Annotated in this window: 52 protein-coding genes (1 of these 52 running past the window's edge); 25 read left to right on the top strand and 27 right to left on the bottom strand. The window is 71.6% G+C overall.

Annotation, left to right across the window (positions count from 1 at the left end; all coding sequences use genetic code 11):
- Positions 1–297 precede the first annotated feature (297 nt).
- The 9 genes from pqqB to WDW90_RS08505 form a co-directional block, all read right to left on the bottom strand.
- Positions 298–1,197: a pyrroloquinoline quinone biosynthesis protein PqqB gene (gene pqqB / locus WDW90_RS08545; RefSeq protein WP_336486962.1), complete on the bottom strand. Its 900-nt coding sequence runs from the start codon at positions 1,195–1,197 to the stop codon at positions 298–300.
- A 45-nt stretch (positions 1,198–1,242) separates the two neighbouring features.
- Entirely contained in the window at positions 1,243–1,332 is a 90-nt protein-coding gene (pqqA, locus tag WDW90_RS08540) for a pyrroloquinoline quinone precursor peptide PqqA (protein ID WP_007564431.1), read from the bottom strand.
- A gap of 177 nt (positions 1,333–1,509) precedes the next feature.
- Entirely contained in the window at positions 1,510–2,214 is a 705-nt protein-coding gene (locus tag WDW90_RS08535) for a response regulator transcription factor (RefSeq protein ID WP_336486961.1), read from the bottom strand.
- On the bottom strand, positions 2,211–3,824 hold the full coding sequence (locus WDW90_RS08530) for a sensor histidine kinase (RefSeq protein WP_336486960.1): 1,614 nt from the start codon (positions 3,822–3,824) through the stop codon (positions 2,211–2,213). The genes WDW90_RS08535 and WDW90_RS08530 overlap by 4 nt, the downstream gene beginning before the upstream one ends.
- 93 nt (positions 3,825–3,917) lie before the next feature.
- Positions 3,918–4,124, bottom strand: coding sequence for a hypothetical protein (locus tag WDW90_RS08525; protein ID WP_336486959.1), 207 nt, complete (start codon positions 4,122–4,124; stop codon positions 3,918–3,920).
- 115 nt (positions 4,125–4,239) lie between these two features.
- Complete coding sequence (locus WDW90_RS08520; protein ID WP_336486958.1) at positions 4,240–5,034, bottom strand: formylmethanofuran dehydrogenase subunit C; 795 nt, start codon at positions 5,032–5,034, stop codon at positions 4,240–4,242.
- Positions 5,031–5,969 (bottom strand): formylmethanofuran--tetrahydromethanopterin N-formyltransferase, encoded by a 939-nt coding sequence (gene fhcD, locus WDW90_RS08515; protein WP_336486957.1) that lies wholly within the window; start codon positions 5,967–5,969, stop codon positions 5,031–5,033. The genes WDW90_RS08520 and fhcD overlap by 4 nt, the downstream gene beginning before the upstream one ends.
- Positions 5,970–6,008: 39 nt before the next feature.
- Positions 6,009–7,652, bottom strand: a complete 1,644-nt coding sequence (locus WDW90_RS08510) for a formylmethanofuran dehydrogenase subunit A (protein ID WP_336486956.1) — start codon at positions 7,650–7,652, stop codon at positions 6,009–6,011.
- On the bottom strand, positions 7,652–8,725 hold the full coding sequence (locus tag WDW90_RS08505) for a formyltransferase (protein WP_336486955.1): 1,074 nt from the start codon (positions 8,723–8,725) through the stop codon (positions 7,652–7,654). The genes WDW90_RS08510 and WDW90_RS08505 overlap by 1 nt, the downstream gene beginning before the upstream one ends.
- A gap of 268 nt (positions 8,726–8,993) precedes the next feature.
- Between WDW90_RS08505 and WDW90_RS08500 the strand changes: the two genes are divergently transcribed.
- The 7 genes from WDW90_RS08500 (at position 8,994) to fae (ending at position 16,019) form a co-directional block, all read left to right on the top strand.
- On the top strand, positions 8,994–9,992 hold the full coding sequence (locus tag WDW90_RS08500) for a beta-ribofuranosylaminobenzene 5'-phosphate synthase family protein (RefSeq protein ID WP_431310999.1): 999 nt from the start codon (positions 8,994–8,996) through the stop codon (positions 9,990–9,992).
- 264 nt (positions 9,993–10,256) lie between these two features.
- Positions 10,257–11,150 carry an NAD(P)-dependent methylenetetrahydromethanopterin dehydrogenase gene (locus WDW90_RS08495; RefSeq protein WP_336486954.1) on the top strand — a complete coding sequence of 298 codons (894 nt, stop codon included), beginning with the start codon at positions 10,257–10,259 and terminating at the stop codon, positions 11,148–11,150.
- Positions 11,151–11,172: 22 nt separating this feature from the next.
- The gene (locus WDW90_RS08490; RefSeq protein WP_336486953.1) at positions 11,173–12,381 is read left to right on the top strand and encodes an ATP-grasp domain-containing protein; all 1,209 of its coding nucleotides are present in this window, start codon (positions 11,173–11,175) and stop codon (positions 12,379–12,381) included.
- The gene (mch, locus tag WDW90_RS08485) at positions 12,311–13,285 is read left to right on the top strand and encodes a methenyltetrahydromethanopterin cyclohydrolase (protein WP_336486952.1); all 975 of its coding nucleotides are present in this window, start codon (positions 12,311–12,313) and stop codon (positions 13,283–13,285) included. The genes WDW90_RS08490 and mch overlap by 71 nt, the downstream gene beginning before the upstream one ends.
- Before the next feature lie 198 nt (positions 13,286–13,483).
- The gene (locus WDW90_RS08480) at positions 13,484–14,422 is read left to right on the top strand and encodes an ATP-grasp domain-containing protein (protein ID WP_336486951.1); all 939 of its coding nucleotides are present in this window, start codon (positions 13,484–13,486) and stop codon (positions 14,420–14,422) included.
- A gap of 2 nt (positions 14,423–14,424) precedes the next feature.
- On the top strand, positions 14,425–15,291 hold the full coding sequence (locus WDW90_RS08475; protein WP_336486950.1) for a triphosphoribosyl-dephospho-CoA synthase: 867 nt from the start codon (positions 14,425–14,427) through the stop codon (positions 15,289–15,291).
- Between the two features lie 215 nt (positions 15,292–15,506).
- Positions 15,507–16,019: a 5,6,7,8-tetrahydromethanopterin hydro-lyase gene (fae, locus tag WDW90_RS08470; RefSeq protein ID WP_147026454.1), complete on the top strand. Its 513-nt coding sequence runs from the start codon at positions 15,507–15,509 to the stop codon at positions 16,017–16,019.
- A gap of 138 nt (positions 16,020–16,157) precedes the next feature.
- Here fae and WDW90_RS08465 read toward each other — a convergent pair whose 3' ends face one another.
- Positions 16,158–16,856 carry a HisA/HisF-related TIM barrel protein gene (locus WDW90_RS08465; RefSeq protein WP_336486949.1) on the bottom strand — a complete coding sequence of 233 codons (699 nt, stop codon included), beginning with the start codon at positions 16,854–16,856 and terminating at the stop codon, positions 16,158–16,160.
- Positions 16,857–16,889: 33 nt separating this feature from the next.
- Here WDW90_RS08465 and WDW90_RS08460 point away from each other — a divergent pair, with 33 nt between their 5' ends.
- The 3 genes from WDW90_RS08460 (at position 16,890) to WDW90_RS08450 (ending at position 18,855) form a co-directional block, all read left to right on the top strand.
- The gene (locus tag WDW90_RS08460; RefSeq protein ID WP_336486948.1) at positions 16,890–17,948 is read left to right on the top strand and encodes a hydantoinase/oxoprolinase family protein; all 1,059 of its coding nucleotides are present in this window, start codon (positions 16,890–16,892) and stop codon (positions 17,946–17,948) included.
- A gap of 37 nt (positions 17,949–17,985) precedes the next feature.
- The gene (locus WDW90_RS08455; protein WP_336486947.1) at positions 17,986–18,186 is read left to right on the top strand and encodes a hypothetical protein; all 201 of its coding nucleotides are present in this window, start codon (positions 17,986–17,988) and stop codon (positions 18,184–18,186) included.
- A gap of 222 nt (positions 18,187–18,408) precedes the next feature.
- A complete protein-coding gene (locus tag WDW90_RS08450; protein WP_336486946.1) occupies positions 18,409–18,855 on the top strand; it encodes a tautomerase family protein in 447 nt (148 codons plus the stop codon).
- Positions 18,856–19,067: 212 nt separating this feature from the next.
- Here WDW90_RS08450 and WDW90_RS08445 read toward each other — a convergent pair whose 3' ends face one another.
- Genes WDW90_RS08445 through WDW90_RS08415 form a run of 7 tightly spaced genes read right to left on the bottom strand, consistent with a single transcriptional unit; the run spans position 19,068 to position 24,638 of the window.
- Positions 19,068–20,033, bottom strand: a complete 966-nt coding sequence (locus WDW90_RS08445) for a YncE family protein (protein ID WP_431310998.1) — start codon at positions 20,031–20,033, stop codon at positions 19,068–19,070.
- 6 nt (positions 20,034–20,039) lie between these two features.
- The gene (locus WDW90_RS08440; RefSeq protein WP_336486945.1) at positions 20,040–20,570 is read right to left on the bottom strand and encodes an SRPBCC family protein; all 531 of its coding nucleotides are present in this window, start codon (positions 20,568–20,570) and stop codon (positions 20,040–20,042) included.
- A 16-nt stretch (positions 20,571–20,586) separates the two neighbouring features.
- Complete coding sequence (locus WDW90_RS08435; protein ID WP_336486944.1) at positions 20,587–21,195, bottom strand: DUF447 domain-containing protein; 609 nt, start codon at positions 21,193–21,195, stop codon at positions 20,587–20,589.
- Between the two features lie 3 nt (positions 21,196–21,198).
- Positions 21,199–22,764, bottom strand: coding sequence for a DUF6513 domain-containing protein (locus WDW90_RS08430; protein WP_336486943.1), 1,566 nt, complete (start codon positions 22,762–22,764; stop codon positions 21,199–21,201).
- Entirely contained in the window at positions 22,761–23,354 is a 594-nt protein-coding gene (locus tag WDW90_RS08425; RefSeq protein WP_336486942.1) for an amino acid kinase family protein, read from the bottom strand. Before WDW90_RS08425 ends, WDW90_RS08430 begins: the two co-directional genes overlap by 4 nt.
- The gene (locus WDW90_RS08420; RefSeq protein ID WP_336486941.1) at positions 23,351–24,073 is read right to left on the bottom strand and encodes a (5-formylfuran-3-yl)methyl phosphate synthase; all 723 of its coding nucleotides are present in this window, start codon (positions 24,071–24,073) and stop codon (positions 23,351–23,353) included. Before WDW90_RS08420 ends, WDW90_RS08425 begins: the two co-directional genes overlap by 4 nt.
- A 34-nt stretch (positions 24,074–24,107) precedes the next feature.
- Complete coding sequence (locus WDW90_RS08415) at positions 24,108–24,638, bottom strand: DUF3280 domain-containing protein (protein ID WP_336486940.1); 531 nt, start codon at positions 24,636–24,638, stop codon at positions 24,108–24,110.
- Positions 24,639–24,902: 264 nt separating this feature from the next.
- On the opposite strand from WDW90_RS08415, the gene WDW90_RS08410 reads away from it, so the two are divergent.
- From WDW90_RS08410 to WDW90_RS08370, 9 genes are all read left to right on the top strand, one after another.
- Positions 24,903–26,150, top strand: a complete 1,248-nt coding sequence (locus tag WDW90_RS08410) for an ABC transporter substrate-binding protein (RefSeq protein WP_336486939.1) — start codon at positions 24,903–24,905, stop codon at positions 26,148–26,150.
- A gap of 127 nt (positions 26,151–26,277) precedes the next feature.
- Entirely contained in the window at positions 26,278–27,264 is a 987-nt protein-coding gene (locus WDW90_RS08405) for a YVTN family beta-propeller repeat protein (protein WP_336486938.1), read from the top strand.
- 96 nt (positions 27,265–27,360) lie between these two features.
- Complete coding sequence (locus WDW90_RS08400) at positions 27,361–27,795, top strand: cupredoxin domain-containing protein (protein ID WP_336486937.1); 435 nt, start codon at positions 27,361–27,363, stop codon at positions 27,793–27,795.
- 9 nt (positions 27,796–27,804) lie between these two features.
- On the top strand, positions 27,805–28,047 hold the full coding sequence (locus WDW90_RS08395) for a hypothetical protein (RefSeq protein WP_336486936.1): 243 nt from the start codon (positions 27,805–27,807) through the stop codon (positions 28,045–28,047).
- Positions 28,044–28,808 carry an ABC transporter ATP-binding protein gene (locus tag WDW90_RS08390; protein ID WP_336486935.1) on the top strand — a complete coding sequence of 255 codons (765 nt, stop codon included), beginning with the start codon at positions 28,044–28,046 and terminating at the stop codon, positions 28,806–28,808. Before WDW90_RS08395 ends, WDW90_RS08390 begins: the two co-directional genes overlap by 4 nt.
- Positions 28,805–29,698 carry an ABC transporter permease gene (locus WDW90_RS08385; protein ID WP_336486934.1) on the top strand — a complete coding sequence of 298 codons (894 nt, stop codon included), beginning with the start codon at positions 28,805–28,807 and terminating at the stop codon, positions 29,696–29,698. The genes WDW90_RS08390 and WDW90_RS08385 overlap by 4 nt, the downstream gene beginning before the upstream one ends.
- Entirely contained in the window at positions 29,695–30,327 is a 633-nt protein-coding gene (locus tag WDW90_RS08380; RefSeq protein WP_336486933.1) for a hypothetical protein, read from the top strand. Before WDW90_RS08385 ends, WDW90_RS08380 begins: the two co-directional genes overlap by 4 nt.
- Before the next feature lie 320 nt (positions 30,328–30,647).
- Complete coding sequence (locus WDW90_RS08375) at positions 30,648–33,119, top strand: TonB-dependent receptor (protein WP_336486932.1); 2,472 nt, start codon at positions 30,648–30,650, stop codon at positions 33,117–33,119.
- Positions 33,120–33,274: 155 nt separating this feature from the next.
- Positions 33,275–33,634 (top strand): hypothetical protein, encoded by a 360-nt coding sequence (locus tag WDW90_RS08370; RefSeq protein WP_336486931.1) that lies wholly within the window; start codon positions 33,275–33,277, stop codon positions 33,632–33,634.
- A 199-nt stretch (positions 33,635–33,833) separates the two neighbouring features.
- Here the strand turns inward: WDW90_RS08370 and WDW90_RS08365 are convergent, their stop codons facing one another.
- The 3 genes from WDW90_RS08365 to WDW90_RS08355 all read right to left on the bottom strand — a co-directional run bounded on the left by WDW90_RS08365 (position 33,834) and on the right by WDW90_RS08355 (position 37,468).
- Positions 33,834–35,366 carry an undecaprenyl-phosphate glucose phosphotransferase gene (locus tag WDW90_RS08365; RefSeq protein WP_336486930.1) on the bottom strand — a complete coding sequence of 511 codons (1,533 nt, stop codon included), beginning with the start codon at positions 35,364–35,366 and terminating at the stop codon, positions 33,834–33,836.
- Positions 35,367–35,526: 160 nt separating this feature from the next.
- Positions 35,527–36,732, bottom strand: a complete 1,206-nt coding sequence (locus tag WDW90_RS08360; protein ID WP_336486929.1) for a glycosyltransferase family 4 protein — start codon at positions 36,730–36,732, stop codon at positions 35,527–35,529.
- 163 nt (positions 36,733–36,895) lie between these two features.
- On the bottom strand, positions 36,896–37,468 hold the full coding sequence (locus WDW90_RS08355) for a polysaccharide biosynthesis/export family protein (RefSeq protein ID WP_336486928.1): 573 nt from the start codon (positions 37,466–37,468) through the stop codon (positions 36,896–36,898).
- 206 nt (positions 37,469–37,674) lie between these two features.
- On the opposite strand from WDW90_RS08355, the gene WDW90_RS08350 reads away from it, so the two are divergent.
- A complete protein-coding gene (locus tag WDW90_RS08350; RefSeq protein WP_336486927.1) occupies positions 37,675–39,930 on the top strand; it encodes a GumC family protein in 2,256 nt (751 codons plus the stop codon).
- A 31-nt stretch (positions 39,931–39,961) separates the two neighbouring features.
- On the opposite strand, the gene WDW90_RS08345 is transcribed toward WDW90_RS08350, so the two are convergent.
- Positions 39,962–41,170, bottom strand: a complete 1,209-nt coding sequence (locus WDW90_RS08345; RefSeq protein WP_336486964.1) for a GNAT family N-acetyltransferase — start codon at positions 41,168–41,170, stop codon at positions 39,962–39,964.
- A 153-nt stretch (positions 41,171–41,323) separates the two neighbouring features.
- On the opposite strand from WDW90_RS08345, the gene WDW90_RS08340 reads away from it, so the two are divergent.
- On the top strand, positions 41,324–42,376 hold the full coding sequence (locus WDW90_RS08340) for a polysaccharide deacetylase family protein (protein ID WP_336486926.1): 1,053 nt from the start codon (positions 41,324–41,326) through the stop codon (positions 42,374–42,376).
- An 18-nt stretch (positions 42,377–42,394) separates the two neighbouring features.
- On the opposite strand, the gene WDW90_RS08335 is transcribed toward WDW90_RS08340, so the two are convergent.
- Both WDW90_RS08335 and WDW90_RS08330 read right to left on the bottom strand, forming a co-directional pair.
- The gene (locus WDW90_RS08335) at positions 42,395–42,787 is read right to left on the bottom strand and encodes a hypothetical protein (RefSeq protein ID WP_336486925.1); all 393 of its coding nucleotides are present in this window, start codon (positions 42,785–42,787) and stop codon (positions 42,395–42,397) included.
- 93 nt (positions 42,788–42,880) lie between these two features.
- A complete protein-coding gene (locus tag WDW90_RS08330) occupies positions 42,881–43,087 on the bottom strand; it encodes a DUF2842 domain-containing protein (RefSeq protein WP_336486924.1) in 207 nt (68 codons plus the stop codon).
- 256 nt (positions 43,088–43,343) lie between these two features.
- Between WDW90_RS08330 and WDW90_RS08325 the strand changes: the two genes are divergently transcribed.
- Together WDW90_RS08325 and trhA are read left to right on the top strand one after the other, a co-directional pair.
- The gene (locus WDW90_RS08325) at positions 43,344–44,465 is read left to right on the top strand and encodes a COX15/CtaA family protein (RefSeq protein ID WP_336486923.1); all 1,122 of its coding nucleotides are present in this window, start codon (positions 43,344–43,346) and stop codon (positions 44,463–44,465) included.
- A 149-nt stretch (positions 44,466–44,614) separates the two neighbouring features.
- Positions 44,615–45,298: a PAQR family membrane homeostasis protein TrhA gene (trhA, locus tag WDW90_RS08320; protein ID WP_336486922.1), complete on the top strand. Its 684-nt coding sequence runs from the start codon at positions 44,615–44,617 to the stop codon at positions 45,296–45,298.
- Positions 45,299–45,459: 161 nt separating this feature from the next.
- Here the strand turns inward: trhA and WDW90_RS08315 are convergent, their stop codons facing one another.
- Together WDW90_RS08315 and WDW90_RS08310 are read right to left on the bottom strand one after the other, a co-directional pair.
- On the bottom strand, positions 45,460–46,131 hold the full coding sequence (locus tag WDW90_RS08315; protein ID WP_336486921.1) for a hypothetical protein: 672 nt from the start codon (positions 46,129–46,131) through the stop codon (positions 45,460–45,462).
- Positions 46,132–46,241: 110 nt separating this feature from the next.
- Entirely contained in the window at positions 46,242–46,490 is a 249-nt protein-coding gene (locus tag WDW90_RS08310) for a hypothetical protein (protein WP_336486920.1), read from the bottom strand.
- Between the two features lie 225 nt (positions 46,491–46,715).
- Here WDW90_RS08310 and WDW90_RS08305 point away from each other — a divergent pair, with 225 nt between their 5' ends.
- On the top strand, positions 46,716–46,946 hold the full coding sequence (locus WDW90_RS08305; protein WP_336486919.1) for a hypothetical protein: 231 nt from the start codon (positions 46,716–46,718) through the stop codon (positions 46,944–46,946).
- A 136-nt stretch (positions 46,947–47,082) separates the two neighbouring features.
- Here WDW90_RS08305 and WDW90_RS08300 read toward each other — a convergent pair whose 3' ends face one another.
- Both WDW90_RS08300 and WDW90_RS08295 read right to left on the bottom strand, forming a co-directional pair.
- A complete protein-coding gene (locus tag WDW90_RS08300) occupies positions 47,083–48,156 on the bottom strand; it encodes a hypothetical protein (protein ID WP_336486918.1) in 1,074 nt (357 codons plus the stop codon).
- A gap of 41 nt (positions 48,157–48,197) precedes the next feature.
- Positions 48,198–51,239, bottom strand: coding sequence for a penicillin-binding protein 1A (locus WDW90_RS08295; RefSeq protein ID WP_336486917.1), 3,042 nt, complete (start codon positions 51,237–51,239; stop codon positions 48,198–48,200).
- Positions 51,240–51,423: 184 nt separating this feature from the next.
- Here WDW90_RS08295 and WDW90_RS08290 point away from each other — a divergent pair, with 184 nt between their 5' ends.
- Positions 51,424–51,970, top strand: partial view of an alpha-amylase family protein gene (locus WDW90_RS08290; protein ID WP_336486916.1) — the beginning only. The gene runs 1,121 nt beyond the window's last position; 547 of the gene's 1,668 nt are visible here — the first part of the coding sequence; it begins with the start codon at positions 51,424–51,426; the stop codon falls past the right edge of the window.

Below are 51,970 nucleotides of genomic sequence, written 5' to 3'. Positions count from 1 at the left end.
GCCGATGTCGCGCAGGGCCGCCTCCAGCTCGTCCGGGCTGAGGAGCCGTTGGTTCTCGTCGGCGAGGGGGGTCGGGAAGGCTGCGTTCATGGCGTGTCCGAGCGTCCGTTGGCTGCGTTTCCGGTGTTCTGGTTCGTTATGTCACGGGCGGCCTCGCAAGGCAGGGCAACCGCCGCGCGATTGTATCGCGCAAAATATATGGCGCCGGGCCCGGATCCGCCACCCGGAGGCGGTCCTCTCACCGGCCTCAACGGGCGGCGACGCGCCTCCGGCAAGGGCGCGCCGTCGGCCGCGTCATCACAGCGCCAGGCTCAGGCCGTCATGCGCCACGGTCCAGCCGGCAGCCTCGACCTCCGCCCGCTCGCTCGATCCCTCGACCAGAACCGGGTTGGTGTTGTTGACGTGCACGAAGACACGTCGGCCGATCGCCACGTCGCGGAGTGCCGCGATCGAGCCGCCGTCGCCCCGCATCGGAACGTGGCCCATCCGCCAGCCCGTCTTGGTGCCGACGCCTGCCCGGATCATGTCGTCGTCGAACAGCACGGTACCGTCGAACAGCAGGGCGTCGACCCCCGAGATCCGCTCCCGCAGCCCGTCGGTGACACTGGCGCAGCCCGGGATGTAGGCGAGGCGCCTGCCGCCGGCCTCGATCATCGCGCCGACCGTGGTCTCGGTCTCGGCGCCGATCTGCATGGAGTCGTCTTCCAGCCAGAGCGGCACCTTGCCGGGCACCGCGAACAGGGTGACGGCGAGCCCCGGCACAGGCTCGAAGGGCTCATCCAGACGAATCGCCTCGCGCCGGACCACGTCGGCGGCCATCACGTCGAAGACCCGGTTGTCGTTGACCGAAGCCAGGATCCCTCGCGTCGCGTAGAGCGTGTAGGGCTGGCCCTCGCGCAGGGTCAGGAGACCCGCCACGTGGTCGACATCGCCGTTCGTCAGCACCACCGCATGGATGGGCGAGTGGCGAAGCCCCTCGCGCGGGTGCAGGACGGGATTGTCGAAGAGTTGCTGGCGGATATCCGGCGAGGCGTTCACCAGGAGCCAGCGCTCGCCGTCGGGCGAGACCGCGATGCTCGATTGGGTCCGCGGCCTGACGCGGGACGGCTCCGTCCGGGCCATGGCGCAGATGGGACAGCGGCAATTCCACTGAGGAAGCCCGCCGCCCGCTGCCGAACCGAGAATCACGACACGCATGGTTGAACTCACGGCGCCTGCAATCCTCGGTTCGGGCTTTACACCTTAGTTGAAGGTGTCGATCTCGGCCGACTCGTAGCTCGTGACTTCCATGCCGACGCAGATCTCGGAAACGACGGGGGCTGCCCACTTCATGGTGTTTCTCCTCGTTCTTGGATCGCCAGAACCATCCCGGAAATCTCTTTAAGAGGATCCTAAGATGCTGACGGCGCAGTGATTTCTGTCGCGGGAGCTATATCGGCAATTCCACCGGACTCTTCAAGCGCTAAATTGCCAGATCCTCCCGAAATGCCCTGCCGAATCGGCGCAGCCTTAATGCCGGAAATCCTGCCCACGCAGGTCGAGCATGAAGCCCTTGCCCCGCACCGTGACCAGGATCGGGCCGCCGAGCCGCACGAAATCGGACATTTTGGTCCGCAGGTAACCCACGTAAACATCGACCACATTCAGCGACAGGCCGCCCTGGCTTGCCCAGAGCTTGTCGAAGATATCGCCGCGCGAGACCGGTTTGTTGGCCTGGTCCATCAGCATGGCGAGCAGCTCCGCCTCGCGCGGCGTGAGGCGCGCTGTCGCATCCCCGAAGCCCACTTGCCGGACGTTGAGGTCGAGCGTGAGCTTGCCCGCCGTGACGATGGTGCGCGGCTCGTCCGATTCCTTGCGGCGCAGCAGATGGGTGCGCAGACGCGCGACGAGCTCGTCGAACACGAAGGGCTTCACGATGTAGTCGTCGGCGCCGAGCGCCAGCCCCTCGGCCCTGTCGCGCACCTCGTCGCGGGCGCTCAGAAACAGGATCGGGCCCGGATACCCGCCCTCCCGGAGGGACCGGCAGACGTCGTGACCCGAGCCGTCCGGCAGGGTGATGTCGAGGACGACGGCCTCGGGCGCCTCGTCGCGGGCGGCGGTGAGCGCGTCGCCGACGCAGCCCGCCATGCCCACCGAGAACCCCTCCGCCTCGAGGCCCCGGGCCAGCATGGCGCGGATGTCGCTGTCATCCTCGACGATCAGTACCCGCGTCATGCGGCGCTCTCCCGAGTATCCCGCCCTTCGTTGTAACCGGAGGCGAGGTCGAGGACCGGCAAGGTCAGCGTCACGCGCGCGCCCCGTCCGTCCTCCCCCCGCCCGAGGCGGATCGACCCATCATGGTGTTCAATCACCCAGCGCGCCAGTGCCAAGCCGATGCCGAAGCCGGTCTCTCCGGGTCGGACGCCGCGGCGGAAGCGCTCGAACAGGTCGCTCTCGCCCTCGCCGAAGCCGGGCCCGTCATCGGTGATGGTGATCGTGGCCGTCTCGGGCGGTCCGGCGGCGCGGAGCGCCACGCTCACCCGGCTGGCGCCGGCGGCATGGCGCAGGGCGTTGTCGATCAGGCTCTCGACGACCTGCCTGAGCCATTCCCGGTCGGCGAGGATCTCGACGTCCCGGTCGCCGGGGTCGAGCGTGAGGGCGACGCGGCGGCGCGCGGCGTCGGAACCCGCATTCTCCACGGCCTCCGCCAGCACGGATACGGCGCTGATCGCCCGGCGCTCCAGCTCGATCTGACCGGATTCGGAGCGAGCCACCCGCAGCAGGTCCTCCACCCGCAGCTTGAGGCGCTGCGCCCGTTTGCGGATCGTGGCGAAGACGGGGCCAAAATCCACGCTGCGCCCCGTGGAGCGGCTGGCGAGGTCGCACTCGCCCAGGATCACGGTGAGCGGCGTGCGCAGCTCATGGCTGACATCGGCGAAGAAGCGGCGGCGCGAGCGGTCGACCGCCTCCAGCCGCTCGTTCGCCGCGCGCAGGTCCGCGGTGCGGGCCTCGACCGTGTCCTCGAGCGCCGCGCGGTCGGCCGCGAGCCGCCCCTCGCGGCGGGAGAGGCGGGCGGCCATGCGGTTGAAGTTCGCCACGAGGAGGCCGAGTTCGTCCCGGGTGGCGACCGACAGACGGGTGTCGAGCTCACCACGCCCGACGGCGCCCGCCGCCTTGCGGACGGCCTCGATGCGCGCCAGCGTCGGGCGGGTAACGCTCCGGTAGAGCACGATCACGATCCCGAGCGCGAGGAGCACCGCGAGGCCCGAGGCGAGGCGCAGGCGCTGCGACAATTCGCGAGCCTGCTCCGAGCCGAGCACCATGGTGCGCCGCTCCGCCTCGATCAGGAAGGAGAGGGGCTGGCCCGTCATGGCCCCGAAGCCGTTGAGCGCCCCCTTGATGGCGTTCTGTCGGTTCTCGGGCTCCGTCTGCCTCTCGATCTGCGAGACCTGCCGGTCGAGGATGACGCGCGCGGCCCGGATCTGCGACATCGGCCGCGTGCGGGCGGCGTACTGGGTGCGGTCGAGGGGATCGTCCGTCGACAGGATCGTCGCCGCGAGCGCCTCGTCCACGGCGGTCAGCGCACGATCGACGTTCGTGCGGGCGATGGAGAGCGCCTCCGGCTGCCCGTCGGGATTGCCGACCGTATCGATGGCGGCGAGACCGAACTGGGTCAGGCGGCCGGACAGCTCGGCGAGGAGTTCCAGGCGGCGCTGGGCCGCGAGCGTCCGGTCGATCGTGCTCTCGGCCGCCGCGATCGACCACAGAACTCCGGCCGCCGCCAGCGCGACGAGGAGCGCGGTGCTGCCGAGCAGCAGCGCGAATCGAACCTTGAGCGAGCGCATTGTACCCGGATCCGGCCGCCCGCGGCAGGCGGGCGCGCGGCCGGGAGAGTGTCACCGACGTCGGCCGAGGCCAAGGGGAGGGGAGATCCTGCCTCACAGGTCCTTCGGCAGGCTGCCCCGCGCCGCGCAGCGCCAGCGCTCCACGTGCCATTCGGGATGGGCCGCCTGCCAGGTGGCGAGCGCGCTCTGCGAGTTGCGCAGGCATATGAAGGGATTGGAGGCCTCGTAGGACAGGTTGATCCGGTCCTCGCGGCAATTGGTGGGCTGCGCCAGCAGGCAGATCGAGAGCAGGATCATCATGGGCCGCGCCTCGCTTTCGGGTAAGGGAACCCGAAGGTCCTGCGCTTCCCGCGAAGCCGGCTCAGGTTCTGCAAGCCATAGATGATGCAGGCGCGGGCGCGGGCCAGGGCCCGCGTCAGGCCGCAGCCCAGATCTCGCCCTTGCCGACGGTGGCCAGATCGCCCGAGTAGCGGCGGAGCGCGCCGGCGGCGATGTCGGCATGGGCCGCGCTCAGCGTCCGCAGGGAGCGGGCGAGGAGGCGCAGGAACACCAGATCGTGCGTGCCGGTCTCGACGAATGTCGGCGTGAGCGCGCCGTGGCTGCCGAGAAGCAGCGTGCCCCGGCGCATGCCGAACCCCGGATTGTCGCCGACGCCGAGCGCCGCGATCGTCCCGGCGACCATGCGCGCGCCCGCGAAGGCCCCCGCCCGACCCGCCACGATGAGGCCGCGCCGCATCCGGTCGCCGAGATGGTCGCCCGCGCGGCCCTCGATGACGAGCGTCGCGCCGTCGAGCCCGGCCTTGGCTGCGTAGACGGCGCCCCCGGCATGGTCGCCGGCGTCGCCCCGGACCGTGATGATGCCGCCCGTCGCACCGCTGCCGGCGAAGGGGCCGGCATGGCCCTCGACCGTGAGCGTGCCGCCCGCCATGCCCTCGCCGAGGCGCTGGCCGACATCGCCCGCGACCCGGATGCTGCCCTCCGAGAGCGCCGCGCCGACCCGGTCGAGGCGCTCGGAGCCGCCCTCGATCACGAGCACGTCGGAGCCGTCGAGCTTCACCGAGAAGCAGTCGCCGAGGGTCAGGCCGCGGCGGCTCGTGCCGACCGCGAGCTTGGCGGCCTCGGCTTCCGACAGCTTGGAAAGGGCGAGCGGCGTGATGTTGAGGAGGTCGAGGCGCTCGGGGGGGGCCTCGCGCAAGGTCAGGACGCTCATGCGGCACCCGGTTTCGTGAGGAGGTCCCGGAGGTGATAGTGGTGGCGCCCGAGATTGCCGCCGTAATTGCCCGCGGTGACGCCGACGAGGCCGTGGCGCCCCCCGATCTCGGTCGCCGCGTGGAGCGCGGCCCGCATCGACTCGGCCACCCCTCGCGAGGTCAGCGCGTCGATCACGATCTCCAGCACCACGCCGCACTCGGCCGGCAGCGCCGAGCCCGCTCGGCCCTTGAGCGTCGGGCAATAGGCATCGTTGGTGGAGGCCATCATGCCCTTGGTGCGCCCGCCGACCTTCGAGCCCGAGCGCACGATGCCGCCCGGGAAGGGCAGGATCGCGCCGGGCACCGCCTTGGCCGCCTCGACCGCGATCTCGGCGACCTTGAGCGTGTCGGCGTGCTTGCGGCCGAGGAACAGCAGGTTGCCGCCGCCGACCGCGCCGTCGACGGCGCGGGTCGAATCCTCGCACAGGAACTCGCCGTCCATGACCGGAATGCGCCAGTAGCGGCGCACCTTGCCGTCGGCGTCCGTCAGGCGCTTGGCCACCGCGAAGCCGTCGCCGAAATAGCGGATCGCGCCGCCGAGCTTGATCTTCGTAGGGCCCTCGACGCCGGCGTAGCAGGCCGTGCCCGGGCAGGTGAGGATGCACTGGCCGACGCGCTTGAGGAGCTGCTCCTTCAGCCCGTTCGGCTCGAAGCCGAACAGCAGGATGCGCACGCCCGGGCGCCCGTCCGGCGTCTCCTCGGGGGTGAGCTCGGTGTCGATCCCGGCCTCGGCGCCGCAGCCGATCACCGAGGTGGCGAAGCCCGTCATCACGGTGGCGGCGATCATGGCCCACTTGGCCGTGTCGTTGGTGACGACGATCGCGGTTCCGGCGACGTCGAAAGCCTCCGCGAAGGTGTCCTCCACCGGAATGCCGTTGAGGGTGAGTTGCGCCATCTCAGCCATCGGTCCCCACGCGCCGTACTCGCTCCGATGTCACGACCGGCATGCCACGTCCTCGAACACGTCCGCGACCGGGAAGGCTGCGTCCGGCACCGCGAAGCTGTCGAGTCCCTGGCCGAAGCGGTCGTGGAGGTATGTGTCCGTGCGCCGCTCCATCGCCTTGTCGGACTCGACCGTGAGTTCGAGGGTATGGCCGGCGCGCCAATCCACCACCTCGCCGTCCTCGACGATCACGACGCCGTCCTTCAGCACCAGGCGGGCGGCGGCGAACATCGCCGTGCGGTCGCGGTCGTCGCGGTAGATCGCCAAGTCGGCACGCGCGCCCTCGCGCAGGTGCCCGCGGTCGTCGAGGCCCAAGAGCTTGGCCGGTCCGGAGCGGGTGAGCTGCGCAATCTCGGAGAGCGTGTACTCGCGCTCGATTCCGGGCAGCGAGGAGCGCTCGCCGACCACCTTCGGGAGCGTCGCGATCTCGCGATCGCGCTCCTCCTTGTCCATCAGCAGATGGATGATGCGCGGATATTCGGTGAAGGGGCCGCCGTTCGGGTGGTCGGTCGTCAGGATGGTGCGCTCGGGATCGCCCGAGAGCAGCATCAGCTCCAGGCCGATCGCCCATTGCAGCGAGCTCGTCGGACCCCGCGGCCGGTAGAGGAAGGGCACGATGCCGCCGCCCTCGGCATCGCCGGCGTTGAGGATCCACTTCTTCGGATTGGCACCCTTGCGGCCCGCGAACTGGCGCAGGATGTCGAGCGAGATCGTCACGGTCTGGCCGAACACCACTTGGCCCACGTCGAAGGTCGCGTTCGGGTGCGCCTCCATCGCCTGCGTGAGTCGCTGCGCCGCCGAGCGGAAGCCGCCCGTCATCGGGCTCTCGGGGTCGACAGCGCCGTAGGCGTAGAACTGGGCGTGGGCGAAGTGGATGCGCCGCCCCTCCGCCGCTTCGAGCGTCGCCACGAAGGAATCGTCGGCGCCGGGGAGACCCAGATTGTTGCAGTGGACGTGCAGCGGATGCGGCACGCCGATCTCCTCGACCGCGTCGAGGAGCGAGCTCATGATCCTGCGGGTCGAGAGCCCGTAGGTCGGGATCTCGTCATCGAGGCTCAGTCTCAGCGCGCCGTCCTTGAAGGCCGAGGCGCCGCCCGCGTTGATGCACTTCACGCCGAGCGCCCGCGAGGTCGCGACGTTGAGCGCGACGAGGTCGCGCACGGCGGCCTTGCCCTCGCGGTCGCGCAGGAGCTGCAGCAGATGATCGTCGTTGCCCATCACGCAGAGCGCGCCCCGGTCGAGCAGCGGGATGTCGGCGAGTTCGAGCTGGGTGGCGAGCGCGTTGACCGGCGGCATCGCCGGCTCGACGGCCGTGGTGTAGCCCATGCGTGCGTAGTTCGCGCCGATCCAGGCGGCCGAGCCGCCCGCATGCGCGAAGGGGTGCCCCTGGGGCGCGGCCTCGCTGACGTAAAGGTCGGGCAGGAGGAGGCGCGACAGCACGACGTTGCCGCCCGCGATGTGCGAATGCACCTCGACGCCGCCCGCCATCACGACGCAGCCGGAGGCGTCGATCGTGCGGTCGGGCGCGCGCTCGGATGCGCCGACCACCCGGCCGTCCTCGATCCAGACATCGCCCACGGCGTCGCGGCCCGCGGTCGGATCGACGACCCGTCCCCCAGTGATCCGGATCAGCATCAGGCGCCCTTCTGTTCGGTGAGCCGGTCGCGGATGCGGCCGAGCACGTCGGCAGCGGTCAACTCGGCGGGCGCTCCCGTTGGCGCACGATAGGTGATCGTGCCGCGCCCCTCGTTCCAGAGGGCGCCGCCCGCGCTCTCGCCCGGCACGCCGACCGCGATGACGATCTCGGCGGCATCCGACACCGCGTCGGGGCTGCCCTCGCCGACGACGGCGACCGCCGGCAGGGAGGCGAGCCAGCCGGGGCGGGGGGCGGGCAGGGAGGCGAGCCAGAGCGCGGCATCCGCCTCTCCCGCGGCGATCTGCCGGGCGCTGTCGAACCGCCAGGGATCGTGCTCCGGCAGGCTCCGGCCGAAGCCGAGGCGGGGGGCCTGACCGGTGGTCCAGCTCGAGAGCTGCACCACGGCCCGATCCTGGAACGGGCCGCCGAGGGCGAGCGCGAAGAAGCGGGTCGTCTCGCTCAGGTCCTTGACGAGGCCCTGCAGCATCTCGACGCCGACCTCGCCGATCTCGGCCGGATCGTAGAGGGCGACGCCGTACTGCGCCGCCTGCAGGCGGCTCGCGAGGTCCGCGTAGGGCGACTCGCCGGCGAGATGTCCCTTGATGAAGGCGCGCAGATGCGCGATCGCGACCGCCAGCCCGCCGTTCCCGACCGGGTAGGAGACGTGGCGCGTGGCGCCGTCGCTCGGGCCGCCGAGGGACAGGAGAACGCGCTCGGCGCCCGCCGTGCGGCCGCGCGTCGGTGCGCCCGCGGCGAGGCCCTGGAGAACGGGGGCGTTCCAGGGTGCGCTGCCGAGGACCAGCACCGCGTCGGCGCGCCCGACCGCCTCGGCCGGTGTCGTCGTCATGGCGCCGACGCGGCTCAGCGCGCCGAGCTCCGCGTAGGTGCCGGCCGCGCCGGCCGTGTCGAGGGAGGCGCCGAGGGCAGCGGCGAGCTGGTAGGCGGCCCGCACGGCGGCGAGTTCCGCGCAGAGCCCGGCCACGACCGGGGAGCGCGCGCCGGCCAGCAGCACCGCGGCGGCCGCGATGGCGGTGTCCGCATCCGTCGCGCCTCCCTTCACCCAGGCTGCCATTCACCCTCACCCTGATCGTTCGTTGATCGGCACCGCCTGGCCGCGCTTGCCCGTGCAGGATCCGGCGGCTTCTCGGGAAGCTCGGCCGACCGGTGTCCGGGGGGCGCACGTTTGCATCGGCGCATGGCGTCAAGCAAGAGCCGGTGACAGATTTCCGGTTTTCTCAGGATCAACGTCGGACGATCGGAGGTTGCTCCGCACGGGCGCCTCGTGGGAGAAGCCCGGCTGAGCAAGCCCGGCCGGATCGGGCCGGACGAGAGGGATCATCGTGGCGGAGGTCCCGGACCTGAGCGAGAGGGCGGGGGGCGCGGCGGCGCCCGATCGGGCAGCGCGGGTCGTTCGGGTGCGCGCTCCGGCGCGGCTGCATTTCGGCTTCCTCGACCTGCATGGGGGCCTCGGGCGCCGTTTCGGCAGCATCGGGCTCGCCGTCGACGCGCCCGCCGTCGCGCTCACCGCCACCCCTCGCGACGACCTCGTCGTCACGGGGCCGGAGACCGAGCGCGTCCGGGGCTACGTGCGGGCCGCCGCCCGGCATCTCGGCGTCCCGGAGGTGGCCGCGATCCGGGTCGAGGCGTCGATCCCCCCGCATGCGGGCTTCGGGTCGGGTACGCAGCTCGCGCTCGCCGTGGCGGCCGCGCTGGCGCGCCTCAACGATCGCCCGTTCGCGCCCGAGGATTTCGCCGACGCCCTCGACCGCGGCAACCGCTCGGGCGTGGGGCTCGCCGCCTTCACGGAGGGCGGGCTGATCGTGGACGGCGGCCGCGACGCGAGCGGAAGCCCGCCGCCCGTGATCGCGCGGCTGCCCTATCCGGAAGCGTGGCGCGTGGTGCTGCTCCTCGACCGCAGCATGACCGGCGTGCACGGCACCCGCGAGGTCGAGGCGTTTCGCGATCTGCCGCGCTTCCCCGAGGACCAGGCCGCCGAGATCTGCCGCATCGTGCTGATGCAGGTGATGCCGGCGGCCGTCGTCGCCGATGCCGGGAGCTTCGGGGCGGGCATCACGACGATCCAGCGCCTGATCGGCGACCATTTCGCGCCCCATCAGGGCGGGCGCTACGCGAGCCCGGCTGTCGCCGAGGCGCTCGCGGGCATCGCGGCGCGCGGCATCGCGGGCTACGGCCAGAGCTCCTGGGGACCGACCGGCTTCGCGCTCCTGCCCTCGGAGGCGCAGGCCCGCGCTCTCGCGGCCGAGCTCGAAGGACCGGGGCCGCTGCAGATCCTGGTCGCCCGCGGGCGCAACGAAGGGGCATCCGTCAAGGCCGCCTGATCCGCGCTCGGGCAACGATTGCGGGTTTTCGGGGCCGTTCGCCGCGCTCAAGACGCCGCGATGCGCTCCCCGTCCCGTGCCGGGCGAGTTGGTCCGCTCGCGACAGGGTGCGGTTCAGACGGCCCGTGCCGGCCGCACCCCGTTGCCGAGCGCGGCCCGCCCTCGTATTCCCGCGCTTGACCGAGCAGGTTTCGTCCGGCTCTGGACTATCGAGACCCGCCACGCGCAACCTGCGGGCGACCGACACGGGGAAGGAGACCGACGATGGCGCGCTCGATCCTGCACATGCTCACGCCCCTCAAGCACATGAGCCCGTTCGACGTGAACATGGCGGTCGATGCCGGCTTCGAGACGATCGTCACGTACACGGGCGTCGACCTCGCGGACGTGGTTTCGCTCACGCAGGATTCGATCTTCTCCCGCGCGCCGCAGGACGGCACCCGCACCGGCATCTTCATCGGCGGCAAGAACGCCGAGGATGCCCTCGACATGGTCGACCGGGCCAAGAAGGCCTTCGTGCCGCCCTTCGCCAACCACGTCTTCGCGGACCCGGCCGGCTCCTTCACCACGGGCGCCGCCATGGTAGCGGAGGTGGCCAGGGCGCTCCGCTCCAAATTCAACACCGATCTCAAGGGCAAACGCATCGTCATCTTCGGGGGCGCGGGCGTCGTCGCCTACGTGGCGGCGGTGATCGGAGCCCTCGAAGGCGCCAGGGCGGTGCTCGTCGGCCATGACGGCGAGGAGCGCGTCTCGAAGATCGCCTTCACGATGAAGTGGCGCTTCGGCATCGAGGTCGGAGCCGTGGACGGCTCGTCCCCGGAAGCCCGCCGCGCCGCGATCCAGGACGCCGAGGTCATCCTCTCGGCCGGCCCCGCCGGCATCCCGATCCTGTCGGCGGAGGATCTTGAATCCGCTCCGAAGCTGATGGTCGCCTCGGACGTCAACGCCGTGCCGCCGGCCGGCATCGCGGGCATCGACGTCAACGCGATCGACGTCGCGCTGCCCACCGGCAAGGGATTGGGCATCGGGGCGCTGGCCGTCGGCAACGTGAAGTACCAGACCCAGTGCCGGCTCTTCCGCAGGATGCTCGATTCCGACCAGCCCCTCTGCCTCGATTTCCGCGACGCCTACGCGCTCGCCGTCGAGATCGCGGGCTGACGCGAAGCCGAAAGCCGCGCCCGTGGCCGGGGAGGCGATCCTCGTCGCGGCCCAGTCGGGCCGGGCCCTCGCCGAGAGCGCCCGGCGGGCCGGCCTCCGCCCCTTCGTCGCGGACCTGTTCGGCGACGCCGACACGCTCGACCTCGCGGAGGATTACCGGCCGCTGCCCGGCCGCTTCGGCACCGGGCGGCTCGGCGGCGGGGCGCTGCTCGATGCCCTCGACGCCCTGGCGAGCCGCGCCGGGCCGCGCTGCCTCGGGGTCGTGCTCGGCTCGGGACTCGAGGGCGCGCCCGATCTCATGGCCGAGATCGGCCGGCGCCACCGCCTGATCGGAGCGCCGCCGGAGACGGTGGCGGCGCTCAAGGACCCGCTCGGCTTCGCCGCCCTGTGCGCGCGGCTGTCGATCCCGCACCCGACCGTCAGGCGGGAGCCTCTCGACGACCCGGCCGGATGGCTCCTCAAGCGGGCGGGCGGATCGGGCGGCAGCCACATCCGCGCGGCGTCGCGGGGCAGCGCCCCGGCGGGCGGCTACTTCCAGGCCCGCGTGCCGGGCCGGGCCTTCGGCCTCGCCGTGCTGGCGGACGGGCGCGACATCGCGGTGGTGGCGCTGACCGAGCAGTGGGCCGCGCCCTCGCCCCTGAGGCCCTTCCGCTACGGGGGGGCCGTCGTCGGCGGATCCGGGAAGGCGCCGCCCCTGCCGGCCGCCCTCATCGGCGATATCGCGGAGGCGGTGGCGCGCCTCTCCGCCGAGACCGGCCTGCGGGGCCTTGCCAGCGCCGACATCCTCTCGGACGGCGAGCGCTGGTGGCTCACAGAGATCAATCCGCGACCCGGCGCGACCCTCGACATCCTCGACCGGCGCGGGAGCAGCCTGCTCCTGGCGCATGTGTCGGCGAGCGAGGGCCGGCTGCCGTTGCTCGGAGCACCACCGGTGGATGCGGCGGCTGCGGAGATCTGTTACGGGGCGCAGGCCTACCGCCCGGTGCCGCGGATCGCGTGGCCGGACCACGCGCGGGACCGGCCCCGGCCCGGCACGGACGTGGCCCGGGACGCGCCGCTCTGCACCCTGCTCGCCACGGGCCGGGACGAAGCGGCGGCGCGGCAAACATTGCGGGAGAGGGCGGCACGTCTGCACGCCCTCCTCGATCAGGAGGGAATGGATGAGCACGAGTGTGAAGTATCCGAGCGTCAACACGCTGACGGCGCCGCTGGTCGAGCGCCTCATCGCTGACGCGGAGGTCTTGCGGCTCTCGGTGACGCAGGAGGCCGGCGGCGCCCGGATGGTGGATGCCGGCGCGGGCGTGCGGGGCTCGATCGAGGCCGGGCGGCGCATCGCCGAGATCTGCCTCGGCGGCCTCGGCACCGTGACGATCAGCCCCTCCGGCCCCGTCTCGTCCTGGCCCTACTCGGTGGTGGTCCACGCCAACGATCCCGTCATCGCCTGCCTCGGCAGCCAGTACGCGGGCTGGAGCCTCGCGGACGAGTCGGGGGATTCCGGCTTCTTCGCCCTCGGCTCGGGGCCTGGCCGGGCGGTCGCCGCAGTGGAGGATCTCTACAAGGAACTCGGGTACCGCGATTCGGCGTCGAAGACCGCGCTCGTGCTCGAGGCCGCGAGCGGCCCGCCCGCTTCCGTCGTCGCCAAGGTGGCGGAGGCCTCGGGGCTGCGGCCCGAGGACGTGACCTTCATCTACGCGCCGACGCAGTCGCTCGCAGGCTCCACCCAGGTCGTCGCGCGCGTGCTGGAGGTGGCGCTGCACAAGGCCCACACGGTCGGCTTCGACCTGCACAGAATCGTGGACGGCATCGGCTCGGCGCCCCTCTCGCCGCAGCATCCGGACTTCATCCAGGCCATGGGCCGCACCAACGACGCCATCATCTACGGCGGCCGCGTGCAGCTCTTCGTGGAGGCCGACGAGGCCGATGCCAGGCAGCTCGCCGAGCAGCTCCCCTCCACGAATTCGAGCGACCACGGCGCCCCCTTCGCGGACATCTTCGCCCGGGTGAACGGCGACTTCTACAAGATCGACGGCGCCCTGTTCAGCCCGGCCGAGGTCATCGTCACCTCGGTCACGTCCGGCAAGAGCTTTCGCGGCGGCCGGCTCATGCCGGAACTCGTCGAGGCGTCGTTCGCGTAAGGAGCGGGATCCGCACCGCGCTCACCTCTCCCGCGCGGGAGAAGCCGGGTCCGCGGAAAGCGGACCGGGCGAGGGGTGCGACCTCCCCGGAGCGTCCTCCATCCCTCACCCCGTCCCTCTCCCGAACCGGAGAGGGGACCTGCGGTCTCCTCGGCATCATCCGCGTCCCGTCACCGGGCCACAGGAATCACCCCGTCCATGCGCATCGGGCTCGCGGCCGATAACGGCACCTGGCACAAGGGGCGCTTGCGCGCGGCGCTCGCCGCGCTCGGGCACGAGCCCGTGCTGTTCTCGCTCGCCGACGTGGCGGTCGTCACGGGCGGGGGCGAACCGTTGCGGGTGCCCGGCTTCGCGGACGGCCTGCCGGACGGTGTCCTCCTTCGGACGATCGCGGGCGGCACCTTCGAGGCCACCACGATGCGGCTCGGCGTGCTGCACGCGCTGGTTGGCGCGGGGGTGAGCGTGTGGAACAGCCCGGGCGCGATCGAGCGCTCGGTCGACAAGGCGGCGACCTCGCTCCTCGTCGCCCGCGCCGGCCTGCCGACGCCCGACACCTTCGTGGTTTCCAAACGCGAGGCGGCGGCCGAGATCGTCGTGCGCGAGGCGCGGCCCGGGCGCCCGATCGTCCTCAAGCCCCTGTTCGGCTCGCAGGGCGAGGGCCTGCTGCTCGTCGAGCGGCCCGAGGACCTGCCGCCCGAGGAGGCCGTGGCCCGCGTCTACTACCTCCAGCGCTACATCCCGCGCGCCGACGGGCTCTGGCGCGACTATCGGGTCTTCGTCTGCGAGGGCCGCGCCATCGCGGCGATGATCCGGGAGGGCGACGGCTGGATCACCAACGTCCACCGGGGCGGCCGGCCGCTGCCCTGGGCGATGCCGGCGGCCGCGGCCGAGCTCGCGGAGGCCGCCGCGGGCGCCGTCGGAGTCGATTACACCGGGGTCGATCTCGTCGAGGACGGGCAGGGCGGCTACCTCGTCCTCGAGGTCAACAGCATGCCGGCCTGGTCGGGCCTGCAGAAGGTGACGGAGGTCGATATCGCGGGCGCGATCGCGCGCGGCTTCCTCAACGCCGTCCGGACGGCCAGGCCGCCACGCCTCGTCCAGACGCTCGCCCCGCCCCTGCTGGCGGCGCAGGCCTGACCGTGGCTGGCCTCCCGCCGGGCGTGATCGCGACGCTCTACCGGGCGGCCTGCCTCGCCGAGCTCGACGCGATCAAGCCCGGCAACGTCCACGCCTTCGCGGCGGGCCATCGCATGCAGGTGGCGGATTTCGTCACGAGCGCCGAGGTGTCCGCCCCGCACCTCGCGCGTCCGGGCGCGGGCGTCGGCGCCCGGGTCGCGGATGCGATGGCGGCGACGGTGCAGGCCGTCGGCCAGAACACCAATCTCGGCATCCTGCTGCTTTGCGCGCCGCTCGCCGCCGCGGCCGAGCGCGGCGTCGGGCTCGGCGTGGTCCTCGGCGGCCTCGACGCTGCGGATGCCGAGGGCGTGTTCGCGGCGATCCGCCTCGCCAATCCCGGCGGCCTCGGCCGGGCGGCCCACCACGACGTCGCGGCCGAAGGCCCGGCCCCGCCGCTCGCCGCCGCGATGGCGGAGGCGGCCGGGCGCGACGCCATCGCCCGGGCCTACGTGACGAACTTCGCGGACATCCGCGAGGTCGGCCTGCCGGCCCTCGCAGCGGCGCGCGCCCTCGGCCTCGCACCGCCCTGGACCACCACGGCCGTTCACCTCGCCTACCTGACGCAGGTTCCCGACAGCCACATCGCCCGCAAGCACGGACCCGAGCGGGCCGAGGCCGCGCGCGTCGAAGCCGCGCGCGCGTTGCGGGGACTCGATCTGCGCACGCGGCCCGTCGCGGCGCTGATGGCGCAGGACAGACTCATGAAGGAGGCCGGGCTCAATCCCGGAACCAGCGCCGATTTCACGGTGGCCACCCTGTTCGCCGACGGGCTGGCGGCCGCCGGCGCTCCGCTCGACGGCACGCCGGCGCCGTCACGCACGGGTCTCTGAAAAGATCCAGCCCGGCCCCGGCATCCGGCGCGATAATTTGCCGTTTTCAGCGCCTTGAGCAGGGTTGTTCCGGGCAGGGCCCCGCTGTAGGGTCCGCGCCGCTATCCGGGCTAACCGGTTCGGCTCCTTGCCGAACGTCCGCAAACAAGGATGGCCCCTGGCCGTGCCTGCTCCTGGGGCGGCCGTACTTTTCGATTTGCAGGGAGAGACCCCGAATGGCAAAGATCAACAAGGTGCAGGTCGGCGAGGCTCTCGTCGGTGACGGCAACGAGGTCGCCCACATCGATCTCATCATCGGGCCGCGCGGCTCGCCGGCCGAGACGGCCTTCTGCAACGGCCTCGTGAACAACAAGCATGGCTTCACCAGCCTGCTCGCGGTCATCGCGCCGAACCTGCCGTGCAAGCCGAACACGCTGATGTTCAACAAGGTCACCATCAACGACGCCCGCCAGGCCGTCCAGATGTTCGGCCCCGCCCAGCACGGCGTCGCCAAGGCCGTGCAGGATTGCGTCGCCGAGGGCATCATCCCGGCCGACGAGGCCGACGACCTCTACATCCTGGTCGGCGTGTTCATCCACTGGGAAGCGGCCGACGACGCCAAGATCCAGAAGTACAACTACGAGGCCACGAAGCTGTCGATCCAGCGTGCCGTGAACGGCGAGCCGAAGGCCTCGACCGTCACCGAGCAGCGCAACTCGGCCTCGCACCCCTTCGCCGCCAACGCGTAGATCGGGGGCAGTCCTGGGCAGAGCGAGCCTCCGCCCGCACCGCGGGGCCTGCTCCAGCGACTGGCTTCGATCTTCCTCGGCCGATAGGGCTCTCCAAGGTGGGACGGCGCAGGCCGTCCCACCTTTTTTCATGCACCGTCACGGTTCGGCGAGATCCGCCGTGATCCGCCCGTCGTGGATCGCGGACGCCACCAGGGCGCCGGCCGCGCCGGCCGCGCGCAGGGCGGCGAGGTCCGCCGCCTCCCGCACCCCGCCCGCCGCGTAGAGCCGCGCCCGCGGCGCCAGTGCCCGCGCCGCCGCGAGCCCGTCGAGATCCGGACCGAGCCCGGCGCCGACCCGGGCGAGGCTCATCACGATCACGTCGTCCGGCCAGATCTCCGGCCGCGCGTTCAGGTCCGCCGGGTCGAGGCGCTCCGCCCCTCGGCTGTCGAGGGAGAGGATCGCGCGGGAGCCGAGCGCCCGCAGGAGCGCCGTATCCCGCTGGCTCTCGCTGCCGAGGACGGGCCGGGCGAGACCGCCCGCGAGCACCGCCTCGACGGCGGATGGCTCCGCAAATCCCGCGTCGAGCCAGAGGGTGACACCCGGACAGGCGCGGGCCACCGCCTCGAGGGCGGCGAGATCCGGCGGCGCCCCCTCCATGATCGCGTCGAGATCGGCGAGGTAGAGCGTCCGTGCCGCCACCGCCCCGGCGAGCGCCGCCGCGACCGGGCCGGGCTCGGACCCCTTTGCCAAGGACGTCTCGATCGGGGCATAGGAATGCCGCTCGCCCCGCCGCGCCCGCACCACGCGGCCGTGGCGCAGGTCGATCACCGGGATGACCGCGAAGGGCGTCCCCATCCCTCACCTCCTCGCTTGCCGGGAACCCGACCCTTGACCCGAGACGCCGCGCCAGAAACCGAGCCCACGATCGGCTGGGATCTCGGAGGGGTCCATGTCAAGGCGGCCCTCGTCTCGGGCGGCCGGGTGCGGGCGGTGGTGCAGGCGGCCTGCCCGCTCTGGCGGGGCCTCGCGGCCCTCGACAAGAGCCTCGCCGAGCTGCCCGACTGGACCCGCGGGCCCGCCCGCCACGCGGTCACCATGACGGGCGAGCTGACCGACTGCTTCCGGGACCGCGCGGACGGCGTCGCGCAGCTCTCGGGCTGGGCGCGGGCGAAGCTTGCCGGCGCGGTCGCGATCTACGCCGGGCGCGCCGGCTTCGTCGCGCCGGAGGAAGCGGCCGGGCGCGCCGCCGACATCGCCTCGGCCAACTGGCACGCCACCGCCGCCCTCGTCGGGCGCCATCTCGGGCACGGTCTCCTCGTCGACATCGGCTCAACCACCGCGGACTTGATCCCGGTGATCGCGGGCCGCCCGGCCGCCTCGGGCTACAGCGACGCCGAGCGCCTGGAGACCGGGGAACTCGTCTATACCGGCGTCGTGCGCAGCCACCTTGTGGCGCTCGGCCCCGACGCGCCCTGGCGCGGGCACCGCACCCGCCTGATGGCCGAGACCTTCGCCAACACGGCCGACATCTACCGCCTCACCGGCGACCTGCCCGAGGGCGCCGACCAGCAGCACAGCGCCGACCTCATGGGCAAGTCGACGCCAGAGAGCGAGACCCGGCTCGCCCGCATCGTCGGCCGCGACCGGGGGGAGGGGAGCGCGGCCGAGTGGCGGGCGCTCGCCGCGCATTTCGCGGAGGCGCAACTGCGCCTCCTGCACGACGCGGCCGCGACCGTGCTGTCCAGGCCCGACCTCCCGGCCGAGGCGCCCCTCGTCGCCTGCGGCGCGGGCGCGTTCCTGGCCGAGCGGCTGGCCTCCCGCCTCGGGCGCCCCTGCCTTCCCTTCACCGAACTCGTGGGCGAACGCATCGCCGGGAGCCCGGGCTGGGCCTCGACCTGCGGCCCCGCCGTCGCGGTCGCCCTCCTCGGCGCCACGGACCTCCCCTAGCCCCGAGCGTTCTCCTCACCCGATCCCGGAGACCCGCATGCGCCCGACGCAGAGACTTGCCCGCATCCTCGCGACCCGCTCCGGCGAGGGCATCGAGCTCGCCATCGCCACCGCCACCGGCGAGACCCTGAAGGTCCTCGCCACGCAGGATCAGATCGACATGCTGGTGGACGAGCTGGAGGACATCCTGAACTCGCCCGCGGAGGATGCGCCCGGCGGGCCGCCGGAGGCGGCGTAGGGCCGGCAGGTCGATTGGATGTCCCGGCGCCATCCGCCTCCGGCCCATTGCGGCGTGTGACGTTGGCATGCTCCACTCGCGCGCCGTCGCAGTCCAGGTCCACGGTCGGCGCGAGCTTCGGATGCCGCAACGCTCGTCCCTGGACGATCGCGGCTGTTCGAAGCGACGAGACCGTGCCCGCACCAGCGAGCAGGAAGATCCGTCGAGGAGGGGAGCGCAGCCATGCCGACCTACACCGTCAGGACGGTCAACGTGGCCCTGTCCGGGGCGCAGCGGCAGCAGATCGCGACGGCGATCACCGAAGCCCACAGCACCAACACCGGTGCGCCGGGCTACTTCGCGCAGGTCTTCTTCGAGGCCGCGAGCCCGGGAACGCACTTCATCGGTGGCCGACCGAACGACGTCCCGCACGTCTTCGTCCACGGGCTCATCAGGGCGGGGCGCGCGACCGAGCAGAAGCGCGGCCTGATGGACGCGATCTGCGCGCGCGTCAGGATGGCGGCAGGGGTCGGGCCCGAGGACGTCTGGGTCTACATCCAGGACATCGCCGCCGAGCAGATGATCGAGTTCGGCCGCATCCTGCCGGAGCCGGGGCGGGAAGCCGATTGGCGGCAGGGCTTCTCGCCGGAGAAGATCGGGGACTTCCAGCGCGCCGGTGTGACGGTCTGAACAAGGCGCGACCGCGTCTTGAAATCGGCAGGGGAAGCGCGGCGCGCCCTCTCCCGTTCGGGAGAGGGTTGGGGTGAGGGATGCGACCTCTCCGGATGGACCCGTTCCCATCACCCTGTCCCTTCCCATAGCAGCGGAGGGAATCCGCGCTCGACAGACCGACGTCGAGGCATGCCCGGAGTGATGCGGCGCCAACTCGCCGGGGCCGGCCCCTACCGCAAGAAGTCCCCGAAGGCCCGCGGCCCGTCGCCCACCGGGATGTCGTTCGTGACGCCGAGCGTGTCCGCGTCGATCACGCTCACCGTGTTGTCGCCCCAGTTCGCCACGTAGACCCGGCTGCCGTCGCGGCTCGCCGCGACACCTTCCGGGTGGTCGCCGACGTCGATCGCCCGCTCGGGCTTCAGGGTCGCGAGGTCGAACACCGTCACGCTCGCCGTGTACTGGTCGGTGACGAAGCCGCGGCCGCGGGCCAGAGCCACGACGTAGGGGCGCTCCCCGGTTTTCACCCGGCCGATCTCGCGGCCCGCCGCGACGTCGATCACCGAGACGTCGTCCGAGAGGACGTTGGCCGTGTAGGCGCGCTTGCCCTCCGCATCGAGGGTGATGCCGAACGGGTGCTTGCCGACCGGAATGACCTTCGTCTCGCGCCGGCTCGCCGCATCGATCACCGAGACCGTGTCGGCCTCGCGGTTCGCCACGAGCAGGGTGGCGCCGTCCAGGCTCACAGCGATGCCCGACGGCGAGGCGCCGACCGCGATCTCACCGTCCGGGACGAGCGTGCCGTCCTTCGGCGTGAGCACGAACAGGCGCTTGCCGTACCAGTCCGCGACGTAGACGGTCCCCGAGGCCGGATTGCAGGCGATGCCGAGGGGGCCGCCCGGCAGGGGCAGCGTGCCGGTGACCTTGCGGGCGTCGATGTCGAGGATGGCGAGGCCCGGCCCGTCGGGCCGCGTGACGTAGGCGGTCCGGCGGTCCGGCGAGAGGGCGACGCCCGCGGGCGAGCCCGGCACCGGAATGCGCGCCGCGACCGTGCCCGCGGCGAGATCCAGGATCTCGACGGCGTTGTCGCCCTGCACCGTCACCACCGCCTCGGCGGCGAAAGCAGGGAGCGCGGCGAGGAGGGCGAGGGCCGAGAGGCCGGCGCGCAGCCGGCCTCCCGCCTGACTGAGCGTTCGCACGCGGGCCTACGAGCCCTTCTCGACCTTGGCTTTCAAGGCATCGAGGCCGGTCCGGTAGAGGCCGCGCACGGCCTTCTCGGAGTTCTCGTCGTTCAGCTCGGGCGGCGGATCGTTGTTCATGTAGCCGCGGTAGAAGGCGCCCTTCCAGGTGACCTTCGACTTGCCGCCCTCGTCCTCGACCTCGATCGTCGAGGAATAGTCGTTCACCGGCAGGGTCTTCACGTCGACCTTGTCGATCCGGTACGAGTAGCTCTTCTTCTCGGCGGAGTACTTCGACAGTTCCTCCTCGACCGTGGCGCCGCCCTTCAGCGTCAGGGTGCGGGTGGCCTTGGGATCGTTGCCGCCCTTGCCCTCGGTCTTCTCGACCGGCGGCAGCCAGCTCATGTCCTGGAAGTTGCCGATGACCGACCAGACCTTGTCGGCGGGCGCGTTGATCTCGACGGATTCCTGGATCTTCCGGCGGGTCGGTCCGTGGGCCTCGGCAGAGAACGACACGACGGCGAGCGCCGCCGCGGTCGCAAGGGCCAGCATCTTCATGGGGTTCCGGTCTCCTTCAGGCGCCGCTTGTCAGTCGCGCGGCGTCGGGGTTTGCGAGGATTCGGTCCGTGCCCAGAGCGGCCGAGACCTTGTCCTCGATCCAGTCCCAGGCCTCGCGCTCGCGCGGCCCGGCCGTCTTGGATATGGCGATCGCGAGGTAGCGCATCTCCGAGAGGATCTTCTCGGGCTCCAGCATGTGGAGGCGCGTCGACAGGATCGCGGCCTCCAGGACCGCGCCCTGCGCCCGGTTGTAGCCGAGGAAGGGGGCGTGGCTCGCCTGATGCACCCGACGGCCGCGGAAGCGCGGGCGCGTGGCGTCGTCCTCGACCGAGACCACCTCGAACTCGGCATGGGCGAAGCTGTCCCGCAACCGTTGGCCGCGGATCCTGTCGCACGGGACGACCGGCCAATCGCGGCGCCCAGTGACGCAGCCCGCGATCACCCGAACATCCCTCGGGCAGGAGGCGGCGAAGACCGGGTTCGCTTCGAGGTTGAGGATCGTCGGCGAGGGCCGGAAGGGGGCGAGGATCAGGTCCTCGCCGTCCTCGATCAGGCCGAAGGGCACGAGATGCAGCTCGCCCGCGGGCGAGAGCGTCGTCACGATGGTCTCGAGGATCAGCGGCATGACTCAAGCCTCGTCCGCCGGCACGAGCTTGCCGCAGACAAGCCGCGACGCGCGCTCGGAGGGCGTCGCCGCGACGCCCTCGGCCCGCGCGCTGTCCGGCCCGACCGTCTCGGGCGGTTCCGCGCCGGCCTCGGCCGGGACCCGCGCGGCATCGCGGGTGCCGGGAGCCGGCGCATCGGGGCCGGAATGCCGGGTGTGGCCGGCCTTCTTGAAGGCGGTCGTGTCCTCGGCCTCCTCGTCGGCCGCCGCGCCCCAGCGCAGGGGCTCGTCCTGCACGTAGCGCTTGCCGAGCCGGTACGCCGTCTCGGCCTTGGCGAGCTCCGCCCCGAGATAGAAGGCGTGGGCGCCGTCGCTTTCCACGTTCAGGTCCGGGAAGAAGGCCATCGCGTCGGTGCCGACCTTGTGGATGTCGCGGTTGTAGACGTGGATGCCGTCCTCGGCGACCGCGATCCGAAAATTCGGATCGCGCACCTCGGCGGCGAGACCCGCGATCTCGTCGGGTGTCTGCACGAAGGGGCGCTTGTCGTGAAGGGCCAGAAGTGCCCGGCCGTAGCCCTTCGGCAGGGCAGCGTCGGCCTTGGCCGCGTACATGACGCGCCGGGCCGCGTCGTGCTCCTCCAGGGTGCGGCGCGTGTGGTTCGAGACCTGCACGATCAGCACGTTGCGGATCGCGAGTTCCGAGCACATCCCGAGGAGGAGCGCGGTGACCCCGAGGCTGTCGGCCTCGGTCAGCTCCGTCAGGTTGCCGGTGCCCATCATCATCTCGATGCCGGGATGGCGGGCGCGCACCTCCCGGTAGCGGGCAATCGAGTCGACGAAGCCGAAATGGATCGGCTCAAGGATCGGATCGGCCATGTAGGGGCGGCCCGCGCGCTCCATGCGCTCGATGGCGCGGTCGAGGGAGGGCAGGTCGTCGGGCCGCATCGGCACCAGGACCGGCACGGCCTCCGTCTCGAAGGCGAGGTCCAGGCTCTCCTCGTTGAGGCTCAGCAGGTAGTCGGCGCCGGCCTTCGCGCCGCGGGTCAATTCGTCGAGGGAGAAGGAATCGACGCTGACCTTCAGGCCGGCCTCCTTCAGGAGCCGCACGCTGTCCTCGAGATGCGGGAAGGCGGTGTCGGGCAGGCCGCCGAGGTCGATCACGTCGGCGCCGCGGCCGGCGAGGTCGATCCCCTTGGCGAGGATCTCCTCCGGGCTCATCTTCGAGGCGTCGACGATCTCGGAGAAGATGCGCAGGTCGTGCCGCGACAGGTCGACCCTGCGTCCGGCGAGCCCGAGATAGGCCGGCAGGTCGACGATCTCGTCCGGACCGCGCTCCACCGGCACGCCGAAATGGGCAGAGAGAGCCTCCGGCTTCGCCCGGCAGCGGCCGGGCAGGACGATGCGGGTGGCGCCTTCCGGAATCGCGACGCGGCGCCGGATGATCTCCTCGGTCATCAGCGCCGCGACTTTCACGCCCGCATCCGCGATGCTCCAGGCGAAACGATCGGGCGGCAGCGTCGCGGCGACCTTCTCGAGGCGGGCCCGCGCCAGCTTGCCGGTGACGAAGACGAGGTGCTCGGGCGCGCTCATGCGGCCTGCCTCCCGAGCCGGAGATCAGCCTCCGCACACCGCAGCACGATCTCGCCCGAGAAGCGAGCGGCGAAGGCCGGGAAGGCCGCGTCGACCAGGCCGCTGGCAGCCAGATCCGCCGGGCTCGCGCCGGGCGGGCAGGGGGCCGCCTTGACGAGGACGCAGCGCGCGGCGCGGGTCTCCGCAGCGAGCCAGAGAGCGAGGCTGTCGGACGTGACGGTCCAGGTCTCGGCCACGGCCGGATGGCCGGCGCGCAAGGCCGCCGGGTCCCAGACCGGGACCCGGCCCGAGGCGGCGAGGCGCTGGAGAGCGGCAGGGTCGGTGTGTCGGGCGAGGCGCGGCTCGAGCGCGCAGAGCACCTCCGCCACGTGCCCCATCGCGTCGAGGGCGAGGCGATGGGCGAGGGCATCACCGAAGCCGAGCGCCGCCTGCGCGCCCCGCACCGCGTCCGCGAAGGGGCCGCCGCCCGGCACCGCGATGCAGGTGCCCTCCGCGCCGGAGGCAAGGCTCGCCAGGGTCGCGGCGAGGCGCGCGCGGTCGGCGAGCAGGCTGCCCCCGATCTTGACGACGCTGAGGCCGGGCCGGCTCACGCCGCGTCCCTGCGCCGCAGCGCCCGCAGGCGCGCGACCGCATCCGTGAGGCGGGCGGGATCGAGGCTGTCCCTGCGGTCGCCGCCCCGGCACAGGCCGCCCCGGAAGCCGAGATAGTCGGGACCGGCAGCCGCGAGCGCGGCGATGTCCTCGGCCCGGAGCGAGCCGGCGAGCCCCGAGAGCAGACCTTGCGCCCGGCACGCCGCCGCGAAGCCGGCCAAGCGGGCTCCGTCGAGATGGTCGGTAAGGCGGCGCCCGTCCTTGCCCGCCGTATCGATCATCGCCCCGAGGAAGCCCGCCGCCCGCAGTGCCGCCGGGTCCTCCGGTGCGGGCGCCTCCTCAGCGAACAGGACCGCGATGAGCCGGCCGGGCGCTGCGCGTGCCGCGCGGGCGAGGATCCCGTGCTCCCGCCGCAGGGCCGGCCCGACCGCCACCTTGACGAATTCGACCCCCGTTGCCGCCATCGCGGCGACCGCCTCCGCCAGTGCCCCCGCATCGGCCGGCTCGCCCGCGACCGCGCTCGTGGCGGCACGCCCCGCGACGGCCGCGACGATCGCCCGCACCGCATCGGGCGGCAGCGCCCCGAGGGCGCCACGGGCCGGGTCCTTCGCGTCGACGAGGTCGGCGCCGCGGGCGGCCGCGATCTCCGCCTCGGCGGCGTCGCGGACGCTGACGAGAAGGCGGGGCGTGGCGGGGGCGGACGGGATCGGGCTCGACACGGGTCTCAACACATCGCTGCTGGGCTCGCCGGCCTCACGACCGGTTCGGCAGGGGCTCGGCGAGGAGCCGGTTCTTGACGACCCAACGCATGGCATGGGCCCAAGTATCGTCGGTATCGGCCCGGATCACCACCTGGCCGCCGCGCACGAGCTTGCCGGTGGCCGCGTCCGCGATCGTGACGTTGAGGTTGAAGATCTGGTTCGACCCCTTCTCCACATAGCCGGTCACGGCGAGGTCCGCACCCAGCGTCTTGGCGATGCCTGCCGCGCAGCCGTCGCACTTGTAGAGCGGCGCCTGCTTGGCGATCTCGGCTGCCTGAGAGGCCGTGTCGACGGCTTCGACCGCCCCGTTCGCCTGGAGCGCCTTGCGCAGTTCCTCCGTGACGAGGGCGAGCTTGCGGGTCTCGTCGGGTCGCGCCTTGCGGCCGCCGACGACGCCGGGATCGAGGAGCTCCACCGGGAAGATGGCGGCCTTCTCGGGAGCGGCCTGCGCGCGGCCGGAGACGACACCGATCGGCGCGAGGGCGAGGAGGGCGGCGATGGCCGCCGGGACGCGTCTGGCCATGATGGATGATCTCACGTCGGGGCGGCACGTGGACGGTGTCCCGGCGCGGCTGCCGCGACCGGCCGGGCCCTACACCTCGGGCGGGCGCGGCATTTGGCAACGCCCAGTACTCGAGGTCCCTCCGGCGAACGCCTTTGCATCACGAGACGGTGTTCGCAACGCCCTCCGCGGTCTTTTCCCGACCTCCGGCAGTGGATCGCTTAGGTTTTCCTTATGCATCGGCCGTTGAGTGCGCGCGCGAGATGTTGTTAGCGTGCCGCCCGCATGCAGCTCCCCCCCCGCACAAACCTCGCCACCGTGACGCTGTCGCTGGCGCTCGCCGCTCAGGCCTGGCCGGTCGCCGCGCAGGCGCCGGCTTCCGAGGAGAAGCCGGCCGCGAGCCCGCCCGCCGCGCCGGCCGCCGGCGACATCCGTATCGGCGTGATCTACCGGCCCCAGCCCGCACCCGCCTCGTACGACGCCGAGGCTGTCCCGGAGGACGAGGGTGTCGCGGGAGCCCGGATGGGCATCCAGGACAACAACACGACGGGCCGCTTCACCAAGCAGATCTACGCCCTCGACGAGGTCGCGCTCTCGGAGGGGGGGCCGAGCGCCGTCGAGGCCGCGAAGGGGCTCGTCGCCAAGGGCGTGAGGTACCTCGTCCTGGCGCTGCCCGCCGCCGAGGTGCTGGCGGTCTCCGACGCCGTGAAAGGGGAGGGCGCCCTCGTCTTCAACGCGGCCGCCCCGGACGACGCACTGCGCGGGGCGGAGTGCCGTCAGAACGTGTTCCACGTGGTCCCGAGCCGGGCGATGCAGACGGACGCCCTCGCCCAGTTCCTCACCTTCATGCGCTGGCGCAAGCTCTTCCTGATCGTCGGCCCGAACGAGGCCGACAAGCTCTACGCGGAGGCCTGGAGGAATTCGGCCCGGAAGTTCGCCCTCAAGATCCAGGCCGAGAAGCCCTGGACCTTCGGGCCGCTGGCGCGCGCCCGCGGCGATACGCCGACCCGTGCCGAGGCGATGGTGTTCACCCGGGGCATCGACTACGACATGGCGATCGTCGCCGACGAGGCGAACGACTGGGGCGACTACGTGCCCTACAAGACGGTCGACCCGCGCCCCGTGGGCGGCACGCAGGGGCTGATCGCCACCACCTGGCACCCGACTCTCGAGACCTGGGGCGCCGCGCAGGCGCAGAACCGGTTCCGCCGCCTCGCGGGACGCCTGATGCGCCCCCTCGACTATCAGGCCTGGGCGGCGGTGCGCACGGTGGGCGACGCGGTGACCGTGAAGAAGACGAGCGATCCCGCCGCGATCGGCCCCTTCCTCACCGATCCGGCCTTCAGCCTGCCGGCCTACAAGGGTGTGTCCCTGAGCTACCGCCCCTGGGACCATCAGCTCCGCCAGCCGCTCATCGTCGTGCAGCCGAAGATGGTGGTGTCGGTCTCGCCGGAGGCCGGCTACCTGCATCAGCGCACGCCCCTCGACACGCTGGGCGTCGACCTGCCCGAAACCGCCTGCAAGTTCAGGTAGCCGCGTCGCCTGCGGCAATCGTGAACGGTCGCGGCGGACCGGCAAGCCTCGCAACATGCGGGAAACGCACTACAATCGGCGCCAATCGTCTCGACGAACAATCGCGAGCGTTCAGGGAGGGGACCATATGAGCCGCTGCATCAGGGCGGGCGTGAGCGTTGCGGCCTTGGCCGGCGCGCTGCTCGCCGCCTCCGGTCAGGCGCAGGCCTACACGGTCTACGTCTCGAACGAGAAGGGCAACTCGGTCAGCGTCATCGATTCCACGACCCTGGCGGTCACGGCGACCTGGAAGGTCGGGCGGCGTCCGCGCGGCATCACCACGAGCAAGGACGGCAAGGAACTCTTCGTCTGCGCGAGCGACGACGACCGCATCGACGTGCTCGACACGGGCACCGGCAAGGTGGTGCGCTCGCTCCGCTCCGGTCCGGACCCGGAACAGTTCATCCTCGATGCCAGCGGCAACCCGCTCTACGTGGCGAACGAGGACGACAGCCAGGTCACGGTCATCGACATCGAGAAGAACAAGGTCCTGGCCGAGGTGCCGGTGGGCGTCGAGCCGGAGGGAATGGGCCTCAGCCCCGACGGCAAGGTCCTGGTCAACACCTCCGAGACCACCAACATGGCCCACTTCATCGACACCAAGACCTTCCAGGTGATCGACAACGTCCTGGTGGATGCCCGCCCGCGCTTCGCCGAGTTCACGGCCGACGGGAAGTTCCTGTGGGTCTCGGCCGAGGTCGGCGGCACCGTCAGCGTGATCGACGTGGCGGCGCGGCGGGTCGTCAAGAAGATCAGCTTCAAGATCCCGAGCGTGAACGACGAGGCGATCCAGCCCGTCGGCATCCGCATCACGAAGGACGGCTCCAAGGCCTTCGTGGCGCTCGGGCCCGCCAACCGCGTCGCCGTGATCGACGCCAAGACCTACGAGGTCGAGAAGTACCTGCCGGTCGGCCAGCGGGTCTGGCAGCTCGCCTTCACGCCGGACCAGAAGCTCCTCTTCACCACGAACGGCACCTCGAACGACGTTTCGGTGATCGACGTGGAATCGGGGAAGGTGACGAAGAGCATCCCGGTGGGGCTGCTGCCCTGGGGGGTCGCGGTCTCGCCGCAGTGAGGGCGGGGCGCCTTTCCTCCCCGCATCGGGGCGGAGCGGCGCCCGAGAAGGCGGACTGGGAAGGCCCGACGCGGCGGAAGGGGAGGAACGGACAGGATGACGCGCATTTTCCGGCTCGCGGGGCTCGGCCTCGCGGGATTGCTCACAACGGCCCCGGCGCAGGCGCTCGACCTCACGAAGAAGCGCCAGAACCTGCCCGACCTCGTTCTCGGCAACGAGGAGGGCAACGACTTCGTGGTCGAGAACAAGGATATCGAGCTGGAGGCCGGCAAGGCCTACCGGCTGCGCATCGTCGCCAAGGGGCGGCAGGAATACAAATTCTACGCGCCCGAGTTCTTCCGCTACATCTGGCTCAATCAGATCGTGATCAACCACCTGGAGATCCACGGTGGCGGCCCGCCGGACCATTTCGAGTTCGACGATCCCGGCGAGATCGCGGTCGAGTTCGTCGCCATCAAGCCTGGCGAATACAAGTGGGAAGCCCGCGGCCTGGAGTCGAAGGGCATGACCGGCACGATCTCGGTGAAGTAGGAAGCTCGCATGCGCCTCGCCCTCCTCACCCTGGCCGGCTGCCTCGCCGCCGCCCCCGCGCTCGCCGACGACAAGGCCGCCTGTCGGGACGGCATCGCCCAGATCCGGGACGCGCTTGCCGGCAACCCGCCCGAGGCCGCGGTGCCGAAGGCGAAGAAGGCGCTCCGCGTGGCCGAGCGCGAACAGGGCGAGGGCGAGTACGACGAGTGCCTCGACGCCGTCTCGGACGCCAAGCGGGCGCTCGGGAAATGAGCGGCGGAGGCGCAGGGGCACCGGCCCTCGAGGTCGCGCATGTCGGCCACCGCTTCGGCGCGCGGGCGGCCCTGTCGGACGTCTCGATCACGGTCGAGCGCGGGCGCTTCATGGCGCTGCTCGGCCCGAACGGGGCGGGCAAGACCACGCTCTTCTCGGTGATCACGCGGCTCTACAACAATCAGGAAGGCCGGGTCTCGATCTTCGGGCACGGGCTCGACCGGGAGCCCTCGCGGGCGCTCGCCCGCCTCGGCGTCGTGTTCCAGGCCCGCACCCTCGACACCGACCTGACGGTCGCCCAGAACCTCCTCTACCACGCGAGCCTGCACGGGATCGCGCGCGGAGCCGCCAAGGCCCGGATCGCGGCTTTGCTCGACCGGGTCGGCCTCGCCGAGCGCCGCGACGACAAGGTCCGCACGCTCTCGGGCGGGCAGTCGCGCCGCATCGAGATCGCCCGGTCGCTCGTTCACGGGCCGAGCCTGCTGCTGCTCGACGAGCCGACGGTGGGCCTCGACCTCGAATCGCGCGCCGACATCGTCGCCATCGTGCGGGCGCTGGTGCGGGAGGAGGGGCTCTCGGTGCTGTGGGCCACCCATATCTTCGAGGAAATCGAGCCGGGCGACGACGCCGTTGTGCTGCACAGGGGCCGCATCGTCGCGCGAGGCCAGGCCGGCAGCATCGGCGGCGAGAGCGAGAGCCTGGAGACGGCCTTCCGCCGCCTCGTCGCCGATCCGAAGGACGGAGGCCGCCAGGCCGCATGAGCATCCAGACGCAGACCCATGCCACGCCCGCCGCGCCCGCGCGGGCGCAGGGCGTCGCCCATCACGGGCGCCTCGACGCGATCGGCTACCTGATCTGCCTCGGCGGCATCGTGCGCCGAGAGCTGCTTCGCTTCTTCAACCAGAAGGAACGGTTCTTCTCGGCGCTGGTGCGCCCGCTGGTCTGGCTGTTCATCTTCGCGGCGGGCTTCCGCAACACGCTCGGCGTCTCGATCGAGCCGCCCTACCAGACCTACGTGCTCTACGAGGTCTACGTGGTGCCCGGCCTCGCCGTGATGATCCAGCTCTTCAACGGCATGCAATCGTCCCTCTCCATGGTCTACGACCGCGAGGTCGGCTCCATGAAGGTGCTGCTGACGAGCCCCTATCCGCGCTGGCTCCTTCTCCTCGCCAAGCTGATCGCGGGCGTGACCGTGTCGGTGGTGCAGGCCTACGCCTTCCTAGCGATCGCCTGGTTCTGGGAGACCGACATCCCGTCCGTCGGCTACGTCGCGGCTTTGCCCGCCTTCGTCGCCGCCGGGCTGATGCTCGGGTCGATCGGCCTCCTGCTCTCCTCGATGGTGCGGCAGCTCGAGAACTTCGCGAGCGTGATGAACTTCGTGATCTTCCCGATGTTCTTCGCTTCCTCCGCCCTCTACCCGCTCTGGCGCATCCGGGAATCCTCCGAGACCCTCTACTGGATCTGCGAGTGCAACCCGTTCACCCACGCGGTTCAGCTCGTGCGCTTCGCCCTCTACGGCCAGTTCGAGCCGGTGGCCTGCGCCGTCGTCGTCGGCACCACGCTCGCCTTCTTCACCCTCGCCGTCATCGCCTACGACCCCGGCCGCGGCATCATGGCCCGGCGCGGAGGCCCGGCCGGAGACACAGCATGATCCGACACACTTTGCTCGTCCTCGCCGCCCTCGGCCTCCTCGCGGGGCAGGCCGCGGCCCAGCCGAGGCCTGATCCCGACTGGCCCTGCGTGCAGCGCAAGGTGCCGACGCTCAGCGCCGGCACGGTCTGGACCGGGCCCGACATCGAGGCCGCCGGCCCCTGGGGCGACGATTTCGCGGCGGCGGCGCTGGCCCAGAAGCTCGCCTCGCGCCGCACCGAGCTGGCCGACGTCGACGGGCTCCTCGACGCCTACCTGACCAAGCTCCAGGAGGACAAGGATCCCGACCGAGCCAAGCACCTGACCCACGTCTTCGCGGGGGTGTTCGAGGTCATCAACGGCGAGCGCGACCGCGTCATGAGCGGCATCGCCCGCTACGCGCGCGGCCAGCGCGTCATGGCCGAGCGCATCCGCGAGGAGGCCGACAAGATCAGCCAGACCAAGGATGCGCCGAGCCCCGAGGACGCCCGCGAGCTGCCCAAGGAGCAGTCCGAGATGGAATCCAAGTTCGCCTGGGATCGCCGCATCTTCCAGGAGCGCAGCCAGTCGCTGACCTATGTCTGCGAGGTGCCGCAGCTGCTCGAGCAGCGCCTCGGCGAGATCGCCCGCAAGATCCAGGCGCGAATCTGAGCGCGGCGCAGGTGAAGCCTCCCGCGAACCGCCGGTTGCTCCGCGATCGGAGGTTCGCGCGAGGCGTCTCAGGCCATTGCCGCTTTATCCCGGAGACGATTGCCTGATCTGCCCTAAGCTTTTGAAATTCTAAGACAAATCTGTTGCAATCGCGTCACGAGATCGATTGATCTCGCCCTCGGAGCAGCCTGGGCCGCGATTTCGGCGAAAAACGCATCTCGGGCCGATTGTCGGCTCCCGCAATCCCCCGCATGAGTGGCCGGCAAGCCCCGCGACAAGGGGCATGGTCTCGGGACATTTCGGGGGTCGGGAAAATGGGAATGCGGGCGCTGCGCGGCAGCCTCATCGCTTCGGTGGCGCTGCTGCCGTGCACGGTTCAAGCCCAGCAGGGCGCGACCCAGGCGGTGACGCTCGAGGAGCTCAACGTCGTCGCGACGACGCCGGTGAGCGGCACGGGCGGCGGCGGCGGCCAGCGGCTCGACAAGGTGCCCTTCACGGTCGAGACGGTCAGCGCGCGCCAGCTCGAGCAGGACCGGCCGACCCTCGACCCGACCTTCACGCTCGCCCGCACCACGCCGGGCGTGAACGTGTCGGACGGGCAGGGCAACAGCTTCCGGCAGACCCTGACCTATCGCGGCTTCGACGCCTCGCCGCTCCAGGGCGCCCCCCAGGGCCTGGCCGTCTACCAGAACGGCACCCGCATCAACGAGGCCTTCGGCGACGTCGTGAACTGGGACCTGATCCCGTCGGTCGCCATCAACCGCATCGACATCGTCACGGGCAACCCGGTCTTCGGCCTCAACGCGCTCGGCGGCGCGGTCAATATCGAGATGAAGAACGGCTTCACCTGGCAGGGCAAGGAGGTGTCCGTGATGGGCGGCTCCGACGGCCGCATCGTCGGAACCCTGCAATACGGCGAGGTGATCGGACCCTGGAGCTTCTACTTCGCGGGCGAGGGCCTGCGCGACGCGGGCTGGCGCTTCCAGTCGCCCTCCGAGATCGGCCGCGTCTACGCCGATCTCGGCCACAGGACGCTCGATTCCGAGTTCCACGTGATCGCGTCCGGCGCCAAGACCTTCTTCGGCGCGGCCGCGGCGACCCCGGTCGACTTCACCCATGTCGACCCGCGGGCGATCTTCACGAACCCGCAGACGACGAGCACCGAGGTGGGTCAGATCCAGGTCACCGGCAAGGTCAATGTCTCGCCGACCTGGGACCTGCAGGGCAACGCCTACATGCGCCGCTTCAGCCAAGTCTACGTCGACGGCAACGACGGCAATTTCGAGAATTGCAGCTCGCGCTCGAACTTCCGCGGCTTCCTCTGCTACGAGGACGACGGCTTCACCATCGCGCCGGGCCAGACCCAGGCGCAGTTCCGCAACCAGTTCCTGATCCTCGGGCCGCAGAACCAGCGCATCCCGTTCCGGGCCGGCATCCCCTACGGCACCCTCGACACGGTCCGCACCGAGGCGACGGGCTACGGCGGCACGCTGCAGGCGACGAACCGCGATCAGTGGTTCGGCCACAACAACACCTTCATCGTCGGCGGCAGCATCGACGCGGCCGACTACACCTTCAAGTCGGCGAGCACGCTCGGGGTGATCAACCCCGACCTCAGCATCACGGTCGATCCCAACAACCCCTATTACGGCAACATTCCGGGCCTCGGGGTCGGCCCGATCCGGACCGCGGCGGCGCTCGGCATCGCGCCGAGCCTGGTGACGGGCTCGAACCTCTACCTGGGCCTCTACGCCCTCGACACCTTCGACGTGACCGACGCGCTCACGCTGACGGCGGGCGCGCGGCTCAACTTCGCCCGCATCTCGACGCAGGACCAAACCGGCTTCTCGCCCGACGTGACGGGCACCCACTACTTCAACCGCATCAACCCGGTCGCGGGCCTCACCTACAAGTTCTATCCCTGGCTCAACCTCTACGGCGGCTACTCGGAATCGAACCGCGCCCCGACGCCGCTCGAGCTCGCCTGCGCCAACCCGAACCGGCCCTGCCTGCTGCCGAACTCCCTGGTCGCCGACCCGCCGCTCAATCAGGTCGTGGCCCGGACCTACGAGGCGGGCTTCCGCGGCACCGTCCCGGATTTCTATGCGGGCGGGCTCCTCAACTACAAGATCGGCGCCTTCCGCACCGACCTGACCAACGACATCCTGCAGATCGCGGTGCCGGGCAACGCGGCGCGCGGATACTACGTGAACGTGCCGGCGACCCAGCGCCAGGGCATCGAGGTGGCGGGCGAGTACGTGGGCGAGCGCCTGAGCCTCTACGCCAACTACGCGCTGATCGACGCGACCTTCCAGTTCCGCGGCAACCTCTCCTCGCCGAACAACCCGCTCGCGAATGGCGGCCTCATCACGGTCAGCCCCGGCAACAAGGTGCCGCTCGTGCCCGACCACCAGATCAAGGTCGGCTTCAACTACGCGGTCACGCCGACCTGGACCTTCGGCGCGAACCTGCAGGCCTACTCGTCCTCCTACTTTCGGGGCGACGAGTCGAACCTGAACCGCAAGCTGCCGGCCTACTTCACGGCCAATCTCAACACGAGCGTGCAGGTCACCCCGAGGCTTCAGGTCTTCGCCCTGATGACGAACATCTTCAACAACCGCTACGCGAACTTCGGCACCTTCGCGGAGCCGGGTGCGGTGGCCGGCAACTACGTCATCCGGGATCCCCGCACCACGACGCTGGCCCAGCCCCTCTCGGTCTATGGCGGCATACGCTACGCCTTCGGCGATGCGCCCGCGCCCATGCCGGAACCGCTCGTCCGCAAGTTCTGACGCCGGTCGCCCGAGGCGGGGCAGGAGCCCGGGCAAGCCAAGGGCGCGGCGCCCGGGAGGGGAACTCCCGCTCCCGAAATCGCTTCTTCCCGCACGCTCAGATTGCGGGCCGCCGATCCTCGGCGGCCCGCATCGTGATTCGGGAGAAACGCTTGATGCGGATGACCCACGTGCTGCCGGCCGCCCTGATGACCCTCGCCGCGGCGGGACCGGCGCTCGCCACGCCCTGTTCCGACGAGATCACCACCCTCGAGAAGCGCCTCGACAGCGCGGGCGCCGAGACGGTCACCGGCAAGGAGCCGCCGGGCGGCCCCACCTCCTCGCATTCCGACAAGGCCCTGCCCCAGCCGCCGGGCGGCAAGCCGAGCGACCCGGGCGTGGCGCCGTCCGCGGCCGGCATCAAGGAGGCGCGCGACCTCGTCCAGAAGGCGAGGGCGGAGGACAGGGCCGGCGACGCCCAGAAGTGCCGCGACACCATCCTGCAGGCCAAGCAGAAGGCCGGCGCCCTGCCGTAGGACGGGCCGGAGAGCGCGGACCGCTTGACGCCCGGCCAATCCGGAAGCGGCGCATCCCTCTCCCAACCTCTGCCGCACGGACGAGGAGGCGCGCCGCGGGTCGGGCACGCGTCCGGCCCACCTCGGCGGTGACAGGGCGCGAACGCGCGAAGCCCGATCGGAGGCGGGCCCTTCGTGTGCGGATGCCGCGCCTCGACCGTCAGTAGGCGTTCTCGGTCCTGAACAGCGCGAAGGGCGTTGTGATGAGGATCCTGAGGTCGAGCAGCACCGACCAGTTCTCTATGTAGAAGAGGTCGTGCTCGACGCGTCGCTGCAGCTTCTCGCTGGTGTCGGTCTCGCCGCGCCAGCCATTGACCTGGGCCCAGCCCGTGATGCCGGGCTTGACCCGATGACGGGCGAAGTAGCCGTCGACCACCTGGTCGTAGAGCGTGTTGGCGGCCTTGGCCTGCAGCGCGTGGGGGCGGGGACCGACGAGCGACAGGTCGCCCCGGATCACGTTGAGGAGCTGCGGCAGCTCGTCGAGCGAGGTCTTGCGGATGAGGCGGCCGACCGGGGTCACCCGCGGGTCGCCCCGCGTCACCTGCCGGGCGGCGGCGTGGTCGCACTGGTCGACATACATCGAGCGGAACTTGAACACCTCGATCAACTCGTTGTTGAAGCCGTGCCGCTTCTGCCGGAACAGGACGGGGCCGGGCGAGGTCAGGCGGACGGCGAGCGCCACCGCCAGCATCACGGGCGACAGGAGGACGAGCAGGCCGAGCCCGACGACACGGTCGAAGGCCGCCTTCACCACGACGTCCCAGTCGGCGATCGGCTTGTCGAACACGTCGAGCACCGGCACCGCGCCCAGATAGGAATAGCTGCGCGGGCGCAGCCGCAGCTTCGTCGCGTGGGCCGAGAGGCGGATGTCGATCGGCAGGACCCAGAGCTTGGCGAGCATCTGCAGGATGCGCGCCTCCGCGGAGATCGGCAGGGTGAAGACGATGAGGTCGACGCGGGTGTGCCGGGCATAGGCGACGAGGTCGGCGACCGTGCCGAGCTTCGGGTAGCCCGCGACCACGTCGGTGGAGCGGTCGTCGTTGCGGTCGTCGAACACGCCGACGATGCGGATGCCGGTCTCCCCTTGCGTCTCCAGCGCGCGGATCAACTCCTCGGCGACGGGGCCGCCGCCCACGATGGCGGTGCGGCGGTCGAAGCGGCCCCGTCGCATCTGCGCGCCGATCACCTGGGCGAGCACGACCCGTCCAGTGAGGAGGAGCCCGAGGCCGCTGACGAAGAATGTCCCGAGCCAGAGGCGGGAATAATGATCCGCGACCTTGGCGAGCACCAGGCTCGCCGCGACGAGCAGGAAGGTGAGCGTCCAGCCGAGGCAGAGCTTCACGGCCGCCTTCACGACGCCCCGGAACGCGCCGATCCGGTAGGCGCCGCTGATCTGGAACAGGACGACGGCGATCGTCGCGGTCGCCAGGATCGCGGCGCCGTAGGCCAGATTGAACGGGATCTGGCCGCGCAGCAGGACGTGATGGAGGATGAGGCCGAGCCCGACCATGAGCGTGAACTCGGCGGCGCGGATGCAGCCCGCGAGCACGACGGGCGAGATCAGCGGGCCGGGCAGGGGCGGGGCGGCGGCCTCGGCGGGCGGGACCGCACCGCCCGGTTCGTCCTGCGGGGCGGCCGACACCTCGGGCTGCGCGGCCGCCTTCAGAAGATCGCGGACATCGAACGCACTCATGGGACCAGTAACGCTCTCATGGGATCCGCCCCGCTGCGCGAGGCGGCGATCGGGACGATTCTTGGCATGCCGGCGTCTCGGAAAGCTTAAGGCTGAACCATGCGGCGCTGCCGCATTCTCGAAACGCGGTCCGGCGCGGATCCACGGGACGGGCGTCGCCTCAGGCCGTCCCGGCCACGCCGGTGCGCGCCGGCAGCGGCCGGAGCGGCGTCGAACGGGCCTGGAAGGCGGCGGCGTAGCCCGACAGCACGTCGGCGCCCATGCGCCGCATGGAGAAGCGCAGCTTCACCGAGGCGCTCAGCGCCGCGAAGCGCGCGCGCCGGTCCTCGGGCTCCTCGTCGAGGACGCGGGCGATCGCGTCTGTCAGAGCGCCGACGTCCCGGGGCGGCACGAGGTCGCCCGCCGCGGGTCCGAAGATCTCCGGGATGCCCCCGACATCGGTGGCGACGAGGGGCTGGCCCGCGGCGGCCGCCTCGAGGACCACGTAGGGCAGCGATTCGGCGAGCGAGGGAACCACCATGATCCGGCCGCGCGCCAGCACCGGGCGGATCGGCTGGGCCGGCTCGAAGGCCACGGCTCCGGCGAGCCCGAGCGACGCGGCCCTCGCCCGCAGGATCTCGGAATCCGGGCCGGACCCAACCATCAGGAGCCGGACCTCGCGTCGGCGCGCCCGCAGCCGCGCGAGCGCTTCGAGAAGCACCGGCAGGCCCTTCGCCTCCCGCAACTCGCCGACATACAGGAGGTCGAACGGGTCCGCCGCCGGGATCACGGGCTCGAACTCCGCCTCCCCGATGCCGTTGTGAACGATGCGGCGCAGGCCGCCGGCCTCCCCCACGAAGCTCCGGTGCCGCCGGGCGACGTACTCGCTCTCGAACAGGAACACGTCGGTTCGCCGCGCGAGCATTGCCTCGGCCCCCATGTAGAGCCGGTGCAGGGCGGTGCCGGGCCGGTAATTGTAGCTGCCGCCGTGGGGCGTGTAGGCGCGGATCGCGGCGCGCCCCGTCGGCGCCAGGCGCGCGTAGACGCCGCCCTTGGCGCCGTGACCGTGCAGCACGCGGGGTCCAACGGCCTCGGCGCGGCGGGCGACGGCCCGCAGGGCCGCGAGATCGGAGGGATGGCCGTTGCGCCGCATCGGCACCCGAGTGACGCCGAGGCTCAGCGCCGGGGCGAGTTCGGCGAGGGCCTGATCGGCGCGAGCGCCGCCGGTGGTGGCGTCGCAGACGATGCCGACCTGATGCCCCGCCGCCGCCTGGAGGCGGGCCAGATCGACCACGTGCCGGAACAATCCGCCGACCGGTGCCCGGAAGACGTGCAGGATGCGGTAGGGCGGGCTGGTCTCGAAGGAGGGGAGGGGAGACGCGACCACGACCAGGACTCCAGGCAAAGGCTCTCGGCCGGCCAGGAGGCTAGGATTCGATTCGTGGGCGCGAAGTTAAGGTTGTACCGGCGGGAGCCGAGCTCGCGACGTCGTGGCCGGCATTCCGCCCGGGTTGGTTAAGGCCGGCCTAATGCCGGCACCCGGATCGCGCTCAGAAGAAGCGCTCCTTGACCATGATCGTGTCGCCCGGTCGCACGGGGTAGGTCATCGGCACGATGCCGGAGACGAGGCCGCCGGGCATCTCGCGGGTGAGGACGGCGTAGTCGCGGGCGGCGCGCGGGCCGAACCCGGCCGCGATCGCCACCGCCGTCTCGACCGTCATGCCGTTGACGTAGGGGTACTGGCCGGAGGTCGTGACCTCGCCCAGGATGTAGAAGGGCCGGTAGGCGTCGACCTCGACCGTGACGTGCGGCTCGCGCACGAAGCCTGCCGCGAGCTTGGCCTCGATGGTCCGCGCCGCCCCTCCCGTGCTCTGGCCGCCGATCGCCACGGCGCCGATCAGCGGCATCGCGATGCGTCCGGCCCCGTCGACCGCGTAGATGTTCGAGAGGTTGTCCTGACCGAACACGATGACCCGCAGCCGGTCCCCGGCTGAGAGAGTGTAATGCGCTCCGATCGAGCCCGTGCCGGCCGCGTCGAGCTGCGCGGTCCGGAAATCCGGACGCAGGCAGCCGCCGAGCGCGAGGCTCGACGAGAGTGCGAGGAGGAGTGCGCGCCGGTTCATCGCCCATGCCGCCGTGAAAGGCCTGATGGGCCCGGTTTACGGCCGATATGGTTAAGGAAAACTGACGCTCTGCCGGAGGGCAGGGCGGCAGGCCCAGATCTTAACGGTCGGGCAACCTTAACCGGTTCTGATGGCGGGCAATTCAGCTCTCGATCTGCGGACCGCCCGCCTTGCGTCACGATCGTTCCACGCCCCGCGCCGCCCGGATGCCCGGGTCCCGCCCCACCCGGGCCGATGAGGGCCTCGCCCTTTCCCAGGTGCCCGGGCTGCTGCGCCGCTCCTGGGCCTGGATCGCGATCCCCACCCTGGCGGCCGGCGCCGCCGCGATCGCCTTCGTGCAGGTGGTGCCGCCGCGCTACACCGGCGAGGCGAAGCTGCTCCTCGAGAGCCGGGAAGCGGCCTTCACCCGCTCGGCCGGCGAGCGCGGCGAGCAGACGGCGCCGATCGACGAGCAGGCGGTGGCGAGCCAGGTCCAGGTCGTGATGTCGCGCGACCTCGCCCGCGAGGCGATCCGCCGGCTCAAGCTCGTGGGCAACCCGGAATTCGACCAGGGCGCCGGGGAGGTCGGCCCGGTCCGGCGCGCCCTGATCCTGGCCGGGCTGATGAAGAGCCCGCTCGAGCGCCCGCCGGAGGACCGCGTCCTCGAATCCTATTTCGACCGGCTCCTCGTCTACCCGGCGGGCAAATCGCGCATCCTGGCGGTGGAATTCCGCTCCCGCGACGCGGCGCTCGCGGCCGAGGGCGCCAACACCGTCGCGGAACTCTACATCGCCTCGCTGGAAGCCGCGAAGGTCGATACCGCCCGCTACGCCTCGACCTGGCTCGGGGGCAACATCGAGGCCCTGCGCAGCCGCGTGTCCGAGGCCGAGGCCAAGGTCGAGGCCTTCCGGGCCAGGAACGGCCTGGTCGCGACGGGCGGCAGCACGAGCCAGCCGCTCAGCGCGCAGCAGCTCGGCGAGCTCTCGACCCAGCTCTCGCAGGCGCGCACCCTCAAGGCCGACCTCGCCGGCCGGGTGAAGCTCATCAAGGAGATGATCAAGGACGGGCGCGCCTTCGAGATCCCCGATGTCGCCAACAACGACCTGATCCGCCGCGTCGTCGAGAGCCGCATCACCCTGCGGGGGCAGCTGGCGCTCGAGTCGCGCACGCTCCTGCCGGCCCATCCGCGCATCAAGGAGCTGACCGCGCAGGTCGCGGACCTCGATTCCCAGATCAAGGCCGCCGCCGAGCGGATCGTGCGGACGCTGGAGAATGATTCCAAGATCGCCGGCGCCCGCGTCGACAGCCTGCAGGCCGCAGTCGACGGGCAGCGCGACGTCGTGGTCAAGGGCAATACCAGCGAGGTGCAGCTGCGCGCCCTCGAGCGCGAGGCCAAGGCCCAGCGCGAGCAGCTCGAATCCTACCTGTCGCGCTACCGGGAGGCCGCAGCGCGCGATGCCGAGAGCGCGACGCCCGCCGATGCCCGCATCGTCTCGCGGGCGGTGACGCCCGAGACGCCGTCCTTCCCGAAGAAGCTGCCGACCATCGCCTTCGCGACGCTCCTCGCCTTCCTGTTCGCCTGCGGGGGCATCGTCGCGCGCCATCTCCTGGCCAACCCGGGCGGACCAGGCGGGCGCGCCGGCCGCGGGCCGGATCTCGCCGACGAGACGGCCGCTGTGCCCCTGCCGCGGAGCGAGCCCGTGCGCTTCACCTTCCCGGAGGCGGCACCGCCCGCCTCCTGGCCGAAGGTCGCCGGGCTCGCCGCCTTCAAGAGCGGGTTCAGCGCGAGCGCCGCGCTCAAGCCGGCGGCTCCCGCCGCGACGCCGAGCGAGCCCCCGGGCCAGGACGGCTCCCCCTTCGAGCTCGCGCCCCTGATCGCCCGCCTGCGCGAGGCGCCGCACGGGGCGGGCGGGCGCGCCGTCCTGGTGGTCGAGACGGCCGCGGGCGGCCAGGGGCGGGGACAGGCCAGCCTCGCCGAGAGCCTCGCTGAAACCCTGGCGCCGCGCGCCCGCACGCTCGTCATCGACCTCAACGGGCCGGCCTGCGGGCCGGACGATCCGGGACTGACCGACCTCGTGGCGGGCGAGGCCGCCTTCCTCGACATCATCCAATCGGTGCCGGGCTCCCGCCTGCACCGGGTCGCCCGCGGCTTCGTGGAGACCGAGATCCTGGTCGAGGAGCCCCAGGCGCTGGCCATCTGCCTCGATGCCATGGCGGAGACCTACGCGTGGGTGATCTGCCGCCTGCGCTTCCGCTCGGGCCAAGCCGCCCGCGCGCTCCTGGCGGCGGTCGCCGCCCGCATGGATGCCGTCGTCATCGCCTCGAACGCCGAGGCCGACGACCCGGATCTCGTCGCCCTCTACGGGCTCGCCGAGGATGCGGGCGCGGACCAGGTGCTGGTGGCCCAGGACAGCGTCGCGGCACCGGCCGCGAAGGCCGATCCGGGCGAGGCCGAGATGCCGCTGCGCCTCTCGGCCGCCTGAGGCCGCGAGCCGCGGGACCGTGCCGCCCCGCTCAGCGCGGCCCGGCCCGCAAGCGCCGCGCGCGCTGAAACCAGTCCCACAGGCGCGGGCTGCGCTTGATCCGGCACTTGAGGCGCGTCCGCCCCCTCAGGGCGGCCCCGTAGGCCCGGCCCCGCAGGGTCACGGGGATGACCGCGTCCACGAGTTCGATGGTCTCGTCGCAGATGCTGGCCTTGTAGCGCGCCTCGCCGACGCCGAGGTCGAATGCGCGCCGCCCCCGCGCCGCCTGATCGCGGACGAGGTGCTGGAGCAGGAGATCCCCGGGGCTCGACCGGGCCACCTCCGGATCGGGATCGAAGGCCGTCATCATCCCGCTGAACCGGTCGGCGTTCACGGCGCCCCCGAAGGTCGCGAAGATGCGGCCGGAGTCGCGGGCAACGAGGGCATAGAGTTCGATCGCGGGTGCGCCGTCCGTCTCGCGCGCCGCCGCCGCCGCGGCGAGGAATCGCCGGATGGGCTCGCCCGCGTAAGGGTCCGCGATGCCGAGGCTCGCGAAGCGTGCCGATTTTCGCAGGTAGAAGGCGGCGAGGAAGGCCGCCGCCTCGTCGGGGCACGCGGCCCTGCGATACGCGACCGGCCCGAAGCTCTCGACGAGCCGCTTCTCCTTGGCGCGCAGCTTCTTGCGGGCATCCGCGCTGAAGACCCGCTTCACCGTGGCCTCGGGATCGGGGCCGAGCATCAGCCCGTAGGCGTCGCTCGGTGCCGCCTCGGCCCGCAGCAGGCCCAGCGGATTCACCGCCCCGTCCCAGGCGCGGGGCTGATGGGACAGCCCGTAGGCGTCGATGCCGGCCTCGCGCCCGACGGTGACCAGGAGCGCGGTCAGGTCCTCGGCCGGGATCGCGGCCGCCTCCCGCGCGGCGAAGAGGGGAAGGTGGTAGTTGGCGTGGGTCGCGCCTACGACGCGGGCCACACGCACGCCGTGCTCGCGCCGCACGAGGAGCGGCAGCAGGAGACGTGGCCGGCCCTTCGCATCGCGCAGCACCACGACCCGCAGGTCGCCCGCCTCCGCTCCGGCGCGCAGGTAGGCCGCGACCCAGTCGAAGCGCTGGTAGGGCGTCCCGAGGCAGTCGGGCGCAGCCTCCATGCCGCGCCACAGCGCCTCGACGCTCCCGAGATCGGTCCAGACCTCCGCCCGCAAGCCCCCGTGCATCCGCTCGTTGACCATGGCCGCACCGGTCAGATCATGGACGAGAACCGCCATCGCCGCCGCCCCCACAAGATTGAGCATCCAGGTACGGCATCCGGTCCTAAACCGGCGTGTAAGCCCGGTGACGATCTGTGCGCGTGGGTAACGGAACCTTGTCGGTCGCGGGCCTAGATCTGGCGGGCAAGCCCCATCCGCTCAGGCCGCCCCATGCTCTCCTCCCGCAGCCGTCACCGCCTGTTCGAGGCCGGGTTCGGGATCGTGACGGCGACCCGGGCCGACCGCTGGCTCGCCCCGGCCGCGCGGGGGCTCGGGCTGATCCTGACCTTCCACCACGTGCGGCCGGAGGCACCCGCTGCCTTCGCGCCGAACCGGCTCCTCGCCATCACGCCGGATTTCCTGGACGAGACCCTGAGGACCCTGCGGGCGCGCGGCTTCGCGATCGTCAGCCTCGATACGGTGCCGGAGCGGCTCGCGGAGCCCGCCGGCCCACCCTTCGCGGCCCTGACCTTCGACGACGGCTACCGTGACAATGTCGAGCACGCCCTGCCGGTGCTGCGCCGCCACGGGGCGCCCTGGACGCTGTTCGTCACCAGCGACTTCGCGGACCAGCGCGGCCGGCTCTGGTGGATCGAATTGGAACGGGCGGTGGCGCGTCTCGACCGGGTGCGGATCGGCGCGCACGGCATCGACCTGCCGGCTGGCACGCCGCACGAGAAATCGGCGGCGTTCGAGGCGGTCTACCGCGCGCTCAGGGCAGGCCCCGAGGACCGCCTCCTCGCCGTCATCGCGGAGCTGTGCCGCCGGGCGGGCTTCGCCGAGGGCGGGATCGCGGCCGAGCTCTGCCTGTCCTGGAACGATCTGCGGTCGCTCGCCCGCGACCCGTCCGTGACCATCGGTGCCCATACGGCGAGCCACCCGATGCTCGCCAAGCATGGGGCCGTGACCGCGCGGCGCGAGATCGCGGAGGGGCGCGACCGGATCGCGGCCGAGCTCGGGCGGCCGGTCCGGCACCTGTCCTACCCAGTGGGCGACCGGAGCTCGGCGGGCGCGCGGGAATTTGCGATGGGGCGGGACCTCGGCTTCGCCACCGCCGTGACGACGCGCCCCGGCCACCTCTTCGCGGGACACGCCGCGCACCTGCACGCCCTGCCGCGGGTCTCCGTGAACGGCTGCCATCAGTCGCGGTCCGCGCTCGCGGGCCTTCTCTCGGGCGTGCCCTTCCTCGCCTGGAACCGAGGCCGACGCCTCGACGTCGTCTGAGACGTGGTCCGAGCGTCGTCAGCGCCTGCGGCGGCGGCGATAGGCGCGTGGCTCCTCGGTGCCGCCGGCCGTGAAGACGGCGCTCTGGCGGCCGTGCCGGCGGGCGCGGTAGCGCCCAGGCCGACCGCGGCCTGCCTCCGGCATCGGATCGTCGGCCATCGGGATCTCGGCGGCCGCCGTCGAGACGGGCGACGCGGAGGCGGCGCCGTCGCCGCCGGCCGCGATGTTCTTGGCCGCCGGCCCGAACATCGACAAGCACTGGTTATAGGCAAGGTCGTTCTTCAGGCGCTCGCACTCGCCGATCGAGCGGGGCGCGCCTTGCGCCGAAGCCGGGGTCCCGAAGACCGGGGCGCCGAGGATCAGGCAGAGCAGGCCGGCGAGGCCGAGGCGGCGCTGGAACGGTCGAGGCATGGAGCGGCTTTGCGGGAGGTCGGGAAGGCGCTGGGAAGCGGAGCCGCTTCTCGCGCCGGAGTGCGGCGAAAACGCGGGCGATTCCCGCCAAACTTACGAATCCGGCCGCTCCATCCACCGGATCACCGGCATGAGCGGGAAGATCCAGGCGATCCCGAGCAGGCAGTAGAGCACGGCCTGGACCGGCGCCGGGGTCTCGGAGATGCGGCTGTCGGCCAGCGCCATGGCGAGCGGTGCGTAGACCATCACGAAGGCGAGGATCCCGATGGTTCCGATCAGGCTGCGGGTGCGGCGGCGCATCGTCTCCTCGCGCGGTTCACTCGAGTCGGGAGGAGGGCCCGCGACATCGCCGCGGGCCCTCCCGGACGGAGCGCTAAAGCGCGGCGCCCGCCCTGGCAACGCCCCGCGCCGTCGCACGGGCGTCGCCCGTGCGGGTGCGGCACCGCCGGGCGTTGCCCTGCCGGCGCGCTTTGCCTAACTCACGGGCGCATCCGGGCCTCGGGGCCGGTTCGCTCCGCGGGGCCCGCCCGCCGCCCCACACACGAGAAGAGAATAGATGAATCCCGCCGCGCCCTCCGCCGCTGGCCCCGGACGCAGCCGGGCCGTGCGCATCTGGCTCTACCTGCTGGCCGCGCTCGTGGTGGCGATGGTGGCGGTGGGCGGTGCGACGCGGCTGACGGGCTCCGGCCTCTCCATCACCGAGTGGCGTCCCGTCACGGGCGCGATACCCCCGCTCTCCGCGCAGGCCTGGGCGGCGGAGTTCGACAAGTACCGGGACACGCCCCAATACCGGATCCTCAACCAGGGCATGGGCCTGTCCGACTTCAAGGTCCTGTATGCCTGGGAATGGGGGCACCGGCTGCTCGGCCGCATCGTCGGGCTGGTCTTCTTCCTGCCGCTGCTCTGGCTCTGGTGGCGCGGTCGCCTGAGCCGCCGGCTCGGCCGCGGGCTCCTCGGTCTCGGTCTGCTCGGCAGCCTGCAGGGCGCCATCGGCTGGATCATGGTGGCCTCGGGGCTCGAGCCCGGCATGACCGCGGTCGCGCCGATCAAGCTGGCGCTCCACCTCGCCACCGCGAGCCTGATCCTCGCCGGCCTCGTCTGGCTCGCGGCCGGCGAGCGGACCGAGGCGGTCTCCCCAGAGCCGGCGCGCCTTCGGGCCGCGGCCTGCGCTCTGCCGGTTCTCGTGCTCGTGCAGATCTTCCTCGGCGGCCTCGTGGCGGGCTCGCATGCGGGCCTCGTCTACAACACCTGGCCCACCATGAACGGCGACCTCGTGCCGCCGCTTGAGGGCCTGTTCGTGGTCAGGCCCTGGATCGAGAACTTCGTCGACAACACCACCCTGGTGCAGTTCAACCACCGATTGGTCGCCTACCTGCTCGTGGCCGCGGCGCTCCTGCACGCCCTCGATGCGCGGATCACCCGGCCCGGGACGTCGGCCGCCCGCCGCGCCGCCGGCATCGCCGCCCTGGTGCTGGCGCAGAGCGCCCTCGGCATCACCGCACTGCTGCTCGCCGTCCCGCTCTGGGCCGCGCTCGCCCACCAGGTCTTCGCCATGGCGGTGCTGACCATGACGACCGTCCACGGCCGGCTCAGTCGCGGCACGATCGTTGCAGCGCCCGACGGCAGGATCCCCACGACGCCGTTCGGCTTCGAGGGCCTGGCCGGGCGGGGGGCCTGAACTGTCTTTGTTGCGCGGCGGACCGTTCTGCAGCGCACGAATCTTTACCCTTCAGGCTTAAAGTTGTGGGTATAACGGTCGCACCGCAGTCGTGCCATGGAACGACTTAGGGAGAAAACGCTTAGCCTCGGCATGTGCAGGAGGCAGCGATGTTCCTGGCGGAGGATGGACGGCCGATCGAGCTGACGTGGAACTATTCTCGTCGCGAGATGCTGGCCGACGGCGTGATCCACTGTATCGGCGTCGTGCTCGGTCTTGCCGGCTCTATCACTCTGGTTGCAACAGTTGCGATGGCGCAGCTCGGATGGGGTACCCGCGCCGCGATCATCGTCTACGCCGCGATCCTGGTCTCGATGCTGGCGGTCTCGGCCACCTACAATCTCTACCCGGTAAGCCCCCGCAAATGGCTGCTGCGCCGGGCCGACCACGCGCTGATCTACCTGATGATCGCCGGCACCTACACGCCCCTCGTCACGCTGGTCGGGACAGGCCCGACGGCCTACGGGCTCCTCGGCTTCATCTGGGTGGTGGCGGGGATCGGAATCGCCGTGAAGCTTCTCCTGCCCGGCCGCTACGACCGCCTGTCGATCCTGCTCTATCTGCTGCTCGGCTGGAGCGGTCTTCTCGCCTACGAATCCGTGATCGCGGCGCTGCAGCCGGCCGCCCTCTGGCTCCTGGGCATCGGCGGCCTGCTCTACTCCTTCGGGGTGATCTTCCACGTCTGGCGGAGCCTTCCGTTCCAGAACGCGATCTGGCACGGCTTCGTGCTCGTGGCGACCGCCTGCCATTTCGGCACGGTCTGGGCGAGCCTCGCGGGCGCCACAGGCGCCTGAGGCCGGCGGATCAGGGGCTCGGAGACGCATTCCGGCACGGCCCCGCCTCACCCGCGCGGGGAAGGGGGCCGTGCCCGACCACCAGAAGTCCCGGCTCCGCACCGCGATCCCGGCGCAAGCCGCCGAGCCCCAACCGGACAGGTCTCGCGGCGCGCTCGCGATCAGGGCCGGACGCTCCAGGGATAGATCACCCGCATGGAGGTGGCCTCGGCGTGCTCGGTCACGGGAGCGGCGGCCGGGTCGGCCTTCTTGCGCAGGCGCGCCATCACCTTGCGGGCCTCGTCCGCCGGGAGGGCGCCCACGGGAGCGATCATCGCCGCGAGCAGGCGCCGCGTCTTGCGGTCGACCCGGCTCGAGCGGTCGACGGGCTCGAACTCGTGCATGGCGTGGCGCTTGTCGGGCTTGCCGGAGAAGACCCGCGCGCCATCCTTGAGCACCACGATGTCGCCGGGGCGCAAGGTCTCGTCCTTCATCAAGGCGGCGGCCGGGCCGGCCTTCATGTCGAGGGGGGTCTGCCGGTCCGCCACCCGGAGCTTCAGGGGCTCGGGCTTCGGCAGGGCGGCGTAGCGGATCTTCGGGCGCAGGCGCGCACCCTCGGCGCGGCTGCGATGGCGACGGCCGTAATAGCGGTCGGCGGAGGGCATCTGCACATCGGCCGGCCGAGGCGCGGCCTGCGGTACCGGCTGGGCCGGCGAGAAGAGCTGCCGGAACAGCCCGCCGAGGCCGCCCTCGTCCTGGGCGTGCACGCCCGCGGCGGTGCCGACCAGGAGGCAGGCCGAGGCGAGCGCCACGCAGACGCGGCGCGGCAGGAGACGGGTGTCTTTCTGAGGCATCGGCCCCTCCGGGATGGGTCCCCGCGCCTGCGGCGGGACGTCCCACCCTCAACGGGAGGTTAACCAGGGCAGTTCCGATGCAATCAGAAGATTGCGCTTGCGCACGAATGTCAGGCCGGAGCGGCCTCGTCGCCCTCGCCGATGCAGTCGAGGGCGCGCTCGACCGCGCTCACCGCGTCGAGCAGGTTCTGTACGGTGCGCTCCACCTCCAGCGCCGGCCGCCCCATCCCGGCGGCGCGCGCGCTCAAACCCTCCAGCTGCTCCAACACGTCGAGGAGGTCACCGGCAACGGCCACGACCTCGCAGCGCGCGAGTTGCGCGGCGGGCAGGCGCTGGCGGAAGGGCAGAACGTTGCTCATCGACGCCAGTCTTTCCCAAAACCCTGGGGATTCGCCAGAGTCCGCGGCGAGTCCTCCACACGATTGCCGGAGTTGCGTGGCCGTTACGACGCGGATTGGTGTGTTTTTCGTGGCCGCCCGACATCACCCTGCCGCCAACCGTGCACGCAGCATGAACCATGCGCTTGACGGATCGCGGCGGCGGACACCACCACCGCACGAGCGATCCGAACACGGGAACCCACGATGCGCCTGAAGCCCCTCGCCCTCGCCGCCCTCCTCGCCTCGGGCCTGTCCGCGGGCCTCGCCGCCTGCAACAGCGTCGAGGGCCCCGAAAGCCGCAGCGGCTTCTCCGAGACCTTCAACACCGACAATTACCGCCGCTCGAACGACACCAACGGCACCCAGACCCGCCGGGACGTGAACCGCGTCTACACGCAGCCCTCGCTGCCCTCGATCGCCAATCGCGGGTATTGAGCGGGGGTCTGCACCCGCGAAGGAGTGCGCCCACCTCGAAGGCGAGATCCCGGCACGCCTCTCCCGTGCGGGCGAGGTCGAGTCCGCGTCAGCGGACCGGGTGGGGGAGCAGGTCTGTCCGGAGAGGTCCTGCTCCTCACCGCTTCGCCAGCGCATCGGCGAAGGCCGCGATGCGGTTGCGCGCGTAGGTGGGCAGGCCCGCGCTGATCGAGGTGCCGGTGTTGAAGCTCGAATTGCCCATCAGCACCTGAGCCGGCAGGAGGTTCTTGAGCACCGGCACGCGGGCGTATTCCGCCTTGCGGTCGAGCACGTCCGCCTTGATGGCGAGCGCCATGTAGGTGGTGACCACGGTCTTCATCGGGTCGCCGGGCATCGGCTGGAACACGGCCAGGAACTTGCCGAAGCGCAGGATCTGGTTGACCCAGAAGATCGTCTGCGCGAGCCCGCCCGTGACGGCGGTGTCGACCTTGGTGAGGCCTGCGAGCCCCGCGGCCTCGGCCGGCGGCAGAGTGCGCAGCTCGCTCTGGAACGAGACGAACTCGGCGACCTTCTTGGAGCCGCCCTCCTCGAGCTTGTTGGCGAGCTTCACGCCGAGCGGCAGCTTGCCCTCGAGATCGTAGCGGGACTCGATGCAGACGCCGCCGGCGAGCCCGCACCAGTCCCGGTCCGGGCGCCGGGCGAAGGCGGCCTGCGGGTCCTTGGTCGGCGTGACCTCGGCGGGGCTCAACGCCCGGTGCTTGATCGCCGGGTCCATCGCCTGGACGAAGCCGAGATTGGCGAAGGCCGAAAGGTCGATCGCCTCGGGCGGGCGCGCCACCACGAAGCGCCCCTCCGCGACGTAGACCTTCAGGGTCTCGTGCCGGGGCTTCGCGACGCCGTTCACCGTCACCGTGTAGTCGGGCTCCCGGTAGCCCGGAAAGGGCGCGAGCGCTGCGGCCTCGGCGGCCCGCGTCCGGACCCAGTCGAGATAGGGCAGGAGGCCGTTCTCCGGCATGGCCGGCTTGTCGCGATGATCGGTGAACAGGATCGTGCCGGGCTTGAGCGTCGCCGGGTCGACGGCCTCGACGGAGGGCACCTCGCGGACGCGCTCCGGGGCGGGCTGGGCGGACTGGGCCATGCCGGTCCCGGCCTCCCTCGGCGCCTGCGCGCGGGCCGGGGCCGCTCCCAGGATCAGGGCGAGGGCAAGGGTTGCCGAGAGCTGCGTCTGCACGTTGCCGGGCCTTGGGAATGATGAGGGGGAGGCGAGGGCGCTCAGTAGCGCGGATCGTCGCCGAACAGGTAGTCCGGATCCCGGCGGCGGGGCCGCGGCCACTCGTCCTCGCCGAAGGGCGAGCGGCTGGTCTGGCCGGGCCAGGGCTGGTAGCCGTCGAGGTCGCCCTGCGCGCGCCGGCTGCGCGGCTGCGGTGCGCGCCGCTCGCCGAACGGGTCGAGCAGATCCGATTCCGGCGCGCGGTTGCCCCAGACGTCGCCCGCCGCGTCGGCGCCCTGCTCGGAGCCGCCGAGGCCGGCGTCGCCGTCGCCTGCATCGGGCCGCATGGCGTAGAGGGTCTCGCGCGGCACGAGGCGGAACTGCGTATCGGCCATGCGGCCGTCCCCTTGCGTGCGGAAATGCTCCATGAAGCCGCCGCCCGCGACGCGCTCGCCGCTGCGCGCGTCGATCGGCAGGTCGATCAGGTTGCGCCGCGCCTCGGGGGAGGGCGGGCTGAGGGGCGTGCGCGGCACGCCATTCGCCCAGGCGGCCTGCAGGATCGCGCCCGCGATCGGCACCGAGACGTGGCCGCCGGTCTGGCCGCGCCCGAGCGTGCGGCGCGTGCCGTCGGCATTGTCGTAGCCCACCCAGACCACGATCGTGATCTCGTTGGTGAAGCCGGCGAACCAGGCGTCGTTCTCGTTCTCCGAGGTGCCGGTCTTGCCCGCGATGTAGGCGGCGTTGCGGGCGAGCGCCGCGGCGGTGCCGTGGCTCGTCACCCCCTGCAGCATGGTCTTGAGCTGGTAGAAGGCGACGCGGTCGGCCGAACCGATGCGGACCGGCTCGCGGGCGGCGTGGGCGTAGAGGGCCTTGCCGTCCCGCTCGACCGACTCAAGCGCGTAGGGCGTCGGGCGCGCGCCCTCGTTCGCCACCGCCGCGTAGAAGCCGGCGAGGTCGAGCATGCGCACCGGCTGCGCGCCGAGCACGAAGGGGTAGTAGCGCTCGCACTCGGCGTAGATCTGGGCTTCGAGCGCGATGTCGCAGACCCGCTGCAGGCTGGCCGGTGCCTTCTCCGCGACCCCGCCCTGGAGGAGGCGCGCGGTGACAAGATTTTTCGAGAATTCGAGGCCGCGCCGCAGGGTCGTCGCCCCCGCGCCGCCGCCGTCATAGTTCTTGGGCGACCAGGAATCGCCGATCCCGCCGATGGGCGGCAGGGTGATGGCGGAATCCATCACCAGGGTGTTGGGCTGCAGCCCGGCATTGAGGGCGGCGAGGTAGGTCAGCGGCTTCAAGGTCGAGCCCGGCTGGCGCACGGACTGCGTCACCCGGTTGAGCTGGCTCACCGGATAGGAGAAGCCCCCCGCCATGGCGAGGATGCGCCCCGTCCGGTTCTCGAGCACGAGGGCGGCGCCCTGCACGCCCGGCCGCACGCGGATCTCGGCGCGGGGCGCGCCCTTGCCCTCGCGCAGCTTCACCCGCACCACGTCGTAGGGCTGCAGCTTGCCCCGCGCGACGCCGGGATCGAGGCTGGCGATCCGCCCGTCGGCAAGACCGACCTTCACGGCGCCGCGGCCCGCTTCCAGAACCACGGCGAGCGGCCAGTGCACGTCGTAGAGGACCGGTCGCGCGCTCTCGAGCGCCCGTAGCCAGGCCGGCTTCGGCCCAGCGGGTCGCGGCGGAGCCGACGCGTCGGCAGCCTGCCCGGCCTTGCGCTTCGGCGCCCGGATGTCGGTGGTCTTGAGGTCGGTGGGCTTGGCCTGCGCCCCGGTCACCGTCGGGGCCGCCTGCGGCGAGGCTTCGGGGGCGGGCGCCGCCGCCGCGAGCCTGCGCACGCTGTCGGCGAGGTTGAATTCCGGTCCGGTGAAGCTCTGGCGCCCGGTCGAGCGCTCGTACTGGGCGAGCCCGTCCTGCAGGGCCGACTCCACCGCCCGCTGCAGCCCGGCATTCACCGTCGAGCGCACCGTGTAGGAGGCGCTCGTGAGCGAGTCGATGCCGCCGAAGGTGCGGGCCTCCCGGGCGAGGTGGTCGACCATGTAGAAGCCGGAATCGCGCCGCGCCGTCTCGATCGGCTTCAGGCCGAGATCGGCCTTGACGGCCTGGGCCATCTGCTCCTCGGTGATCGTGCCCTCGTCCTTGAGGCGGGAGAGCACGTAGGCGCGCCGCTCGCGCGCGCGGTCTGGGTACTTGTCGGGACTGTAGAAGTTCGGGCCCTTGGGCATGCCGGCAAGCAGCGCCGCCTCCGGCAGGGTGAGTTGCCCGACCGACTTCCCGAAATAGCTGCGCGCCGCCATCTCGATGCCGTAGGCGCCGCGTCCGAGATAGATGCCGTTGAGGTAGAGGCCGAGGATCTGCGGCTTCGTCAGGATGCGCTCGAGGCGTGCCGCCACGATCATCTCGCGGATCTTGCGCTCGTAGGTGACGTCGTCGCCGACCGAGAGATTCTTCACCACCTGCTGCGTGATCGTCGAGCCGCCCTGCGGGCGCCCCGGCGAGGCGAGATTGCCGATGAAGGCCCGGATCACGCCGCGCTCGTCGATGCCGTGATGGCTCTCGAAGCGCTTGTCCTCGGCGGCGATGAAGGCTTGTCGGACGAGGAGCGGTACATCGCCGATCGGCACGACGAGCCGGCGGCCATTGGCCTCGAAGGTCTCGGAATAGGGCTTGCCGGCTCCGTCGAGGATCAGGCTGGCGCCCGGGAGCTTGGGGTCCTTGAGAGCCTCCGCCGAGGGCAGGTCGGTCACGGCCTTGTTGTAGAAGGCGATCACCTCGGCGGCGTCGAAGGGAGAGTTGGCCGGGTTCTCGCCCTTGCAGAACTGGCGGTAGCTCGTGTTCAGCTCGGCCAGGTCGAGCCCGTGCAGGAGCTTGGGCGCGCCCGCGCCTGCCACCGCGCTCGGATCCTCCATGGCGGTCGAGATCAGCTCGTCGAGGTTGATGTCCTCGATGTCGAAGGCCTTGCGCATGTGCGCGCAGCCGTCCCGCAGGATCTGCACGACCTGCGGCCCGTCCGCGGCCGGGTCGAACTGCGTCTTGACCGCGTCCGGCCGCGTCGTGACCTGGCTGAGCGTCAGCGCGGTCGCGAACAGCTTGATCAGGATGGTGTTCATCGCGGAACGGGCACCGGCACGCAGGGACAGGCGCGCGAGGGAGCGTTATCGCGGCGCCCCTGAACATGGGGTGCACAACGCGGCTGTTTTAAGGTCGGCGGTACGGGCTGGCGCGTCGGCCCCGAGACCATTTCGCGCGACCGAGCGTTGGGGGCCGGGCGCATTCCGCGCCGCGGGGGCCCGCATGATCACCGACCTCTGGTACAAGAACGCCGTCATCTACTGCCTCTCGGTGCGCACCTTCATGGATGCGGACGGGGACGGGATCGGCGACTTCGCCGGGCTCGAGCGCCGCCTCGACTACCTGCAGGGCCTCGGCGTCACGGCGATCTGGCTGATGCCGTTCCAGCCCTCGCCGAAGCGGGACGGCGGCTACGACATCTCGGACTATTACGGGGTCGATCCGGATTACGGCTCGCTCGGCGACTTCGTGGCCTTCACGCACGCCGCCAAGCAGCGCGGCCTCCGGGTGATCATCGACCTCGTGGTCAACCACACCTCGGACAGGCACCGCTGGTTCCAGTCGGCCCGCTCCGACCCGGATTCGCCCTACCGCGACTGGTACGTCTGGTCGAAGGAGAAGCCCGCCAACGCCGGCGAGGGCATGGTCTTCCCCGGCGTCCAGAAGACGACCTGGACCTACGACGCGCAGGCCAAGGCCTACTATTTCCACCGCTTCTTCGACTTCCAGCCGGACCTCAACACCGAGAACCCCGCGGTGCTGGCCGAGA

It is taken from the genome of Methylobacterium nigriterrae, from assembly GCF_037106235.1.
Classification (GTDB): domain Bacteria; phylum Pseudomonadota; class Alphaproteobacteria; order Rhizobiales; family Beijerinckiaceae; genus Methylobacterium; species Methylobacterium nigriterrae.
Note: the sequence above shows the minus strand (reverse complement) of the source record. Positions and strands in the feature narration are given on the sequence as shown.

Coding starts and splice junctions, on each gene's coding strand:
- WDW90_RS08455 (WP_336486947.1), top strand. CDS start 17,986: ATGCGCCCGACGCAGAGACTTGCCCGCATCCTCGCGACCCGCTCCGGC.
- WDW90_RS08520 (WP_336486958.1), bottom strand. CDS start 5,034: ATGAGCGTCCTGACCTTGCGCGAGGCCCCCCCCGAGCGCCTCGACCTC.
- trhA (WP_336486922.1), top strand. CDS start 44,615: ATGTTCCTGGCGGAGGATGGACGGCCGATCGAGCTGACGTGGAACTAT.
- mch (WP_336486952.1), top strand. CDS start 12,311: ATGAGCACGAGTGTGAAGTATCCGAGCGTCAACACGCTGACGGCGCCG.
- WDW90_RS08295 (WP_336486917.1), bottom strand. CDS start 51,239: ATGAACACCATCCTGATCAAGCTGTTCGCGACCGCGCTGACGCTCAGC.
- WDW90_RS08375 (WP_336486932.1), top strand. CDS start 30,648: ATGCGGGCGCTGCGCGGCAGCCTCATCGCTTCGGTGGCGCTGCTGCCG.
- WDW90_RS08365 (WP_336486930.1), bottom strand. CDS start 35,366: ATGAGTGCGTTCGATGTCCGCGATCTTCTGAAGGCGGCCGCGCAGCCC.
- WDW90_RS08450 (WP_336486946.1), top strand. CDS start 18,409: ATGCCGACCTACACCGTCAGGACGGTCAACGTGGCCCTGTCCGGGGCG.
- WDW90_RS08510 (WP_336486956.1), bottom strand. CDS start 7,652: ATGCTGATCCGGATCACTGGGGGACGGGTCGTCGATCCGACCGCGGGC.
- WDW90_RS08340 (WP_336486926.1), top strand. CDS start 41,324: ATGCTCTCCTCCCGCAGCCGTCACCGCCTGTTCGAGGCCGGGTTCGGG.
- WDW90_RS08400 (WP_336486937.1), top strand. CDS start 27,361: ATGACGCGCATTTTCCGGCTCGCGGGGCTCGGCCTCGCGGGATTGCTC.
- pqqA (WP_007564431.1), bottom strand. CDS start 1,332: ATGAAGTGGGCAGCCCCCGTCGTTTCCGAGATCTGCGTCGGCATGGAA.
- WDW90_RS08335 (WP_336486925.1), bottom strand. CDS start 42,787: ATGCCTCGACCGTTCCAGCGCCGCCTCGGCCTCGCCGGCCTGCTCTGC.
- WDW90_RS08535 (WP_336486961.1), bottom strand. CDS start 2,214: ATGACGCGGGTACTGATCGTCGAGGATGACAGCGACATCCGCGCCATG.
- WDW90_RS08350 (WP_336486927.1), top strand. CDS start 37,675: ATGCCCGGGTCCCGCCCCACCCGGGCCGATGAGGGCCTCGCCCTTTCC.
- WDW90_RS08415 (WP_336486940.1), bottom strand. CDS start 24,638: ATGGCCAGACGCGTCCCGGCGGCCATCGCCGCCCTCCTCGCCCTCGCG.
- WDW90_RS08405 (WP_336486938.1), top strand. CDS start 26,278: ATGAGCCGCTGCATCAGGGCGGGCGTGAGCGTTGCGGCCTTGGCCGGC.
- WDW90_RS08530 (WP_336486960.1), bottom strand. CDS start 3,824: ATGCGCTCGCTCAAGGTTCGATTCGCGCTGCTGCTCGGCAGCACCGCG.
- WDW90_RS08525 (WP_336486959.1), bottom strand. CDS start 4,124: ATGATGATCCTGCTCTCGATCTGCCTGCTGGCGCAGCCCACCAATTGC.
- WDW90_RS08395 (WP_336486936.1), top strand. CDS start 27,805: ATGCGCCTCGCCCTCCTCACCCTGGCCGGCTGCCTCGCCGCCGCCCCC.
- WDW90_RS08505 (WP_336486955.1), bottom strand. CDS start 8,725: ATGGCAGCCTGGGTGAAGGGAGGCGCGACGGATGCGGACACCGCCATC.
- WDW90_RS08385 (WP_336486934.1), top strand. CDS start 28,805: ATGAGCATCCAGACGCAGACCCATGCCACGCCCGCCGCGCCCGCGCGG.
- WDW90_RS08310 (WP_336486920.1), bottom strand. CDS start 46,490: ATGAGCAACGTTCTGCCCTTCCGCCAGCGCCTGCCCGCCGCGCAACTC.
- WDW90_RS08430 (WP_336486943.1), bottom strand. CDS start 22,764: ATGAGCGCGCCCGAGCACCTCGTCTTCGTCACCGGCAAGCTGGCGCGG.
- WDW90_RS08495 (WP_336486954.1), top strand. CDS start 10,257: ATGGCGCGCTCGATCCTGCACATGCTCACGCCCCTCAAGCACATGAGC.
- WDW90_RS08465 (WP_336486949.1), bottom strand. CDS start 16,856: ATGGGGACGCCCTTCGCGGTCATCCCGGTGATCGACCTGCGCCACGGC.
- fhcD (WP_336486957.1), bottom strand. CDS start 5,969: ATGGCGCAACTCACCCTCAACGGCATTCCGGTGGAGGACACCTTCGCG.
- WDW90_RS08370 (WP_336486931.1), top strand. CDS start 33,275: ATGCGGATGACCCACGTGCTGCCGGCCGCCCTGATGACCCTCGCCGCG.
- WDW90_RS08325 (WP_336486923.1), top strand. CDS start 43,344: ATGAATCCCGCCGCGCCCTCCGCCGCTGGCCCCGGACGCAGCCGGGCC.
- WDW90_RS08305 (WP_336486919.1), top strand. CDS start 46,716: ATGCGCCTGAAGCCCCTCGCCCTCGCCGCCCTCCTCGCCTCGGGCCTG.
- WDW90_RS08390 (WP_336486935.1), top strand. CDS start 28,044: ATGAGCGGCGGAGGCGCAGGGGCACCGGCCCTCGAGGTCGCGCATGTC.
- WDW90_RS08480 (WP_336486951.1), top strand. CDS start 13,484: ATGCGCATCGGGCTCGCGGCCGATAACGGCACCTGGCACAAGGGGCGC.
- WDW90_RS08440 (WP_336486945.1), bottom strand. CDS start 20,570: ATGAAGATGCTGGCCCTTGCGACCGCGGCGGCGCTCGCCGTCGTGTCG.
- WDW90_RS08410 (WP_336486939.1), top strand. CDS start 24,903: ATGCAGCTCCCCCCCCGCACAAACCTCGCCACCGTGACGCTGTCGCTG.
- WDW90_RS08345 (WP_336486964.1), bottom strand. CDS start 41,170: ATGGCGGTTCTCGTCCATGATCTGACCGGTGCGGCCATGGTCAACGAG.
- WDW90_RS08355 (WP_336486928.1), bottom strand. CDS start 37,468: ATGAACCGGCGCGCACTCCTCCTCGCACTCTCGTCGAGCCTCGCGCTC.
- fae (WP_147026454.1), top strand. CDS start 15,507: ATGGCAAAGATCAACAAGGTGCAGGTCGGCGAGGCTCTCGTCGGTGAC.
- WDW90_RS08380 (WP_336486933.1), top strand. CDS start 29,695: ATGATCCGACACACTTTGCTCGTCCTCGCCGCCCTCGGCCTCCTCGCG.
- WDW90_RS08315 (WP_336486921.1), bottom strand. CDS start 46,131: ATGCCTCAGAAAGACACCCGTCTCCTGCCGCGCCGCGTCTGCGTGGCG.
- WDW90_RS08435 (WP_336486944.1), bottom strand. CDS start 21,195: ATGCCGCTGATCCTCGAGACCATCGTGACGACGCTCTCGCCCGCGGGC.
- WDW90_RS08330 (WP_336486924.1), bottom strand. CDS start 43,087: ATGCGCCGCCGCACCCGCAGCCTGATCGGAACCATCGGGATCCTCGCC.
- pqqB (WP_336486962.1), bottom strand. CDS start 1,197: ATGCGTGTCGTGATTCTCGGTTCGGCAGCGGGCGGCGGGCTTCCTCAG.